This window comes from Amycolatopsis sp. NPDC054798 (assembly GCF_053611505.1).
Genome location: NZ_JBSHAM010000017.1, coordinates 57,672 through 115,342, shown reverse-complemented (window position 1 = coordinate 115,342; position 57,671 = coordinate 57,672). Strand labels below are relative to the sequence as shown.

Genomic DNA, 57,671 nt, shown 5'->3' with positions numbered 1-57,671 from the left:
TGACCCAGGTCGACCTCGCCGAGGGGATCGGCTGCAAGCAGCCCAAGATCCAGAAAATCGAATCCGGCAAGGCGGGCACCCGGCCCGAGGACCTCGAGCGGATCGTCGAGGTGCTGGACATCCCGCCCGCCGAAGCCGATCAGCTGCGGGAACTCAACCAGGCCAACGATCCTTCCGCGCGCCGCGCCGAGCGCCGGATGATCACGCCGCAGTGGTTCCGCGAGATCCTGGAGCGGGAACAGGCCGCGGCGGAAATCCTCAGCTGGACCGGGAACCGCATCCCGGGGCTGCTCCAATCGGAGTACTACATGCTCGCCCAGTTCCAGGCCAGCCGCCAGGAACGGGTCACCGACCGGGTCGCCGAACGCAAGGCGCGGCAACGGCTTTTCGACGCCTGCCCGGGTCCGCGGGCGATCTTCATGATGGAGTACAGCTGCATCGAGAAACTCGTCTACGGCAGCAAGAACAGCCTCGCCACCGATCAGCTCGAGCACATGATCCGGATCGTCGAAACGCATCCCTTCGCCGAGGTCCGGATCCTCCCGCGCGACGCGGCCGCCTACCCGGACGAGGATTTCACCATCCTGCGCTTCGCCCAGCCCGACCTTCCCGATTTCGCTTACCAGGAAAGCAAGGTCAAGCTGATCACCGTGGCACAGGGCCAGGACGAGTTCGCCTCCTACGAGGAGTCCTGGGAAGCCCAGCTCGCCGCCACGCTGTCGCGCGACGGGTCCCTGCAGTACCTGAAGGAATGGGCGAGCCGGTGCGCGCCGCCCGTCCGCTGACCGAAGTCCCGAACGAAAGGAACAGCCACCGGTGGCCGACGAACCCTTCCCGCCTCCCGGGGTCGACCTCGACCGCCCGAGCGTCGCGCGAGTCTACGACTACTACCTCGGCGGCACCACGAACTGGACGATCGACCGGGAGTTCGCCGACGAGGTGATCCGCGAGTTCCCGCTGATCCGCCCGATCGCGAAGGCCAACCGGCTGTTCCTGCACCGGCTCGTGCGGCATCTGGTGAAAAAGGGCGTGCGGCAGTTCGTCGACATCGGCTCCGGCGTGCCGACCATGGGCCACGCGCACCAGGTCGCCGACGAACTCGCGCCGGGCGAAAGCCGCGTCTGCTACGTCGACTACGAGCCGGTCGCCGTCGCGCATTCGGAAACCCTGCTGCGCGAGGCGGGCGACCTCGACCGGCACGCGGTGATCCACGCCGACATGCGCGACCCGAAACGGCTGTGGGACCAGATCGCCGCCACCGGCGTGATCGACGTCGAGCAACCGCTCGCGTTGCTGCTGATCGCGGTGCTGCACGTCCAGCAGCCGCCCGCCGAGGACAGCGGCGGCACCGAGGACCTCGGCCCGTCGATCGTCGCGCAGTATCGCGATCTCCTCGCCCCCGGTTCGTTCCTCGCGATCTCGCACATCACCGACCAGGGCGTCCCCTCCGACGTGGACGCCGGGCTGGTCGAGCTGAAACAGCTCTACGACCGGTCGAGCAGCCCGGTGATCTGGCGTTCGCGCGAGGAGATCCAGGCGCTGTTCGGATCGTTCGAGATGCTGGAACCGGGACTCACCTGGACGCCGTCGTGGCATCCGGAGGAATCCGGCGAGGGAGCGCCGCAGGTGGACTTCCTGACGCCGGCGCATTCGGTGATCCTGGCAGGAGCGGCGCGGAAACCGTAAATCGTTCGCTCCGCGCAGGCGTCGTTGCGACCATTGACGCATGCGCACGAGCACTGTGGCGGACCGGATCCGCGAAGCCACCGTCTTGCTCGGGGACGGGCCGGACCGCCACCGCTTCCCCGACCCGACGGGCTGGTGGCGTACGCCGGAACTGCTGCGCGAGCTGGGTCCGGCACTCGCTGAACTGTTCGCCGGCGAACAGCCGAATGTCGTGCTGGGGCCTGAATCCCGCGGGTCTCTGCTCGGCCCGCTGGTCGCGGTGGCACTCGGCGCGGGCTTCGTCGAGGTGCGCAAAAACCGGTACCCCGCCTGCGATTCCGACCGTTGGCTCCAGCGCACCTCGCCGCCGGATTACCAGGACCGCCACCTCCGGCTGGGCTTCAGCCGCCGCCTGCTGCGAGCGGGCGACCGCGCGTTGCTGGTGGACGACTGGATCGACACCGGCGGCCAAGCCTTCGCCGCGCAAGCCCTGGTCGCCGACGCCGGGGCGACGTGGATCGGAGTCGCGGTGATCGTTGACGGGCTCCGCCGCCACGAACCCCGCCGGCAACTCCGCGTGCGCTCCCTCCTGCACGCCCGCGACTTCTGAGCACCGGACCGCGCCGCCGCCCGGCTGGCCCAGGATGTCGAGCGACCGGCTCCGGCATGAACTGCAGCTCCCGGCCGCGTGTGCCGTCAGTGCGCGAGCGACGGTTGGCACCAAAGGATCGTCACCTGCCATGATGAGGCCGTGGATCTGTCCGACGGTTGCCTGCTCTGCTACTCCGAGCAGGACCTGGTCATCCTCGCCGACGTTGCCGCGCCCGTACCTGACCGCCTCGTCATTTCCCTCGCATCCGAAGCCGCAGACCATTGGTCCGGCGAGCAATGGCAATTCCTCTGCCGTCGGTTCGCGCCCCGGCTGATCTCGCTGGTGCGGGACCGAGAGGTCGATCCGGCTCTGACGTTGCGGGTCTTCGGCCCGAGCTACGCCGGCCTGGCAAGGTGGCCGGAGGACGAACGTCGCGTCGTCGAGGACGCGTTGGCCGCCGCGTTGGCGGACGCGCTGGAGCATTGGCCTTCCCACGATCTCGTGAAGCTGCTGGGCGGTCTGGCCTGCGTATACGACGACTTGCGGCCATGGCTGGCGCGCGTTGACGCCGCCACCGGCCCAGCCGCACGGGGCGGTGTCGTCCGCCTCGCGTGCTACTGGGCGACGGACCTGTTGTGGGGCGAGGACGACTGGTTCACGTGGTGGCACACTGACGATCCCTCGGCGCCGGTGCGCGAATGGACGCTTGGCGTGAAGACCAAGACCGCGGTCGCGCGGTTCAGCCAAGCACACCCGACGTGCAAAACAGCCAGGGACGCTCTGATCGCATACGACCGTCTCGATCGAGGCGAGGACAGCCCCTGGGTGTACCCCGGTTACGGCGGGAGCCAGTGGCGGCTGCGGGGTCTGCCCGAACACTACGGCTGGCTCCGGCCCCATGCGGCGGACCCCGGCCTGATTCCCGGACAGCCGGAACAACCACTCACGAACTAACCGGCGAACTGCTCGTTCCCCAGCACGCCGAGCAGCTGGATCTTCTCGAACGCCTCGCTGCGCGGCGGCGCGGTCAGCACCAGCAACGCCTGCGACTGGTCCTCGGTGAACAGCACCTGGCAGTCCACCTCGATCTCACCCAGCTGCGGATGCACCAGCACCTTGTGGTCCTCGAACCGTTTGGCCACTTGATGTTCGTCCCACAACCGCGCGAACTCCGGGCTCTCCCGAGTCAGCGCGCGCACCAGTTCGCCCGCGCGCGAACGCGGGCCCATCGACCCGTGCACCACCCGCAGGTTCGCCACCAGCGCGCGGCTCTGCCGGTCCCGGTCGTGCTCGGGGTAGACCAGCCGCTCGTCGGGGTTGGTGAACCAGCGGTAGATCTCGCTGCGCGCCAGCCCGGTGTACTGGGAGCGGTCGCCGTACAACGCCTCGGCGAACCGGTTCTGCACCAGCACTTCGCCGAGGTTCGAGAGGATGAGCGCGGGCGTGTCCGACAGCCGGTCGAGCACTCGCATCAGCGCTGGCGCGACGTGCGTCGCGGCGACGACCGGCGACGGTGCGTTGCGGCCAGCGAGGTGGAAAAGGTAGTCGCGCTCGTCGTCGGTCAGCCGCAAAGCCCTGGCCAGCGCGGCCAGCATCTGTTCGCTCGGCTGAGGTCCGCGTTGCTGCTCCAGCCGCGTGTAATAGTCGGTGGACATCGCCGCCAGCGCCGCGACCTCCTCGCGCCGCAGCCCGGCCGTCCGCCGTCGCGCGCCAGCGGGCAGCCCGACGTCCTCGGGCCGCAATCCCTCGCGGCGGCTGCGCAGGAAGACAGCCAGTTCAGCTCGATCCATGAGTCCAGTATCGGCTCGGCCCGGCGCGTCAGCCAGGGATCGCCGATCCCCCGATACGCGGTCTCTGCCGCCGCCGCTGCCGCCGGCCGAGACTCAGTGGCATGAACATCACCGGAAACACCGTCTTCATCCCCGGCTCGACCAGCGGCATCGGCCTCGCCCTCGCCCGCGAGCTGCAGGCGAAGGGCAACAAAGTCATCGTCGGCGGGCGGCGCACCGAACTGCTCGCGCGGATCGCCGCCGAGAACCCCGGTCTCGACACCGTGCAGATCGACACCGCCGACCCGGCGAGCATCGAAGCCGCGGCGAAGGAGGTGCTCGCGAAGCACCCCGACCTCAACGTGCTCGTGCCGATGGCGGGCATCATGCGCGTCGAGGACTGGCACCGTCCGGAGTCCTTTTTGGACAGCGCGGAAGCGACCGTGACCACCAACGTCCTCGGCCCGATCCGGCTCATCGCCGCCTTCGTCGAGCACCTGCAGACCCGTCCGGACGCCACCATCCTCACCGTTTCGTCCGGCCTCGCTTTCGCGCCGCTGAAGGCCACGCCGAGCTACAACGCGTCCAAGGCCGCCATCCACCTGCTCAGCGAATCGCTGCGCCTGCAACTGGCCGACACCTCGGTGCGGGTCACCGAACTGGTGCCGCCGTCCGTGCGCACCGCGCTCCTGCCCGGCCAGGAGGAAAGCGAGTTCGCGATGCCGCTGGACGCCTTCGTCAGCGAGGTCATGACGTTGCTCGAAACGCAGCCGGACGCCGCCGAGATCCAGGTCGAGAACGTCAAATTCCTCCGGCACGGCGAGGCCCGCGGCGACTACCACCAGGTGGTGGCGGCGCTGAACGCCGCGGACCCGCACGGCAAGTGAATCCCGGCCGCTACGCCAGGTACGTCGGCCGCCCCGCCACGATCGTCGCGGACACCGGCATTTCCCGGAGTTCCTTTGCGGACAGTCCACTCGGGTCGGCCGCCGTGAGCACCAGATCGGCCACGTCGCCGACCTGGACGCCGCGGCGGCCGCCGGAGGACGCCGCCAGCGCGTCCGCGAGCGGAATGGCCTGCTCCGGATGCCACGGCGGCCGCTCGTCGTCGGTCCGGCCGACCGCGGCGGCGATCCCGTCCCACGGGTCGAGCGGCGCGACCGGCGCGTCCGAGCCGAGTTCCAGCCGGGCACCGGATTCCAGCAGGGCGCGGTAGGCGTACGCGCGGTCGGTGCGGCCGTGCCAATGCCGGTCGGCGACGTCGCGGTCGTCGGGCTGGTGCGCGGGCTGCACACTCGCGACCAGCCCGAGCGCGGCGAACCTCGGCACGTCCTCGGGCCGCAGCAGCTGCGCGTGCTCGATCCGGCCCGGGCAGCCGACCTCGGCGAACGCGTCCAGCGCGATGGTGTTGGCGTGGTCGCCGATCGCGTGCACCGCCGGAGTCAAGCCGTGCTCGTGCGCGCGGCGCAGCAACGGCACCAGTTCCTCCGGCGGCAGCTCCAGCAACCCTTTCTCGCCGGAGCCCGGATACGGCTCGTGGCAGTAAGCCGTGCGCGTGTTGAGCGAGCCGTCGACGAACAGCTTGAACGGGCCGACCGTGAGCAACCCTTCGCCCGCTGGCAAAACGTCGCCGGTCCGGTGTCCTCTTTGGATAGTCTCGTCCAGCAAATGCCTGGCGATGACACAGGAAACCCGGGCCGCGGGCCTCGTTTCCGCCGCCCGGCGAGTCCAATCCGCGACCGTGTCGGCGTATTCGTAGTCGACCACCGATGTCACGCCCCGCTTCGCCGCGGCGGCCAGCGCGTCCGCGACCCAGCCGTCCTGGACCTCGACCGGAGCGGACGGCAACGCGGCCGTGGCGCTCATGCAGTCGTTCTCCAGCAGAACGCCGGTCGGATGCTCGCGGCCGATCAGCTTCAACGCGGCCGGGCTGAGCCACAACGTGTGCAGATCCGCGCTGAACAACGCCACCGCGCGGCCCGGCAGCGCGCGCTGCAGCAGATCCTTGTGCGGCCGATCGGGCCACAGCCCGTCCCGGAACCCGACTCCGACGACGAGTTCCCGCGCCGGAGCGTCGAGCAGCTTTTCCATCAGCAACTCGACCGCGCCCACCGCGGATCGCGCGCCGTCCAGCGGGATGCGCCTGCGGAAACCGGCCCATTGCACGAGATGCGCGTGCGCGTCGACCAGCCCGGGCAGCAACGTCCCGCCATGCCCGTCGAGCACCCGCGCGGCGAACCCGGACCCGGCCCCGGGCTCCTCGACAGCCGACACGGCACCGTCGCGCACCCGGACGTCGGCGAGCGGCCCCCGCAACCCGACCCGGACGCGGCGGAGGAGAAGATCGTCCATGCGCCCAGCCTGCCAGCCCGCCCCCGTTCGGGTGAAGCGGGAATCCGGGGGTGGGGGCGGGCGTTGAAACGGGTATCTCAAGACCAGGCAGCCGTCGCCCGCCGAAGGGTCAGGGCCGGTCAGGAGCGCCGCCTTCACAAGCCGCGCAGGGTTCGACTCCCTCGGTTGCCACTTCTTTCCGCTGAACCGCGGGTTTCCTCGCGGATCACCGGGCCTCCGGTTGCTCCCCAGGTTCGACACTTAGCCCTTGCGCTAACTGTCCGCCGCCGTGATACTTAGCCTTATGGCTCAGTATTCGACCGTCCTCGACGGGGTGTTCGCCGCCCTCGCCGATCCGACCCGGCGGGCCGTCGTGCGGCGGCTCGGGCAGGGGCCGGCGAGCGTCGGGGATCTCGCGGGCGAGGCTCCGATGACGTTGCCCTCCTTCATGAAGCACGTGCGGATGCTCGAAGCGCACGGGCTGATCCGCACCGTGAAGTCCGGGCGGGTGCGGACGTGCGAACTGAACCGCGAGCGGTTCGCGCTCGTCGAGGACTGGCTCGCCGAGCAGCGGCGCGTCTGGGCCGGGCGCACCGACCGGCTCGAGCAGTTCGTCACCAGCCAGGAGGACCAGCAGTGAACCCCGACCTCGATCTTTCCCTCGACCGCGTCATCCGCGCGTCCCGCGAGCGCGTCTGGGACGCCTGGACCGACCCGGCCAGCCTCGCGCGGTGGTGGATTCCCGAGCCGATGCGGTGCCGCGTCGACGCGTTGGACGTGCGCGCTGGGGGTGCGTTCGTCACGCGGATGAGCGAGGACGGCCAGGAATTCGTCCCGCATCTCGACGCGTGTTTCCTCGTCGTGGAGGAGCGCGAGCGGATCGTTTTCACGAATGCGCTCGACAGTGCTTGGCGGCCCGCGAAGCCGCAGCCGGTCGCGATGACAGCCGAGATCGTCCTTCGCGATCATCCGGACGGCACGGACTATCGCGTCCTCGTCCGGCACGGAGACCCGGCGGCGAAGGGACGGCACGCCGACCTCGGGTTCGCGGACGGATGGGGCACGGTCACCGCCCAGCTCGCCCGGATCGCGGAAAGCGCGTCCTGATGCGGATAGCGCTCACGGCGTTCGTCACCCTCGACGGCGTCAGCCAAGGACCCGGATCGTCCACAGAGGACACCAGTGGCGGCTTCTCGCGCGGCGGCTGGTTCGTCCCGCATCTCGACCAGACCTTCGTCCAGCGTGCCTCGGAGTGGCTGGAGCTGGCCGACGGCCTGCTGTTCGGCCGCCGCACCTACACCTCGTTCGCCCGGGACTGGCCCGCCGTCACGGATCCGGACGATCCGTTCGCCGAGCGGATGAACTCGCTGCCGAAGTACGTCGTGTCGAACACGATCGACACCGGAAGCTGGGAGCCGACCACCGTCTTGCGCGGCGACCCCGCGACGGCGGTGCGCGAGCTGAAGTCGCGGCCGGGCCGGGAGCTGCAGATTCACGGCAGCGCCCGGCTCGGCAATACTCTGCTGTCCGCAGGCGTCGTGGACACGGTCCGGTTGGTCGTGACGCCGACGGTGCTCGGGGCGGGACGTCTGCAGTTCCCGCATCCGGTGTGGGCGACCGGATTGCGGCTCGTCCGGCACGAGGCCACGCCCAGCGGGCTGGTGCTGCTGGAGTACGACGTCACGGGAGAGGCCGCGGTCGGTGATTACGACGGCGTGACGAATTTGGCCTCGTGAGTGGCGATTCCGGTTAGAACCGGGATCGCCACTCACCAGGTTCACAGGCGGGCGGCGGAAACCATCGCGCGGTAGACGTCGGTGTTGTCCAGCGTCCCGCCGAGCCGGTCCGAGCCGGGCCCGGTCGCGGTGACCGGGGTCGGCACGCCGCTGTGATCGCCGGTCGTCCAGTCGACGGTCAGCGAAAGTTTGGTGCCAGGGACGGGAAACGGGCCGTCCTCGTCGCCTTCGGGGGCGCCGTCGGTGTCCTCGATGGCCAGCCCGCCGGTCTCGTGGTCGCCGCCGATGATCACCAGGGTGTCCGGGTGGGAGCGGGTGAAGCGAAGCACCTCGGCGACGGCGGCGTCGAGCGCCCGGCCCGCGTCGAGGACGCCGTGCGCGTTGTTTTCGTGGGACATTCCGTCGATGCCTTCTTCTTCCAGGAACAGGAAGAAGCCGCGCGGGTTGGCGGAAAGCGTGTCGAGCGCCTTCTTCGCCATCACCGGCAGGGCGACCTTCGGCTGGTACGCGCCTTTGCCGTCCGGGCCGTAGTCGACCATGTCCTCGTTGGCGAACAGCCCGAGCAGCCGCGGCGCACGGGTCGCGGCGAGTTCGCTGGCGTTGCGGACGTAGGTGTAGCCGGAACGCTTCGCCTGCTCGATGAGATTTCCGTGCGTGCTGCGGCTTTCCTCGCCCGGCTTGTCCGGCCACGCGCCGGGGTCGCCCTTCGGCAGCCACCAGTCCTCGCCGCCGCCGAGGAGGACTTCGGGACGGCTTTCGGTGATGTACTGCTTGGCGATGTCGCTCTGCAGATCACGCGAAGGAACGTGGGACGCGAACGCGGCCGGCGACGCACCGGTGACCTGCGCCGTAGTGACCAGGCCGGTCGACTTGCCCGCGCGTTTCGCCTGCTCGAGCACGGTCAGCAGCCGACGGCCGCGCGCGTCCTGCCCGACCGCGCCGTTGCGGGTTTTGTGCCCGGTGGCCAGCGCGGTCGCCGCCGCGGCCGAGTCGGTGACGAGCGCCTCCGGGTCGTCCGGATCGGTGTGCACCATTCCGGTCACCGGGAGCCGGTTCATCACGAGGTCGCCCGCGCGGCCGGTCGTCGCGAGCCGGACGAACTCCCGCTGCGCCGCGCCCATGCCGTCGCCCTGGATGTAGACGATGTTGCGCGCCTTCGGATGCCCGGCGTCCGCGGCCGGGCTGTCTCCCGCCATCGCGACCGCGGGCACCGCTCCGGCCACCGCGAGCACGGCCGCGGTGAGCACCATCGTCTTGCGCATCGGGATCCTCCCTTTAGTTAGGAAGCTTTCCTAACACGTTTCCGGGAGCCACCGCGAGGGGGTCACCTGAATGGCCGTGTCCGCCGACGGTGAACAGCTCCCCGCGGGGACTCGGCGCTCACTACAGTCCGTTCCCATGGAGACCGTCACGACGCGCGCCGTCGAATACCCGGCCGACGGCCTCACCATGGTCGGACACCTCGCGCTCCCGGCAGGCGCCGACCGCAGGCCCGCGGTGCTGATCGGCCCCGAAGGCACCGGCCTCAACGACTTTCAGCGCGCACGGGCCGACGCACTGGCCGAACTGGGCTACGTCGCGCTGGCCTTCGACATCCACGGCGGCCGCTGGTTCACCGATCCCGACGAGATGCTGGCCCGCTGCCTGCCTTTGCTCGACGACCCCGATCGGCTGCGCGACATCGGCCACGCGGCGCTCGACGTACTGCTCGCCGAACCGCGGACCGACCCCTCTCGGATCGCCGGGATCGGCTACGGCACCGGCGGCGCGGTCGTGCTGGAACTCGGCCGCGCGGGCGTCGACCTGCGCGCGATCGGCACGATCAACGGTCTGGTCACCGGACGGCCGGGCGAGGCCGCGAACATCCGCTGCCCGGTGTGGGCGGGCGTCGGTTCCGAGGACCCGATCATGCCGCCGGCGCAACGGGACGCGTTCGCCGCCGAAATGCAGGAGGCGGGCGTCGATTGGCGTCTCACGGTCTACGGCGGCGCCCTGCACGCGTTCCACCACCCGCCGGTCGACCACGAGCAGAGAGTTCTCCCCGGCGTCGGCTATCACGCGCGGCACGCCGAGCGGGCCTGGCGCGACGTCGTGGCCCTGCTCGCCGAAAACCTGGGCTAACGGGCGAGGAACGGCCCGGGATCAGCCAAAACGCCGTGGATGGTGCGACCCGCCGCCCCCAGCGTCGCCGCGGAATCGCCGAGCGCGGACGGGCTCAGCACCGGCACTGAACCGCGCAGGCCGGTCAACCGTGCCCGCAGCACCGCCTCCGCGGCGGGAGCCAGCCACGGAAACAACGGCCCGAACACCCCGCCGAGCACGACCCGGTCCACATCCACCAGGTTGACCGCCGACGCCAGCGCCAATCCCAGCGCCTCCCCCGCCGCCGAAACGGCCGACAACGCCGCGTCGTCGCCCGCGGTCAGCGCGGCGGACAGAGCGTCCACTGTGGATACTCCGGCCGCGGCCAGCATCGCTTCCTGCCCGGCGTAGGTCTCCAGGCAGCCGTCCGCGCCGCAACGGCAAGGCGGACCGGACGGGGAAACCAGCACGTGCCCCAGTTCGCCACCGGTGCCGCGGAACAACCGCGAGTCCACGACCAGTCCCGCGCCGATGCCGATCTCGCCTGACACGTAAAGGAAATCCGCCGCCCCGGCACCGAACCACAGCTCGCCCAGCGCACCGAGATTCGCCTCGTTGTCCACCGAAACCGGGATCGGCAGTTCCAGCGAAACAGGCACGTTCCGCCAGCCGAGGTTCGGCGCGCTCAGCACCACGCCGTCCCGCACCGGACCGGACACCGCCAGCACCGCGCCAGCGACCGTCAAACCCAGCTCGCGCGCTTCCTTCAGCTCAGCGGAAGCCAGCTCCCGCACCGCCTTCAGGACAGTTTCCGCTGGCACCTCGCGGTTGTCGCGGTCGATTCGGGTGGAGCGGCGGACCGTTCCGGTCAAGTCGAGGACGCACGCGGCGAGGTAGTCCACATTGGCCTCAAGGCCCAGCGACGCCATCCGTGCACCGCTCAGCGAAACCTCGACGCCAGGGCGGCCGCGTTCCCCGGCTCGCACCGCAGCGGTCTCGGCCAGGAAGCCCGCGTCCAGCAGCGAGCCGACCAAAGTGGACACGGTCGACTTGGTCAGCCCGGTCCGCTCCGCCAGCGCGGCACGGGTCAGCGGATCGCCCCGGCTGATCTCGCCGAGCACCAGTTCGAGGTTCCGCGCACGCATCGCGTCGTGCCGGACCGGTTCCATGCGGACCTCCGCTCTTGACGGCCGGGACGACCGTAGCGCAGTATTTAGTCTACAACGTGAACTAAATGAAGGGACGGGCATGGCCGACTACGCCCCCGCGCCGGAGGACAAATTTTCGTTCGGACTGTGGACCGTCGGCTGGCCCGCCGCCGACCCGTTCGGCGTCGCCACCCGCCCGCCGCTCGACCCGGTCGAGAGCGTGCACCGGCTGGCCGACCTCGGCGCGTACGGCGTCACCTTCCACGACGACGACCTCCTCGCCACCGAACCGGACCGCGACACCGCGATCGCCAAGTTCAAGCGGGCACTGGCGGAGACCGGCCTGCGCGTGCCGATGGCGACGACGAACCTGTTCAGCCACCCGGTTTTCAAGGACGGCGGCCTGACCAGCAACGACCGCGACATCCGGCGTTACGCGCTCACCAAGGTCCGGCGCAATCTCGACCTCGCCGCGGAACTCGGCGCGCAGACCTACGTTCTGTGGGGCGGCCGCGAAGGCGCGGAATCCGATGCGGCGAAAGACGTCCGGGCCGCACTCGCCCGGTACAAGGAAGGTCTCGACGTCCTCGCCGACTACGCCGTTTCGCAGGGCTACGACCTCCGGTTCGCGCTGGAGCCGAAGCCCAACGAACCGCGCGGCGACATCCTCCTGCCGACGATCGGCCACGCGCTCGGGTTCATCTCGCAGCTGGAACGGCCCGAGCTGTTCGGGCTCAACCCGGAGGTCGGGCACGAGCAGATGGCCGGGCTGAACTTCGTGCACGGCGTCGCGCAGGCGCTGTGGCAGGGCAAGCTGTTCCACCTCGACCTCAACGGCCAGCACGGCCCGAAGTACGACCAGGACCTGATCTTCGGCCACGGCGATCTCACCAGCGCGTTCTTCCTCGTCGACCTCCTCGAGCACGGCGGCTACGACGGCCCGCGGCACTTCGACTACAAACCGCTGCGCACCGAGGATCCCGAGGACGTCTGGGTTTCCGCGGCGGCGAACATGCGCACTTACCTGATCCTGCGCGAGAAAGCCCGCGCGTTCCGCGCCGATCCGGAGGTCGCCGAAGCGCTCGCCGCTTCGCGGGTGCCGGAGCTGGCCACGCCGACGCTGTCGGAGGGCGAAACGCTGGACGACCTGGCTGCCGACGAGTTCGACGTCGAGGCTGCCGGACGGCGCGGGTACCACTTCACCCGGCTCAACCAGCTGGCCCTGGAGCATCTGCTGGGCGTCCGGTAAATCAGGCGACGCGGGCGGCGGCGGTGTTTTACCGTTGCGGGCAACACGTTGACGGAGACGAGTAGCGCAGGGCACGGCGAGGGACAGAGAGCTGCCGCCGGTGAGAAGGCAGCGTCGCGGCCCTGCGCGAAGACACTCCCGAGTGCGGGGAGGAAATGCCCCGCCGGCCCGGCCGCCGTCATCCGGCCAGAACGAGGCCGCCCCTCCGGCGGCGAAGGTGCGGTGGCACCGCGAGTGTCCCTTCTCGCCCGCACCCCCAAGGGGTCGCCGAGTGCGCTCAGGAGAAGGAATGAGTACCCGCACCCCGGTGGCCTGCCTGCGTGAAGCCGTGGGCTCCACCGTAACGATCGCCGGCTGGGTGCACCGCCGGCGAGTGCTGAAATCCGTGGCGTTTCTGGTCGTTCGCGACCGTTCCGGAACGGCGCAGGCGGTTTTCGCCGAGCCGCCGGAGGCTGCCGAGGAAACCGTTGTGCGGCTCACCGGAAAAGTGGTCGCTAATCCCCAAGCGCCGCAAGGGGTCGAGCTGCGGGAACCCGCGGTGGAAGTGTTGTCCGCGCCCGAAAAACGTCCGCCGTTCGATTTGTACCGGCCGGAGGTGGCGGCTGGTTTGCCGGTGGTGCTGGACAACGCGGCGGTCGCGTTGCGGCATCCCGTGCTGCGTCGGAGATTCGAGCTGGCCGCGGCCAGTGTCGCGGCGTTTCGGCGAGTGCTGGACAGCCAGGGGTTCACCGAGATTCATACGCCGAAGATCGTTGCCAACGCGACGGAATCCGGGGCGAATGTGTTCCGGCTCGACTACTTCGGCCGCCCGGCTTGTCTGGCCCAGTCGCCGCAGTTTTTCAAACAGGCCATGGTCGGGGTGTTCGAGCGGGTTTACGAAGCAGGACCCGTTTTCCGCGCCGAACCCCACGACACCGCACGGCATCTGGCCCAGTACACGAGTCTCGACGCGGAACTGGGCTTCATCGCCGACCACCGCGACGTGATGGCAGTGCTGCGCGACGTCGTGGCCGGGATGGCTGCCGCGGCCGGTCCGGACGCACCGTTCGTGCCGGAGGAGATTCCGTCGATCGATTTCGCCGCGGCACAAGAACTTCTGGCCCGGCACACCGGCGAGGACCCGCGCGGCGAACCGGACCTCGCGCCCGCGCACGAACGGTGGCTGTGCGAGTGGGCCGAGCGCGAGCACGGATCGGAATTCCTGTTCGTGACCGGATACCCGATGGCGAAACGGCCGTTCTACACCCATCCGGACCCGGCGGTCCCGGCCCGCTCGAACAGTTTCGACCTGCTGTTCCGCGGCCTGGAACTGGTCACCGGCGGCCAGCGGCTCCACCGGTACGCGGACTACCTGGCAGTGCTCGGCGAGGAAGCCGGGCAGTACTCGGACTACCTCGACGCGTTCGCGTACGGGATGCCGCCGCACGGCGGGTTCGCGATCGGGCTGGAGCGCTGGGTCGCCCGGGTGCTCGGCGTGGCCAACGTGCGCGGGGCGACGCTCTTTCCCCGGGACCTGCATCGCCTGCGGCCCTGAAAGTCCGTGAAGGGCTCCTTGAGGGAATCAGATTCCTTCAAGGAGCCCTTCACGGAACGTCACTTGGCGGCGAAGGTGAGCGACCCCAGCGCGGTCACCAGCGGAGCCAGCTCCGGAAGCTCCTCCGCCTCGGCGAGCGCGGCGGAAAGCGCCGCGTCGTGCGTCGGGCGGGCGGCGGCCAGCAGCTTCTGCCCGGAAGCGGTGACCTCGGTGTAGATGCCGCGGCGGTCGTCCTGGCACAGGTACCGCGACAGCAAGCCGCGCTCCTCCAGCCGCGTGACCAGCCGGGTCGTCGCCGACTGGCTCAGCACCACGGCGTTCGCCAGCTGGCTCATCCGCAGGTGGAAGCCGTCCTGGCGGCCGAGCACGTCGAGCACCGTGTACTCGCTCACCGACAGCTCGTGCTCGCTTTCCAGCGCGCGGTTCAGCCGGTCCTCGATCCGCGCGTGCAGCGCCGCCAGCGTCCGCCAGCCCTGCGCGCGCGCCTCGACGGCGTCGTCCGACACCGACATGGTGCACCTCCTCCGAGCGGCCCGGGTTCGCGGGCGGCCGCGGCCCCGGGCGTTCTCGGCGCGCACCCGTCTCGATGCCGCTGCAAGTATTGCGCGCGCCGGTAATACCCAGGTGCCACTGTACTCGCGAAATCGGGCGGCTCCGCTTTTGCCCTCGCCCGGCTGCGGGTATGTTGACCCGCTACCCGGGGGAAAGGTGATCGGCGATGACCGGCGCTGGCGATGCGGACGCGAGCACGACCGCGCGACGGTTCGCGCTGGGCCGGTACGGGCCCGCTCCGCTGCTGCTGGCCGGCCGGTACGAGCTGGGCGAACGGATCGGCCAAGGCGCGACGGCCCGCGTGCACCGCGCCGCGGACCGCGAAACCGGCGCCGAGGTCGCGGTGAAGCTGTTCCACGCCGGAGCGGTCGAACTCGGCCGCAACCGCCGGGACCAGGAGATCGCGGCACTGCGCGCGGTCCGGCATCCGGGGCTGGTCGGCTTCGTGGACGCCGGGGTCGACGAGGGGCACGCGTACCTCGTCATGGACTTCGTGGACGGGCCCAACCTGTCCGAATGGCTGCGCTCCGGACCGCTTCCCGCCGAGCAGGTCGCCGAGTTCGGCGCGCAGCTGGCCGAGGCGCTCGCGCACGTGCACTCGCACGAGGTGACGCACCGGGATCTCAAGCCCGCCAACATCCTCATGTCCGGCGACGGCCCGAAGATCGCGGACTTCGGCGTCGCGCGCATCGTGGACGCGACCCGCGTGACCGACACCGGCGCGGTGGTCGGGACGGCGGCCTACCTGTCGCCCGAGCAGGTGCTCGGCGAGCAGCCGGGCCCGGCTTCGGATGTGTACGCGCTGGGGCTGGTGCTCCTGGAATGCCTCACCGGCGTCCGCGAATACCCGGGCACCGCAGCGGAAACCGCGGTGGTGCGGTTGCATCGGTCGCCGCGCGTGCCGTCGGACGCGCCGCAACCGCTGGCGAGGACTCTGCGCGCGATGACCATGCGCGATCCGGAAGAGAGGCCGTCCGCCATCGCGGTGGCGCGCGCGTTGCGCGGTACGGAACCGTTGCGGCTCCCGCTGAAAACGCGGCTGGCGGTCTTCTGCCGCCGCCATCGGGTGTCCCGGCGGCGCGCGGTGCTCGCAGCGGGTCTGCCGGTGGTGCTGGTGGCGGCGGGGACGTTGCTGCTCGCGACTCCGCTTCGCCCGGGCACCGGCTCCGCGCCGGCTCCCGAACCGGCTCGGATCCCGGTTTCCCCACCCGCTTCCGCTCCGTCCGATTCACCGGATTCGGCTCCCCGGCATTCGCCGTCCGCTCCGCCGGCCCGTTCGGCGAAGACGGACACGCCCGGGCAGACGACGACGCTGCAGCCCGGCACGACGACCCGCACCGTTCCGGTGCCGCCGGACGAGCCGAGCCAGGCGAGTCAAGCGAGCCAGCCGGGCCGGACGCCGCCGCAGACCCCGCCGGGACAGACCAGGAATCCCCGGGACCCCGGAACCGGACCGCCGCCGAGCGAGAAGAATCCACATTAGACAGACCGCGCCGGACCACCCGGTCGGCTGACGCGACGCAATTCGGTGGCGAAGTCCGTCCCGGCGCGCGATCCTGGTGTCGAGCCGGGGAGGTGGGACCGATGACCGCACACGCACGTCGGTTCGGACGGCAGTGCCGAGAACACTTCGAGCGCCCGGAAGCCGCGTGCGCGGCCGAGCCGAAGCGGGACGTCGAGACCGCTCCGGCGCCGGACCAGACCGCGAAGGCCGAACAGGCGCCGGAAGGGCAAACCCGGTCAGGGAAGTGAATTTTCCTGACCGGGCGAGAGAATTCCGGCTTGCTCTGGCTTACTCTGTCCGGGAAGTGGCTTCGATCGCCAGCACCGCGATGTCGTCGTGGCCGGAATTCCCGAGCCACTCCCGCACCGCCTCGCGCAACCGGCGCACGACTTCCCGCGCCGGTTGCCCGACGCAATCCTCCAGCACCGTGTACAGCCGCTCGTCGCCGAACAGTTCGGTGGATTCGGTGCGGTTGCGGGCTTCGGTGACGCCGTCGGTGTACAGCAGGCAGACGTCGCCCTCGTTCAGGTGCGTCGTCGCCTCCGCGAACCGCGCCTGCGGCGACACGCCGACCAGCGTGCCGGGCACGCTGATCTCCTCGACCGCTCCCCCGCGCCGCAGCACGAGCGGGGCGGGATGGCCGCCGGAGGCGAGGGTGACGTCGAGCCCGGAGTCCCCGGCGGCGACCGAACCGAGCACGAGCGTCGCGAACCGGTTGCTGCCGCCGGAGATCAGGAGTTCGTTGAGCAGCCGCAGCATCGTGCGGCCGTCGCGTTCGACCAGATGCAGCGCGGCCAGCGAATGCCGGACCCGGCCGGTCAGGGCGGCCGCCTCGGCGCCCTTGCCGCAGATGTCGCCGACGACCACGAACGCACTGCCGTCGTCGCGAGGGAGGACGTCGTAGAAATCGCCGCCGACGCCCAGCACTCCGCCGGCGGGTTCGTACCACAGCTCGAAATTCGCACCTTCGACCTGAGCGGGCGGGGTCGGCAGCAACGTCGATTCCAGCCCGCGGGTGGCTTCCTCTTGCCGGGCGTAGCGCTGCGCGTTCGCCAGCGCGGTGCCCGCCGCGTCCGCGAACGCCTCGACCGCCTCGCCCTGAGACAGCCCGAACGCGGGCTCGCCGCGCCTGCCGAGCAGCACCGCGCCCGCCATGCCCGAACCGAACGAGACCACTGACACCTCGAGGTGCCCTTCGAACGGCTCGGCGACCGCCGCGGGCAGCGCCGCGACCTCGGTCGCCGGCACCGCGCGGACCTCGGGCCGGGCGGCGTCGGCGACCGCGTCGGACACCACCGGCGCGAGCTGCGCCGGGACCCGCCGGATCCGGCCGTGGCCCGCCGCGCCGTGCTCGGTGCAGCTCCACCATTCCCAGCGGCCCCGGGTCGTCGGCAGCAGCACGAAGGCGCAATCGCCCAGCGCGGAGGCCGCCAGCTCGGCGATCACCCGCGCGGTGCCGTGCCGTCCGCGCGCGAGCGCCAGTTTCGGACCGGCCTCGGCGAGGAACTCTTCCGGACGACGGCGGCCGTCGTCGACCACGGTCCAGGCGCGCCAGCCGCCGGGCAGCGCGCGGACCTTGGCCGGCCGGTGGCCGACCTTGCCGGTGGTCTCGGTCACGCTGACGAGATCGGCCGGGCCGAGCCGCTGCGCGGCCGCGTTGGCCCAGCGCAGCGCGCCTTCCGGGTCCTGGAGGAACACCGGGTCGCGCACGTCGTCGAGCACCGAGCGCCAGAATCCGGCGTGCCCGGGCAGCTCGGAGCCGGGTGGCAGGGCCGACGCCGGAGCGGGCCGTGACACCATGCACGAACCTCCTGCCTCCGGGTCGACCTGACGGTCCTGGTCCTTCCAGGTTGGCACAGTGTGCGCGGGCGGACTGGGTCGAAGTGTAGGGCGAACCGTGGCAGGCTGGGTCGACGACCATGGCTGGCACACGCGTGGTGGGAAGGTCGGCAGAGATGACAGAGTCCCCCCAGACTTCCGGGCGCTCCCGGAACGCCGGGGCCCAGGAACCGGAATTCGTCCCGGCGAGCGAGGTCGCGGCCCTGGAACGGCTGCTCGCCGCGGTCCACGACCTCGGGGACGGCAATTTCCGGCGGCGCTTCGTGGCGCACGGCGACGGGATCACCGCCCGGCTCGCCTCGGCGTTCAACGACATCGCCGAGCGCAACCAGCGGCTGGTGACGGAACTCATGCGCGTGCGCACCGCGGTGGGCCAGGAAGGCAGGCTCACCGAGCGCGTGCGCGCCGAAATCGGCCCCGGCGGCTGGAGCGCCGCGGTCGAGACGGTGAACGGGCTGATCGAGGACGTCAGCCGCCCGGTCGTGGAGCTGGACCGGGTGCTCGGCGCGGTCGCCGAGGGCGATCTGTCGCAGCCGATGGCGCTGCAGCTGGACGGCCGTCCGCTGCGCGGGCAGTACGCCGAGCTGGCGAAGACCGTGAACGGCCTGAACGCGCAGCTGTCGCGGTTCGCCGCCGAAGTGATCCGGCTCTCCCGCGAGATCGCCGGAGAGGGCCGCCTCGGCGGGCAGGCCGAGGTCCCCGGCGTGGCCGGGACCTGGCGCGACCTCACCGATTCGGTCAACTTCCTCGCCGACAACCTCACCGAGCAGGTCCGGAACATCGCCTCGGTCACCACCGCGGTGGCGCGCGGCGACCTCACGCAGAAGATCAACGTCGACGCGCGGGGCGAAATCCTCGAGCTGAAGAACACCATCAACACGATGGTCGACCAGCTCTCCTCCTTCGCCGACGAAGTCACCCGGGTCTCCCGCGAGGTCGGTTCCGAAGGGCGTCTCGGCGGCCAGGCACGGGTGCCGGGCGTCGCGGGCACCTGGCGCGACCTCACCGACTCCGTGAACCTGATGGCGGACAACCTGACCGACCAGGTCCGCAACATCTCGCAGGTCGCCACGGCGGTCGCGGCGGGCGATCTGACGAAGAAGATCGACGTCGACGCGCGCGGCGAGATCCTGCAGCTGAAGACGACCCTGAACACGATGGTCGACCAGCTCTCCTCCTTCGCCGACGAAGTCACCCGAGTGGCCCGGGAGGTCGGTTCCGAAGGCCGGCTCGGCGGTCAGGCGGAGGTCCCCGGCGCGGCCGGCACGTGGCGCGGCCTGACCGACTCGGTCAACCAGATGGCCGACAACCTGACCGACCAGGTCCGCAACATCTCGCACGTGACCACCGCGGTCGCGAAGGGCGACCTGACGCAGAAGATCACCGTGGACGCCCGGGGCGAGATCCTCGAACTCAAGACCACGATGAACACGATGGTCGACCAGCTCTCCTCCTTCGCCGACGAAGTCACCCGAGTGGCCCGCGAAGTCGGCACCGAAGGGCAGCTGGGCGGCCAGGCCACCGTGCCCGGGGTCGCCGGCATCTGGCGCGACCTGACCGGCTCGGTGAACTTCATGGCCAACAACCTCACCGCGCAGGTCCGCAACATCGCGCAGGTCGCGACGGCGGTGGCGCGCGGCGACCTGACGAAGAAGATCGCGGTCGACGCGCGCGGCGAAATCCTCGAGCTCAAGACCACGCTGAACACGATGGTCGACCAGCTCTCCTCCTTCGCCGACGAGGTCACCCGGGTGTCGCGAGAGGTGGGCACCGAAGGAAAACTCGGCGGTCAGGCGACTGTGCCGGGAGTAGCGGGGACCTGGAAGGACCTCACCGACAACGTCAACTTCATGGCCAACAACCTCACCGACCAGGTGCGGAACATTTCCCAGGTCACCTCCGCCGTGGCGCGCGGCGACCTGACGCAGAAGATCACCGTCGACGCGCGCGGCGAGATCTTGGAACTCAAGAACATCCTCAACACGATGGTCGACCAGCTGTCCGCCTTCGCCGACGAGGTCACCCGCGTCGCCCGCGAGGTCGGCACCGAGGGCCGGCTGGGCGGCCAGGCGCGAGTTCCGGGCGTCGCCGGGATCTGGAAAGACCTCACCGACAACGTGAACGTCATGGCCGACAACCTGACTGTGCAGGTGCGGAGCATCGCCACGATGGCGAGCGCGGTGGCGAACGGCGATCTGTCGAAGAAGATCTCCATCGACGCGGCGGGCGAGGTCGCGGCGCTGGCCGGGACGCTGAACGACATGGTCGAAACGCTGCGCGCGTTCGCCGACGAGGTCACCCGGGTCGCGCGCGAGGTCGGCACGGAAGGCATCCTCGGCGGTCAGGCGCGGGTGCCCGGCGTGGCCGGGACCTGGAAGGACCTGACCGAGAACGTCAACTTCATGGCGCACAACCTGACCAGCCAGGTGCGGAACATCTCGCAGGTCACCACGGCGGTCGCGCGAGGCGACCTGTCGCGCAAGATCGACGTCGACGCCCGGGGCGAGATCCTGGAGCTGAAGACCACGATGAACACGATGGTCGACCAGCTGTCCGCGTTCGCCGCTGAGGTCACCCGGGTCGCCCGCGAGGTCGGCACCGAAGGCAAGCTGGGCGGCCAGGCCGAGGTCGAGGGCGTGTCCGGCACCTGGAAGCGGCTCACCGAGAGCGTGAACCAGCTGGCGGGCAACCTGACCACGCAGGTCCGCGCGATCGGCCAGGTCGCCACGGCGGTGACCGCGGGCGATCTGACCCGGCACATCACCGTGGACGCGTCCGGCGAGCTGGCGGACCTCAAGGACAACATCAACCAGATGATCGCGAACCTCAAGGAGACCACCTCCGCGAACCGCGAGCAGGACTGGCTGAAGACGAACCTGGCGCGGCTGTCGGGGAGGATGCAGGGCCACCGCGACCTCGCGTCGGTGGCGACGCTGATCCTGTCCGAGCTGGCCCCGCTGGTGAGCGCGCAGCAGGGCGCGTTCTTCATCGCGCACGACGACGAGGACGGCGGCGACCCGGACAAGCTGCTCGACTGCATCGCCGCCTACGGCCTCGCCCAGGCCCGCACCGGCCTGCGGTTCCGGCTCGGCGAATCGCTGATCGGCCAGGCCGCGGTGGACCGGCGGACGATACTGGTCAACGGCGCTCCCCCGGAGTACGCGCTGGTGTCGTCCGGGCTCGGCTCGGCCCCGCCGGTGAACGTGATCGTGCTGCCGGTGCTGTTCCAGGGCGAGGTGCTCGGCGTGCTGGAACTGGCGTCGGTCAACGAGTTCTCCGCGGTGCACCTGGACCTGCTGGAGCAGCTGCGGCACACCATCGGCGTCAACGTGAACACGATCCTGTCGAACTCGCGCACCGAGGCGCTGCTGACCGAATCGCAGCGGCTGGCCCAGGAACTGCGCGCGCGGTCCGAGCAGTTGCAGGCCCAGCAGGGCGAACTGCGCCGGTCGAACACCGAACTGGCCGAGAAGGCGGCGCTGCTGGCCCAGCAGAACCGCGACATCGAGGTCAAGAACATCGAGATCGAGCAGGCCCGCCAGGAGCTGGAGGAACGGGCCGGGCAGCTGACGGTCGCCTCGCAGTACAAGAACGAGTTCATGGCGAACATGTCGCACGAGCTGCGGACGCCGCTCAACAGCGCGCTGATCCTGGCGAAACTGCTGTCGGAGAACCCGGAGGGCAACCTCACCGAGAAGCAGATCCAGTTCGCGAAGACGATCTGGGCGGCCGGCAGCGACCTCCAGCAGCTGATCAACGACATCCTGGACCTGGCGAAGGTCGAGGCGGGGAAGCTGGACCTGCAGATGTCCGACGTGACGCTGCCGGAGCTGGTGAACTACGTCGAATCCCTGTGCCGCCCGCTGACCGCGGACAAGGGCCTGGAGTTCGCGGTCATGATCGACCCGCCGGTGCCCGGCAGCGTGCACACCGACGAGCACCGGTTGCAGCAGGTGCTGCGGAACCTGCTGTCGAACGCCGCGAAGTTCACCGACGAGGGCGGCGTGCGCCTGCACATCCGGATGGCCGACCCGGAGGAGGTCGAGCAGGAGTCCTTGCGTTCGGCGGCCGGGATCATCGCGTTCGCGGTCGAGGACACCGGCATCGGCATTCCCGAGGAGAAGCTGGAAGTCATCTTCGACGCCTTCCGCCAAGCGGACGGGACGACGAGCCGCAAGTACGGCGGAACCGGCCTGGGCCTGTCGATCAGCCAGCAGCTGACCGAACTGCTGAGCGGCGAACTGCGCGTCAGCAGCGTTCCCGGAAAGGGCAGCACCTTCACGCTGTACCTGCCGGTCGGCGCCGCGAACCTGATCGCCCCCACGACCCCCGTGCGCCCCACCCCGAAGCTGCCGGTCCTGCCGAGCACCATCACCGTGGCCGAACCGAACAGCGCCCCGAAACGCTTCAACGGCGAAAAGGTCCTGATCGTCGACGACGACCTGCGCAACGTCTTCGCCCTCGCGGCGGTCCTGGAGCAGGCAGGCCTGGAAGTCATCTACGCCGACACCGGCGTGGCCGGAATCCGGGCCCTGGAACGCCACGAGGACACCGCGCTGGTCCTGATGGACGTCATGATGCCGGAACTGGACGGCAACGCGACCATCGCCGCGATCCGCGCCGAAGCGGCCCACGAAGACCTGCCCGTGATCGCCGTCACAGCGAAAGCGACGGAGGAAGACCGGGAGCGAACCCTGGCCTCGGGAGCGGACGACTACATCACGAAGCCGGTGGACACTGACCTGCTGCTGGACGTGATCGCCGCCCGCCTGGAGGCGGACGCGGCGTCGTCCTCTGATTCAGAAGCGTTGGAGCGGGTGACGGGAATCGAACCCGCGTAGCTAGTTTGGAAGACTAGGGCTCTACCATTGAGCTACACCCGCAGCGCCCTCGGTGACCCGGGAGCGAAGCTAGCTTAGCGTGCCCGCTAGGGTGGGTCGTACACCCCCCGGGTACACCGGCTTCCGGAGGCTTTCGGGGGTGCCGGGATGTGGCGCAGCTTGGTAGCGCATCCGCTTTGGGAGCGGAGGGTCGCAGGTTCAAATCCTGTCATCCCGACCGATAGGGGCTGGACCTGCGGGTTCAGCCCCTCTTTCGTGCCGCCGGATGCGGCCCGGGAGCTAGCACAGCGCTCAGTGACACTCCTATTTGAGGATTTTCACATGCGCACCCGAGCCCTGAAGCCCGCTCCGCCGGCCTGGCAGGCGTTGATCAACGAGTGGGCTATGTCACTCGAGGCGGAGAACAAGAGCCCCCGCACGATCCGCTGCTACTGCGACGCCGTGCGCTTCTTCCACATCTGGCTCGCCGACCCGGTCGCACCGCCGGAAGCCGACGACCCCGAAGCGTGGCTCTCCTCTGTTCCGACGGAACCGAGCGAACCCGAAGATTACGAACCGAACCACGTCAAACGGTGGATCGCCTATCGCCTCGCCACGACCAGCCCCGGCAACGCGAACAACAATTACCGGGCGCTGAGCGCATGGTTCAACTGGCTTCTTACCGAAGAGGAAATCGAGCACCACCCGATGGCTCGCATGAATCCGCCGCACATCCCGGATCAGCCGATCCCCATCACCCCGGTGGAATTCATCAAACAGGTTCTCCGGGAATGCCAAGGACGCGACTTCCACAGCCGCCGGGACGAAGCGATCATCCGACTGATCTGGGACACCGGCGGCCGACTCTCCGAAATCGCCAACATCGACCTGGAACACGACCTCGATCTGACCCGCCGCGTCGTCAACGTCCTCGGCAAAGGCGGCAAATGGCGCGCACTCCCCTTCAGCGCTGCCACCGGCAAGGCCCTCGGCCGTTATCTCCGCGTCCGGGCACGCCACCCATACGCCGATACGACCACCAGGCTGTGGCTCAGCGACCATCGCCGCAGCACACCGCTCTCGCCGAACGGCATCAAGATCATGCTCCGCCGACGCGGCAACGACGCCGACGCTCACGGCGTGCTCGGCCGCAACCTCCACGCACACCTCGGCCGGCACTTCCAGTCGCACACCTTCCTTAAGTCCGGCGGCAGCGAAGGCGACCTGATGCTGCTCAACGGCTGGTCCACACCGCAGATGGCCCGGAAGTACGGAGCGAGCGCGGCCACTGAACGAGCGCACGAAGCCGCCAGGAAAATCCGCGTTGGAGATGCACTGTGAATCAGTGGCCGTGACCGCACACATCGCGCCACTCCTTGCGATGCCGAGCCTGCCCGACGAGTCGACGGACTCGTTCTTCTCGATCACTCGTTCTGCGTTGTAGAACTTCGATAGAGCAGTGCCGACCTCTTGGTCCTGCCACTGCTTGTGCTCAGGCGGCCGAGCCATGTTCGCTGCCTGCCTTGATGTCTGTCAGCGCAGATTTGCCGGGTCGTGCTACGAGGACGATGCGGACTTTGCCGACGCGTGGCCGACGATCCGCGGGGCGAGGTGGGTGGCGTCGTGGCCCACGTAGCCGATGAGCGCCGAGCCGGCGGTTCGTTGCCAGGGCTGCCCGAGGACGTACAAGCCGGGTGTGGGTGTGATGCCCTCGCGGTGGCGGAGTACTGATTCGTCGAGCGCGCCGGGGATGTCGACCCACGAGTGGTCCCGACGGAATCCTGTCGCCCAGACGACCGCGTCGACGTCGGTGTGCGTTTCGTCGGCGAAGACCGCAGTGCCGTCCAGGGCGTTCGTGAGCCGGGGTGCGAAGCTGATTCCGAGGCGGCGCAGGTCGCGGAGCGAGTGGCCGATCACAGTGCCTTCGCCGCGGCGCATCCAGCGACCTCGCCGGGAGGCCGCGGGTGCGGTGATCAGCCCGGTGCGAGTCTGCCACCAGAAGATGTCACGGCGCAGGATGCGTTGCGGAACATGGACATTGCGGGTTCCGGCCGCGAGCGTCACCGCGGCGACGTCCGGGTCGGCGGCGAGTTCGGCGGCGATCTGCACGCCGGAGTTGCCCGCGCCGACCACTAGGACCCGGCGGCCGCGGAACGGGTCCGGGTCCCGGTAAGCGCTGCTGTGCTGTTGCAGGATTTCGGGTGCGAATGCTTCCGAGAGGGCCGGGACGGCCGGTTGCTGGAACGGCCCGGTCGCGACGACCACCTGCCATGCCCGGATCGGTCCGCGGCTCGTGGTGAGACGGTAGCCGTCGTCGTGACGTTCGAGGGCAGTGACGGCGGTCGACGTCTCGACGGGCAGGTCGAATGTGCCGGCGTAGGTCGCGAGGTAGTCGGCGACCTGGTCTTTCCCGGGGTAGGCATCCGGCGGGCCGGGGAACGGGAGGCCGGGCAGCGCGGCGTATCGCGCGGGGGTGAACAGACGCAGGGACGTCCAGCGATTGCGCCAGACGTGGCCGATGTCCGCGCCCGCGTCGAGGATCACGAAATTCAGTCCCGTGCCGGCGAGTTCGTGTCCGAGAGCCAGTCCTGCCTGACCGCCGCCCACGATGGCGACGTCGTAGCCGGTCATGTCGCCGGGGCGACGGCGCCCAGGATGAGGTCGGCGACGCGGACGAAGGCGGCCATGTCGTCTGGCGGCACGTTGCCGAGGACTGCCCGGGCGCCGCTGTGCCGGCTGTCGTTGATCCACTGTGCGGTGGCGGACCCCTTGGGGGTCAAGGAAACCGCGACGGCCCGCCGATCGCGAGGATGGGGCAGCCTCCGCACCAAGCCAGCGTCCTGCAACTGGTCGACGAGACTGGTGACGTGCCTGGGAGTGCACCGCAGGGCGTCGGCGAGCGCGCGCTGCATCAGCTCGCCGTCACGGGCCAGCACGTAGATCACCTCCGCACGGCTGGAGGTGAGACCTCGCTCAGCCAATGCGCCCTGCATCGTCTCGGCCAGCCGGGCGGCCAGCTCGAAAGCCTTGTCGAACGCCTCCTCCGGACTGCCGACCACCTCATACCCTCCTCCATTTAATGCATAGAGTACATAGTGAGGTGAGTTCAGTAAATGTGCTGCCGGAGCGTCGACGGCGCTGGGCCAGGCACCTGTCGCAGCGGTCACAGTCGACCTCTCGCCGCTGGTCACAGGCCGCATGCACGCACGTCACGACGGGAATGCGGACGCGCCGGTGGGCCGGAAGTGTGACACTATTGGCATAGATCCAGAAAGCTTTGGAGAAGCAGAACGGGATGGTGTCCTCATGTCCGAGAACCCTGGACCGCATGAGGTGTTGTTCGAGCAGTTCGCCCGCGTCGGCAAGGCACTAGGCAGCCCGAAGCGGCTTGAGCTGCTCGACGTGCTGGCTCAGGGTGAACGCAGCGTGGAGGTGCTGGCGCGACGCACCGGGCTGAAGCTGACGACCGCGTCGGCGCATCTGCAGGCGCTGCGGCAGGGCGGGCTGGTGCGGACCCGCAAGGACGGCACCCGCGTGTTCTACCGGCTCGCCGGGGACGAGGTCGCCCGGCTGTGTCTGAGCCTGCACGAAGTCGCTAAGGCGCACCTGGCCGAGACCCGGCAGGCCGCCGACGAGCTTCTGGGAGAGGACGAGGTCGAGGAACTCGGCCGCGACGCCCTGATGGACCGGATCGAAGCCGGTGACGCGCTCGTGCTGGACGTGCGCCCGGAGAACGAGTTCGAGGCCGGGCATATCGCCGGTGCGGTGTCGGTGCCCTTGGACGAACTCGAAGACCGGCTCTCGGAGCTGCCCGCGGACCAGGAGGTCGTGGCCTACTGCCGGGGAGAGTTCTGCGTGCTGTCCTATGAGGCGGTGCGGTTGTTGCGGGCACGCGGGCGCAAGGCCCGCCGGATGTCGGGCGGGATGCTCGAGTGGCGTTCGGAAGGGCGGGCGATCGCCGCGTAGACGCCGGGCCGGCGGGCCTTGTGCAGACAGGGTTTCGGTCACATGAAGTTGCGGGTGTGCAAAGAGGACAGGTCCGCGGCTTCGTCGGCGGGGAAGCCGAGGTGGACCAGCCTCCGCTGACGGCCGTCGTCCATTTCGGACTGGAGCTTCATGACCTTGTCGTAGCCGCGGGCGATCGCCTGCGGCGTCCACTGGCCGGCGGCCATGATGACGAGCGAGTCGAACACGTCCTGGTTGAGCCCGGAGGTGTCGACCAGTGCGTCGTAGCGGCGTTCGACCGCGGACCGGAGCCGTCCCCGCAGCGCCGGGTCTATTTGGGACTGATGCTGCAGGTGGGCTACCCCGAACGCGACGTGGCGGGCCTCGTCGCGCCGCGCGAGGCGGGTGACCTGCCTGGTCACCGGATCCGGAGCGTGTTTGTCCAGGAACTCCAGCAGGTTCAGGAAACTGCCCTCGCCGAGGACCGACAGAAGGAACGAGGCGAGCGAGAACTCGGCTTCGGTCAGCAATGTGGCCAGTGATTCCCGGCCGCTGGCCGAGGACGTGCCCATCTCGCCGCCGCGCAAGAGCGCGCGGCGGGTGAAGACTTCCATGTGACGGGCTTCGTCGGCCGCTTGCACGGCGAGCAGCTGCAGAACCTCCCGGAAGTGCGGGTGGATCCGGCCCAGCAGCCGTGCGGGGATGACCAACGCTGCCTGCTCGTTCTCGATGAGGTAGGTCATCACCTGGACGACCGCTTGCTCCACCTCGGGCGCGAGCGTGAATTCCGCTTTCCAGTCCACTTCGGTGTCGGGGTTCCATTGGGCGGCGGCGGCATGCGCGTAGAGCGAGGGCGCGATCTCGGCCCACACCAGGTCGCGGTGGGTGATGTCGAACGGCGGTGTCGGGCCGCCTTGCTCGATCAGTGCGCCGCGGGCGGCAAGGCCCCAGTCCGGTGCCGGGTCGCTGACGATCCCGCTGGGATGCGGTCCGCCGGCCCGTTGGGCGCCGGCCCACCGGTCGAGGTCGGCGCGGCCGCGGACCACCCAGGCCCGGACGCCGAAGTCGGTGTCGAGTGCCGGGCGGGCGCCGTGCCCGTTCTGGCGGCACCAGGTTTCCAGGTGCACGACCAGCGCGGGGTCGCTGCCGGTGACGCCGAGTTCTTCGCCGGGGCGCAGTCCTCGCAGCGCCTGTTGCACGAGCAGGTGGGCGCCTCGTTCGAAGCTGAGCGTTTCCAGGTCGAGCACGCCGGGCAGTGCGGTGGTCATGGCCGGTACTCCGCGGCGGTGACCCGGCCCTCGGCGTCGTAGAAGGCCTGCTCCCGCACAGCGGCGTCGAGCATGCCGTAGCCGCTGCTGCGCCCTTCGTGCCAGGCGGTGAGCCCCTCCAGGTCGAACAGGGGCCGGACCTCGGGATCGGTGTAGGACATGGACAGCAGCAGCTGGCCGAGCTTGCGGACCTCGTCTTGCGGCGCGTCGTCGACGACGCTGAGATTGCAGTGGTCGTAGGCGGGAGTCTGCGCGAGCACGCGGGTGCTTCCGGCCGGGAGCGTGCCCTCCTTGCCGAAGAGCAGGTGGTTCATGTCGATGATCGCGGCCGCTTCGACTTCACCGGCCAGCAGTGCCCGCGCGGCGTCGCGTTCCCCGCCGATGTGGTCGCCGTGCAGGCCGACGCCCACGTCGAAGCGCCGGACGGTGAGGTTCTCGCCCGGGACGAGCCCTGCCTCCCTCAGGAACGAGCACGGGATCAGCGTGGCCTGCGGGGAGTCGACCGCGCCGACCCCGACAGTGGCGCCCTCCAGATCGGTGACCTTCTCGTAGGGGGAATCGGCGCGGACGATGAAGACCGACGTCAGGTTCCGGTCGGTGTCGCGCATGACCAGCGGCGTGAGCTGCCTGCCGTTGGCACCCGCCAGGCGCTGTGCGCGCAGCCAGGCCAGCGGCGAGTTCCACGCGGCATGGATCCGCCCGGCCGCGAGATCCTCGACCTGGCGTTCGTAATGGGAGTAGAGAATGAAGTCGAACGGCAGCCCCCGGTTTTGCAGCCAGGACCGGAAGCCGTTCCAGATCGTGACGACTTTCGGGTCGTAGGCGACCGCGCCCATCAGCAGAGTCATGCCATCCCCTTTCAGAACAGCGGCAGGCCGAGACTGGCCCGGCCGACGAAATCGCGGAGTGCTTCGGTGGTCGGGGCCATCACCCGGGCCGCCAGCGCGTCGCGGAACTGCCGTTCCACGCCCAGTTCTTTGCGGAACGCGGAGCCGCCGCACAGCCGCATCACCCCGTCGGCGACCTCCGAGGCCGCTTCCGCGGCGACGGCTTTCACCTGCAGAACCCGCAACGTCGCGTCGTCCCGGCCTTCGGCCAGCGCGGCGAGGGTGTCGCGCAGGAAGGCGCGGACCTCGTCGGTGCGGGTCAGCAGCCGCGCGAACCGTTCCCGGTGCTGTGGTTGTTCGGCCAACGTCTGGTCCAGGTGAGAGAGGCGGGTCCCGGTCAGGTGAGCGGACGCCTTCGCGATCAGCGACTGCATCAGGCCGAGGGAGAAGGCCGCGTTCAGGACCAGGAAGTGCGGAAGAGCCGACTGCAGCGCGAGATCCAGGCCCGCGCCGTCGGCGCCGAGCATGGCCGAGGAGGAGACTTCGACCGCACCGGAGACGGGGTTCGAGGCGTTGCCGCGCAATCCCAGCCCGTCGAACTTCCCCCGCACCGTCAGGCCGTTGGCGTCGCTGGAGACCAGCCACAGCGTCATCGGCCCCTCGGCCGTCACCGGACGGCTCGACCACACGTAGCTGTCCGCCTCGCCGGCCGCGGTCACCCAGCTCTTCTGCGCCTCGAGAACGATCCGGTCGCCGCCGTTCGCGGTAGCCGAACTCTGCGGAGCCCAGAAGTGGCTGCGGGAACCTGTTTCGGAGAACGCGAGAGTGCTCAGGTGCCTGCCCTCGCCGATGGCGCGACGGGTGTCGCGGTCGCCGTGGGCTTCGATCAGCGCGGTGGCGGCGTAGTGCATCAGGGCGACCATGGCCGTCGACCCGCACGCCTGCGCCAGCTTCTCGATCACGTGCGCGGCGTCCGCGAGCGAACCTCCGGCTCCGCCGACGTCGCTCGCGCTGATCAGCCCGAGCAGGCCGGCCTTCCCCAGCGCGTTCACGCCGTCGCGGGGGAATTCGCCGGAGCGGTCCACCTGCTCTGCTTGCGGGGCAACGGTTTGCTCGACCACGGAGGCTACTGCGGTCGCATGGTCAAAAGACATCAGGCTTCCTCCCCATCACGCCCTCGGACCGCAACGGCCTCTCGCGTGGCGCCCCCCGGAGAGCGTCCGAACCGCCCAGCCCTCAACGCTTCAATACTCCATGGTTATTTGGACAAAGGTCACCGTATCGAGTACTGCCCCCGCCTGTCCAGGGCCGCTTGGACGGTAGGTAATCGATTTTGCGTGCAGCGTTACCGGATGAGCGTGTCGGCGCGAGGGCGGGGCGGCGCGACCTGGTCGAGTTCGATGCGCAGCCGGCGCTTGCCCGCGCCGCGGGACTGGTTGGCGGCGACGCGCAGCGCGACGACCTCGCGGGTGCTGGCGACGTGCGTGCCGCCGTCGGCCTGCCGGTCCAGGCCGGCGATTTCCACTACGCGGATTCTGTCGAGCCCGGCGGGAACTTGATTGGTTTTCGTGCGGATCAGGTCGGGCCGACCAAGGAATTCGTCCGGCGACAGAAAAGACACGCTCACCGGACGGGCCGCCGCGATTTCGCGGCGCAGCGCTTCTTCGAGGCGGCCGGCGAAGGATTCGCCCGAGACCGTCTCGTCGGAGACGGCCAGTTCGAAGTCGACCCGTCCGCGCAGCGGCTGCATGCTGCGGCTGAGAATGACGCCGCCGTAGTCGCGTCCGACGACGCCTGCGAGCAGATGCAGGCTAGTGTGCGTGCGCATCAGCGCGTAGCGCCGGTCCCAGTCGAGGACGCAGCGCACCTGCTCGCCCTCGCCGGGCAACGGGCCGTCGAGCAGGACGGCGATGCCGTGGTCGTCGCGCTGGAAACCGGCCACCTCGGCCGTTCCCGCCCCGCCGGTCACCGCGCCAGCGTCGGCAGGCTGTCCCCCGGCCCCGGGAAAGAAGGCCATGCGGTCGAGGCGGACGCCGCCGTCGACGCGCTCCAGCACGCGGGCGGCGAACTCCGCCAGATACGGCTCAGTCTGATACAGCAGCGTCGTCACGAGGCGGCCCACCGGGCCCGACCCGCCGCGGAAAACGACCAGCCGTCCGGCACCAGCAGCGGACCGTCCGGCAGCGAATGGCGTGTCGTCAACGCCGACCAGTCGCCGATGCCGGGACGGCCGCTGGCCAGCCAGGCGTCGCACAGGCCTGCCAGGGCCTCGGCCGGCGCGGCGGCACCAGGCCCGGTCGCGTGCACTGCACCTCGGGATTGGACGACCGCCGCGCCGGCAGCGTCCTCGGCCAGGAGAACGGCTGTCCCGTCGGCTGGATCGAGCCCCGCGAAATGCGCCTGTGTCACCCAGGCGCTGCGCGCGGCGAGGAAGAACCACAGGTCGCCGTAGTCCTCCCCGGTCATCGGCGGCAGGACTTGCCTGCTCACCGTCGGCTCGGGGAACGGGCCCGCGGCGAAGCGGGCCGGATGCGCTCCGGGAAACGGCTGGTACAGCGCACCGCCCGCGAGCATGAAATCCGTCCAGGGCCCGACCCCCGTCGCGCGCAGTCGCCCGCGTTCACGACGGAACCTCACGAGCGGGTGCGCGCCGCCGTGGGCGAACGGGGCCAGCACGAACCCGTCCGGATCGAGCTGCTCGACCCAGGCCGGAGGAACGCCGCGGATGCCACAGCTGGCGAGAATGCGGTCGTAGGGCCCGCGGGCGGGATGCCCGGCGTAGCCGTCGCCCACCACCGTCACGACCCCGCCGATCCCGCAGCGCCGCAGCGCCGCCTCGGCGTCGGCGATCACGTCCGGCTGCACGTCGAGCGACACCACCTCGGCGCCGGTGACCGCCTGGATAAGGGCCGCGCCGTACCCGATCCCGGCCCCGATCTCCAGCACCCGCATCCCCGGCGACAGCTCCAGCGCGCCGAGGATCCGCGCCAGCAGCGAAGGCCGCGTGGTCGCGCTGACCAGAGCCCCGCTGTCTTCGTCGACTTTGAACGCCAGCGGATTGTCGCCGTAGACCGCGTCGAGAATCTCGTCCGGAACCGGCCCGCCGGACGGCATCTCGTGCCACCGCTCGTGCCGGAACCGGGTCAGGAAGCAATGGCGGGGCACGGTCGCGAACGCGCGCTCGACAGCGTCGTCGCCGATCGCACCGGCTCGGCGCAGCATCCGCGCGTAGCCGGCGAGCCGGTTCCCGGCCGGCCCGCCGGGGCACCGGCCCTGGGCCGCCGGACCCGTCGTAGGTCGATCATCCATTCGTCCAGTCAAGCCGACAATCTCGCATCGATCCAGAGATATGTGGAATATTGCGAGAGAATCCGGGAGGCAGCCTGCGCGAGGAGTCGGCGAGGGCGGCCGGAGCGGCATGCCGAGCCGCCTCTCCGGCTCCACGCGGGGCGGTCACCAGGTTGTTGCCATGATTCATGGAATTATGGTTCATCACGTGCGGGACCCGTCGCGGGATTCCGTGCTCGCCGGAGCCCGCCGAACCTCGAGGAGCCGTGGTGGTCACAGTGGTCGATGTCCGTGCCGTGCAGCGCCGGACCATCCGGGTCCTGATCGGGGCCCAGATGGTGTTCGCCGTCGTGATGGCGATGGCCTCGCCGGTCGCGGCGCTCCTCGCGCAGCAGATCACCGGGTCGGCCGGACTGGCCGGACTCGCCCAGGCGGCCACCATCGCCGGCGGCATGCTGGCGTCGGTCCCGCTCGCCGAGTTCACCGCGCGCCGGGGCCGGCGGCTCGGAGTGGCCGCCGGGTACCTCGTCGGCGCCGTCGGAGCGGCGGCCGTGGTACTGGGCGGGGTCGTCGCCAGCTATCCCGTCCTCTTCGCCGGGTCGCTGCTGACGGGCACCGCCGTGGCGGCGGGACTGCAGGCCAGGTTCGCTGCGACGGACCTGGTCGAGCCCGAGCGGCGCGGACGGGCGATCGGGACCGTGGTGTGGGCATCCACCGTCGGCGGCGTGGTCGGCCCGTCCCTGGCCGGGCCGTCGGACTCGGCCTCGGCGCTGCTCGGCCTCCCGCAGTTCACCGGCCCTTTCCTGGTGATCGGCGCGGGACTGGTGCTCACCGCGGCCGCGACGTTCGTGTGGCTGCGGCCCGACCCTCTGCTGCTGGCCCGCTCCCTGCGCGGGGAGGTCCACGACCCCCGCGGGCAAGGCGTCCTGCGGACCGCTCGCGCCCTGGCCGGCAATCCCGCCGCCCGCCGCAGCCTGGTCGCGATCGCCGTCGTGCACGCGGTCATGGTCTCGGTGATGAACATGGCGTCGCTGCACCTGCACCACGGGGGCAGCACCTTGCGCGTCGTCGGGTTCGCGATCAGCGTCCACCTGGCCGGGATGTTCCTGCTGGCCCCGGTGTTCGGCTGGCTGTCCGACCGGGTCGGCGGCCGCCGGGTGCTCGGGCTGGGACTCCTCCTGCTCCTGGCCTCCGCCGCGGTTCTGCAGAGCACCAGCGGGCACGACACCGGCCTGGTGATGGGCGGCCTGCTGCTCCTGGGACTGGGCTGGTCGGCGGGATTCGTCGCGGGCTCAAGCCTGCTGACCGCCTCGGTCGAGGAGGAGCTGCGCCCGCGGGCACAGGGTTTCTCCGATCTGCTGATGCAGGCGGCCGCCGCGGCCGCCGGCCTGCTCGCCGGCAGCGTCGTCCAGTTCTGGGGCTACCCCTGGCTGGCGCGCATCTCCGCCGTTCCGGTCGCCCTTGTCGCGATCTGGCACCTGGTCGCGGCGCGGCGCGGCGGCGCCCGCGCGTGAGGCGCCTGCGACCGCTCCGCCCGGCAGACCGGCGTGACCCGGTCGGTCGTCTTCCCTTCGGCCGGAACCCCTGCTACGTTCCTACATCTAGTACTCCATAAAACTTTGGAGAATGGTGATGGTGGCTGCGTCCGAACACGTGAGACTGACCGAGCTGTCCACGGGAGCCGGGTGTGCGTGCAAGCTGCCCCTGGAGAAGCTCGACGATCTGTTCTCGTCGTTCCGCGAGGGCCTGCTCCCGGCGTCGGACGATCTGCTCGTCGGGGCGCTGGACGGCGACGACGCGGCGGTCCTGCGGCTGGACGCGGAACGTGCACTCGTGCTGACCACCGACTTCTTCACGCCGATCGTGGACGACCCCTACGACTGGGGCCGCGTGGCCGCGGCCAACGCCCTGTCGGACGTCTACGCCATGGGCGGACGCCCGCTGATCGCGGTCAACCTCACCGCGTGGCCCGGCGAGGTCCTGCCGATGCGGCTGCTGAACGACGTGCTCCGCGGCGGCGCCGACCTGGCCGCGACCGCGCAGTGCCAGGTCGTCGGCGGGCACACGATCGACGATCCGGTGCCCAAGTACGGCATGGCGGTGCTCGGAATCGCCCATCCCGAACGGCTTCTGGCGATCGACCGGCTCCGGCCGGGCGACCATCTGGTGCTGACCAAGCCGCTCGGCACCGGGGTGATCACCACGGCGTTGAAGCGCGGCGCGGCCGACGACGCTGTGGTGCGCGCGGCCGTGGACTCGATGACCACGCTCAACGCAGCAGCCAGCGAAGCGGCTCTCGAGGCCGGGGTCCGCGCCGCCACCGACATCACCGGTTTCGGGCTGGTGGGACATTTGCACCGGATGCTGCGCGCCAGTGGAGCGGCCGCCGAGATCTACGCCGCGAACGTGCCGCTGCTGCCGGGCGCACTCGAACTGGCCGCCCGGTTCGTTCCCGGCGGCACCCGGGCGAACATGGCCTACCTCGCCCCGGCGGTCGACACCGACGACGGCGTGCCCGCCGATCTCGCGGTGCTGCTGCACGACGCGCAGACCTCCGGCGGCATGCTGCTGGCCGTCCCCGACGACCCGGCCGAACTGATCGCCGCCCTCGCCGCGCGCGGAATCGACGCGCCGGTGATCGGCGAAGTCGTCAACGGGCAGCCTGGCCGGGTGAGCATCCGCGGCGGTGCCGCGACGCGATGACCGGCCTCCGTTCTTCCCGACTGCTCGGTTCCGCACTGCTGGCTGCGGCCTTGCTGGCCTCCGCCGGGTGCGGTGCCGCCCGTTCTTCGGGCCCCGCCGGCGTGCCCGACCCGGTGCGGATAGGGCTGAGCCCCAGCGTTATTCCCGCTCTGCAACGCGAGACCTACCGGCCGCTCGCCCGGTATCTGCATCAGCGGCTCGGCGTCGAGGTGGTCCTCTCGGCACCCGTCGACGAACCCGCGGCGCTGCGGACTCTGCACGACGACACGGTCGACGTGGCCCGGCTCGACGGACTGACCTACGCCGGTGCCGGTCAGACGGACGCCCTCACGCCACTGGTCACGGAAATCGACGCCGAGACCGGAAAGCCGCAGTACCTGTCCGCGCTGGTGACCCGGCACGGCAGCGGCATGCGCAGTGCTGCCGACGTGGTCCGTGCCGGAGCCCGGATCGCGCTCGGAGATCCGCACTCGGCGGCCGGCGGCCTGTATCCCCGCGTCATGCTCGGCGACGCGGGCGCGGCCTGCCCCGGCCAGCCGCCGAGACAGTGCACCGCCCCGGCGGCAACGCTCGCGACCGGGACCGACTACAACACCGCGCACGCCGTGCTGGACGGCACGGCCGGAGCGGGCGGGCTGGCGTTGCGGACTCTGCACCGGCTCGAACGCGACCACGCCCTCCCCGCCGGCGCATTCGACGTCCTGCGCACCCACCCGGTGCCCGGCAGCCCATGGGTCGCCCGCCGCGGGCTCGGCACCGCCGCGCGGGACGCGATCGCCGCCGCGTTCGAGTCGATCTCCGAACCCGGTCTGCTGAACCTTCTGCAGGCACGCGGCTACGTCCGGGCCAGCGCGGCGGACTACCGGGCGCTGCGCGCCGACGCTGAACGCCTCTCGACCGGGGAGGCCACGCCATGACCGCCCCGGACCCGCGCCGCGCACTGCCCAAAGTGGACGTCCTGCTCGCTCATCCGCTGCTGGCCCCGTACCGGGACGAGTGGGGCCGGGCACCGCTCGCGGGCGCCGCGCGGCACGTGCTCGACGCCTGCCGCTCCGCGATCGGCCGCGGGGAACCGGTGCCCGCCTCCGACGTGCTGGCGCAACGCGTCGTCGAGCACCTCGACCTCACCGGCGCACGGCGGGTCCGCGCCGTCGTCAACGCCACCGGCGTGGTGCTGCACACCAACCTCGGCCGGTCTCCGCTCTCCCGCGCCGCGCGCGACGCGGTGCTCGCCGCATCCGGGTACTCCACTGTGGAATTCGACCTCGCCACCGGCGGGCGCGGCAAGCGCGGCCAAGCCGCCCACGCGATGCTGCGCACGCTGACCGGCGCTCCCGGCGCGCTGATCGTGAACAACGCCGCGGCAGCGCTGCTGCTGAGCCTCGGCGCGCTCGCCCGCGGGAAAGAAGTCGTCGTCTCCCGAGGAGAACTCATCGAGATCGGCGGGGAATTCCGGATCCCGTCCATCATGGAGGCCGCGGGCGTCACCCTTGTCGAAGTCGGCACCACCAACCGCACCCATCTGCGCGACTACGCCGAAGCGATCACCGATCGCACCGCGATGGTGCTGCTGGTGCATCCGTCCAATTACCGCATCGAGGGGTTCACGGCCTCGCCGTCGCTGCCGGAGCTGGCCGCACTCGCCCACCGGCACGAAATACCGGTGCTGCACGACGTCGGTTCCGGCCTGCTGTGCGGAACCCTGGGCGAAGAACCCACCGTCGACGACAGCCTCCGCCACGGTGCGGATCTCGTCGTCTTCTCCGGGGACAAGCTCTTCGGCGGACCGCAAGCAGGCATGATCGTCGGCGCAGAGGACCTCGTCGCCAGGCTCGCCCGCCACCCGCTCGCCCGCGCCGTCCGCATCGACAAACTCACCCTCGCCGCACTCGAAGCCACCCTCCTGGCTCATCTGGCCGGCCGCAGAGACCAGGAACTCCCGGTCTGGCAGTCGCTGTGCATGGGCTGGGATGAGCTCTACCCGCGTGCGCAACGACTCGCCGACCGCCTCGGCGTCGGCGCCGAGGTACGGGAAGGAGCCAGCACGCCGGGCGGCGGCAGCCTCCCCGGCCAGACAATCCGAAGCCCGCTTGTGCACGTCGCGCCCCAGAACAGCACCGAATCAGCATTGACGGCCCGGCTGCGCGAGGGCGACCCTCCGGTCATCGCGCGCACCGAGAAAGGCAGGCTCGTCATCGATCTGCGCACCGTCGCAGAAGACGACGACGACATTCTCGCCGCCGCGCTGCAAAGCGCGCTGCGGGCCCGGCCCGGCGCCGGGCCGGCGATCACCGCATCGACAGAAAGCGAGGGCCTGGCCGACCACTTCACCGCATGAGCACCCAGGGAGGTGCGGAGTCCTGGTGGACTCTCCGCGGCCACGCCGCGGAAGGCGTCCTGCGCCTGGCGGGTTCGATTCCCGACCACCTCCGCCACTCGCCCGGTGACACAGAATCCGGCGAATACTCGTGCCCACATTGCGAAAATCGCCCCGCATCCCGAACGCGGAGAATCATTTTCGGCATCCGCACACGATGCGCTACTCCTTTGCGGGCAACCCTGTTCGGACGCTCTTCTCGCGCCCGCGGTCCGCTGCTAACGTCCACTGATACGAATATCCAGTGATTTATGGATAATTCGCGGGCGGCTCCCGGCCGTCACGCGAACCGCTGTGTCGCGAGGAGAAGTCCCATGAGCGCACGGACCGACCCGACGTTCTACCGCACGGCGAGACAGGCCATGTCCGGCCCGCCCGAACGGCACGGCTACGTGGTCACCCTCGACCCCGGCGGAAACCGGCCGGACGCGCTGAGCGTGCTGGACCTCGACCCGGAGTCGGCGACCTACGGGCAGCTGACGGGCCGGCTCGACATGCCCAACGTCGGGGACGAACTGCATCACTTCGGATGGAACGCCTGCAGCGCGCACCTGTGCCCCGGTTCGCCGCACCATCACGCCGATCGCCGCTACCTGCTGGTGCCCGGCCTGCGCTCCTCGCGGATCCACGTGGTCGACACGAAGCCGGACCCGCACCGGCCGCAACTGGTGAAAGTGATCGAACCGGATGCCGTCGCGGCGGGCTCGGGCTACAGCCGGCCGCACACCTTCCACTGCGGTCCCGACGGGATCTACGTCAGCGCCCTGGGCGCGCCCGACGGCTCCGGGCCGGGCGGCCTCTTCCGGCTCGATCACGAGACCTTCGACGTCCAGGGACGCTGGGAGACCGACCGGGGCCCGCAGTACCTCGCCTACGACTTCTGGTGGCACCTCGGGCACAACATCCTGGTCAGCAGCGAGTGGGGCACGCCGGAGATGGTCGAGAACGGGCTCGACCCGCAACGGCTGCTGGCCCACGAATACGGCCACTGCATCCATTTGTGGGACCTGCGGACGGGACGGCACCTGCAGCGGCTCGACCTCGGAGCCGAGCACCAGATGGTGCTGGAGCTGCGCCCGGCGCACAACCCGGAGAAGACGTACGGATTCGTCAACGCAGTCGTGTCCACAAAGGACCTTTCGTCGTCGGTCTGGGCATGGCACCGCGACAACGGTCAATGGGCGATCCGCAAAGTGATCGAGGTTCCCGCCGAACCGGCCGACGCGGACAGCCTGCCCCCGGCGCTGCAGCCCTTCGGCGCGGTCCCGCCGCTGGTCACGGATCTGGTGCTGAGCCTGGACGACCGCTATCTCTACGTCGCCTGCTGGGGAACCGGAGACCTGCGCCAGTACGACGTCTCCGACCCCTTCGCGCCGAAGCTGACCGGCACGATCCGGCTCGGCGGCATCGTCTCGCGCGCCCCGCACCCCCGCGGCGGCCCGCTCAACGGCGCGCCGCAGATGGTCGAACTCAGCCGGGACGGACGCCGCCTGTACTTCAGCAATTCGCTGTACTCGTCGTGGGACGACCAGTTCTATCCCGACGGGCTGCGCGGATGGATCGCCAAGGCCGACATCGCCGACGACGGCCGCATGACCCTCGACGAGAACTTCTTCGTTCCTTTCGAAGGAGAACGACCCCACCAGATCCGCTTGGAGGGCGGCGACTCGTCCTCGGATTCCTACTGCTACTCGTGAACGGGGCCCGGCCCGACCGCCCCGTCTCCACCGCCTGCATCCCTTGTTCGCCGCAACGCAACGGAGCGCCCGACATGGACACCATCATCATGGCCGCGATTCTCGGGATATTCCTCGCCGCGACGAGAAAGTGGTCGCGGCCGAAACTGCTCGGCCTGTGGGCTGTCGCCGTCGTCGCGTGCCTGCTGCTGTTCTGGCATCACGCGACCTCGCCGCTCAACCTCAACTTCTGACCCGGGGAGCTTTGCCATGACTGCGACAGCTGCTGTGTCCGCGCCCGCCCGGACGGGCAACCGCCTCGGCTTCGTCTTGCTGCATATTTACGTCCTGGGCATCTGCGCGGTCCTGCTCGGCGGCTTCCTCGTTCAATTCGGACGCGGCGAGTACCCTTGCCCCCTGTGCATCCTGCAACGGATGTTCATGATGCTGGCCGCTCTCGGACCCGTGTTCGTCATCGCGCGCTCGCGCACCCAGGCCGTCACCACCCGGGACTTCGCAGCCGGGTACGGGATGAGCATCGTGGCCTGCGTATGCGGGGCCGCGGTCTCGGCCCGCCACATCATGCTGCACATCAAGCCGCCGGACCCCGGCTACGGCAGCGCGGTCTGGGGCCTGCACCCCTACACCTGGGCCTTCATCACCTTCACCGTCGCGATCCTGGCCGCCGGCGGCAGCCTGGCGCTCGCGCACGAACTCGAACCGTCGGACAGCCGCAGCACCGTCCTGTCCACGACCGTGCTGTGGATCTTCGGCGCGATCGTGATCGCCAACCTCCTGGCAGTGTTCGCCCTCGAAGGACTGCACTGGTTCCTCCCCGGAGACCCCGTGCGCTACCAGCTCCTCCACGACCTCGGGATCGCCTCCTAGGCGGAGAGGTGCTGCCGCACGCAGTCTCTGCGGTCCATCACCTGGCGCCTGCCGAACGTCTTCGAGTCCCCGCAGACGACCCACGCCGATTGGCCGCCCGCAACCAAATCCGCACGGAGAAGATGAACAAACGCCTGAATTCGCCGCACATGGACCACCACGGGGATAATAGTGCGGCATCGTATCTGCCGAGCACGCAAGCCGTCCTGCGAGAACCGGTGCCGTGCGGCAGTGAAGTCCGGAAACGCAGCCTTCCCCGCGCCAAGATGGGCGACATGCCCGAAGCGGGCCCCAAGCGCCTCCGCCTCACCCCCGCTCCCCTGCCTGGGCGGTACGTTCAGTCAGGGCGAATCGCGGATCTGCGTCGAATCGCGGGAATATACCCAGAAATTCTGAGCTGTCGTCGGCCAACCCGCGCCCAGAAACGGATCATACCCACCAGCGAGGAACATTATTGACAGCCGCGAGCGCACTGTCGGGGAATCGCTTTCCGGCAAGCGCATGAATGACAACCAACGGAAGGGCCAGCGATGACTCACGGCCCTGCGCCGCTTGGCGCGGCAAACAGTGGATCTCCCGTCGGCAGTCGCGCGGTCACGCTGGCCAAGGGGGCGCGACCGGGCTGGACAGCTCATGTTGTTGCCGGGACACTGGACGATTCCCGGGGGAAACGCGGTTCTTTCCTACGCGAGGATCGCGCACTCGGCAGCCGGTACCGGGCACGACCCAGGGGGAGACCGAATGTCCGTCACCAAGGGGAACGACGACGCGGCCGGACCGGTTCACGTTGGCGCGCAACCGGATCTGGCCAGGGTCGGCGGCAGCTGCCCGGACACCGTCACGGCGATTGCCGACGAACTGTTCGAACTGCTCGCGGACGCCGATCCGATCAACGCAACATTGTTGGGCTTGCCGGGGCGAGATCATCTGCTCGCTGATATCGGCGAAGCTGGTCAGCTGGCCCTCCGGGATCAGCTGACGGCACTGCTCGCCCGTGTGGACGCATTGGACGGCGGGGCCCCGGGCGGGACCGGACAGGACGCGTTGACCGCCGCCGTGGTGCGGCACGAGGCGGAAGCCGCGATCGGACGGGTGGATGCTCGCCTTGTCGAGTACACGATCACCGATCTGTTCTTCGCGCCGGCCGCGGAGCTGCTGGCGATGTTGCCCATGGTCGGCGTCGACACTCCGGACCGGGCGCGGGCGTACGTGGCGCGTCTTGCGGCCGTGCCGACATTGCTGGACCAGGCGGCGCAGCGGCATCTAGCCGGGGTGGCGGCGGGCCGGCTGCCGGTGGCCCGGCTGGTCGCGCGTGCGGTCCGGCAGCTGGATGAATACCTCGCCACAGCGGTGCCGGATCCCTTGGCCCGGTTAGCCGACCCGGAACAGGACGAGGTACTGGCGACGCTGGTGCGGCCCGCGTTCGCACGCTACCGCCAGGTGCTGGCCGAGCAGGTGGCTCCACTAGCCCGGCCGGACGAGCGGCCCGGGCTGTGCTGGCTGCCCGACGGCGAGGCGGCGTACCGGCAACTGGTGCGCGCACACACCACGACCGATCGCACGCCGGAAGAACTGCACGAGACCGGTTTCGCGCTGATGGCCGAGATGGAACGCGAGTACGCGGATCTGGGCGGCCGGGTGTTCGGCTCGCCGGACTTCCGGGCCACGCTGGCGCGGTTGCGGAACGACACCGGGTTGCGGTGGAACAACGAGGACGAGCTGCTGGCTGCGGCACGGTCGGCCATCGCGCGCGCCGAGGCGGCCGCGCCGCGCTGGTTCTCCCGCTTGCCGGACTCAAGTTGCGTGGTATCGGCGGTGCCGGAAGCCTCGGCGGCATCCGCTCCCGCGGCGTACTACGTGCCGCCCGCGCTGGACGGCAGCCGACCCGGCACGTACTTCGCGAACACCAGCAGGGTGCGCGAGCGAGACAGGTTCGGGCTCGAGGCGATCGCGTTCCACGAAGGCGTGCCGGGCCACCACCTCCAACTCGCGCTGGCACAGGAGTTGACGCACCTGCCCATGCTGCGCAGGACCGGCACGCTGACCGCGTATGCCGAAGGCTGGGGGCTGTACGCGGAACGGCTGGCCGACGAGATGGGGTTGTACTCCGACGACCTGGCGCGATTGGGGATGCTGTCGGCGGACTCGCGGCGCGCGGCACGGTTGGTGGTGGACACCGGACTTCACGCGCTGGGCTGGAGCCGGGATCGGGCGGTGGCCTATCTGCTGGAGAACACCGCCCGGCCGCGGGTGGAGATCGACACGGATGTGGACCGGTTCATCGCCTGGCCCGGTCAATCGCTCGCCTACCTGGTGGGACGACTGGAGTTCCAGCGTGCGCGAACTCAGGCGCAGCAGGCACTCGGGGCTCGGTTCGATGTGCGCGCGTTCCACGAGTTGGTGCTGGGCAACGGGGCGCTGCCGCTGTCGGCACTGGCCGCGGTCGTGGCGCGCTGGGCGGCAGAATTGGCACACTGACAATTCCGCGCCTCCGCGGGCACGCCATCCGGCCGAACGCCGGTTCGGCTTCCCGGCCGATTAGCCGCCGCGCTCGATTCAGACAATAAGAATTACTCTCGCAATACATGGCACGCAGCGGAAAAACGTTGCCTGCCGTGCATGAACAGATCCGCCGCCGCACGGACGGCGCCGGGTCGGCTACGCTGGAAATCGCGGTTCGCAGCGATCATAATCACTTGAACTAATGCGGCATGTCCGCACAGTTCGCGAATTATTTTTCTCTTGACGAATAGCGCGGGCCTGGTAGGGTTCATGCCACTGCGATCCTGGGCATCGCGGGGCGTCCCGGTCACTGGACGCGAGCGTCCCGGTCACCGGACGCGAACTGGGGGCAGAATGGGGGGCCACGGAGATCGGCACGGCATGTCAGAACAACTCTGGCAGTGACCGTCAGCGTGCGCCAAAACAGCCGGAAACAAGATGGATTTCGCATTCATCGAATGCGTTTCAGGCCTTTCACAACGCGCGCACAATGACTGCAGATCTTCCGGGGCATCGAATTCTTCCCCGTGAGTTCGCAATGGGAGGTGAGTCACGATGACCGTTACCATCAAGCGGGTCCGCAAGCCCGAGATCAGCAAGGTGAGCGGCGCCGTCCTCTGCGGCTGACCGCAGATCGGTGCAGTGCGAAGGTGAGGCGCGGTGTGCCATGGCCCGCGCCTCATCCACCGCGCCGCGGCGACTGGCCGCACGAACGCGGGCAAGGTGGCCGCCAGTTGTGGTCGCAGCGGAACTGGAAGAACCGGACCAGGCACGGAGAGAACACCATGACCTCGACGCAGGATCTCAACTACAAGCCCCGGCTGCGGCACTGCACCTTCTTCGTGCCGAATAGCGGCGGCAACGACAATGGCAACCTGGACGGCATTCTGATGATCGTCGGCGACCAGCACTTCGAGTTGTCGCACGAGGGTGCCGAGTTGAAGACGTTCCTCGACTTCAAGCGTTACCTCGATGGCCGGCACACCGTCGAGGAGATCAGCAAGATCACCGGAATCAGCATCGAGGACACGCTCGCGATCGTCAACAACTTCGCCGAGCAGGGTCTCATGCGCGAAGCCGACACCGCGTTGGAGCGCATTCCCACCGAGACGTTCCTCAAGCAGATCGACAAGTCCTGCGCGATGTGGACCGAACAGATCGGCTACCACCGGCTGTGGTCGGGCCTGGAGAACCAGAACTTCCGCAAGGAGGTCTTTCTCGGCCTGATCCTGGAGACCTACCACTACATCAAATCCGCCAGCCGGCACATCTCCACGGCCATCGCGCACTGCTCCGACCCGGCCTGGGAGAAGCTGCTGTCGGAGTATCTCGCCGAGGAGTACGACCACTCGTGGATGGCCAGGGACAGCCTGATCAACATGGGCTTGTCCAAGGAAGAGGTGGAGAATGCCCACCCCCTGATCGGCACCTGGTCATGGACCAACAACCTGTGCGAGATCGCCCGCGAGGACACCCTCGGCTACCTTGCCTGCACGAAACTGTTCGAGGCGCGCGGCATCGAGACCCTCGACGGTGCCAACACGCTGCAGCGCCTCGCCGTGGACTACGGCTTTCCCGAAGGTTGCCTGGCGCCCCTGGTGTCGCACGTCGCCGAGGACGTCAAGGCCAATCACACCGGCCTGTTGGAAGAGGCGCTCGCCGACCGTGACCACGTGCCGGCCTGGCAAGCGCACCGCGCGGTGAACAACCTGCACGATCTCAAGCATTCGTTCGACCAGTACAACTACGGGATCATCCAGTACTACTCGGATGTTTCGAACTACATCCCGCGCCTGAAAGTCGACTACTTCAGCCTCTGACGCGAACGACGGAGAACGCCGTGGACAGCACCAAGACCGGTCGGCTCGACGTCGCAGCGCTGCGCGCCGACTTCCCGATCCTCAAGCGCACCGTGCGCGACAACAAGAAGCTGGTGTACCTGGACTCCGGGGCCACCTCGCAGAAGCCGGTCCAGGTTTTGGAGGCCGAGCGGAGCTTCCTGGAGCAGCACAACGCGGCGGTGCACCGGGGCGCGCACCACCTCTCCGAGGAGGCCACCGCGGTCTACGAGGACGCGCGCTTGCGGGTGGCCGCGTTCGTCGGCGCGGATCACGGCGAGGTGGTGTTCACCAAGAACGCCACCGAAGGCGTGAACCTCATCGCCTACGCCATGAACAACGCGCTGCACGTCGGTCAGGAGGCGACGCGATTCCGGCTCGGCCCCGGCGACGAAATCGTGGTCACCGAGATGGAGCACCACGCGAACCTCGTGCCGTGGCAGGAACTCTGCCGGCGCACCGGGGCGAGCCTGCGGTGGTTCGGGTTCACCGACGAAGGCAGGCTCGACCTGTCCGATATCGACGAGCTCGTCACCGAGCGGACCAAGGTGGTCGCGTTCACCCACCGCTCCAACGTGCTGGGCACAGTCAATCCCGTCACGGTCATCGCCGCGAAGGCCCGTGCGGCGGGCGCGCTGACCGTGTTGGACTGCTGCCAGTCGGTGCCGCACGGGGTGGCTGGCGTCGGCGCGGTCGATGTGCCCGCGCTGGGCGTGGACTTCGCGGTGTTCACCGGTCACAAGATGCTCGGCCCCACCGGCGTCGGCGCGGTCTACGGCCGGCGGGAGCTGCTGGAGGAATTGCCGCCGTTCCTCACCGGCGGGTCGATGATCAAGACCGTGGAAATGGACCGCTCCACCTATGTGGCCCCGCCGCAGCGGTTCGAGGCCGGCGTGCCGATGGTGTCGCAGGTGATCGGACTGGCCGCGGCGGTGGACTATCTCAGCGCGGCCGGCATGACCGAGGTCGCGGAGCACGAGCAGGAACTCACCCAACTCGCCCTGGACGGACTGGGCGAGCTGCCCGGCGTGCGCGTGCTGGGCCCCACCGAGGTGGACAACCGCGGCGGTGCGGTGTCGTTCGTCGTGGAGGGCATCCACCCGCACGACGTGGGCCAGGTGCTGGACAACCGCGGTGTCGCGGTGCGGGTCGGCCATCATTGCGCGGTGCCGCTGCACCGCAGGCTGGGCGTCCAGGCCAGCGTCCGGGCCACGTTCTACCTCTACAACGAGGCCGACGAAGTGCGCGCGCTGGTGGACGGGGTTCGGGCGGCACAGAAGTTCTTCGGCACGGCGTAGGCGCCGCGCGGCGGCGAAAGCAAGACAAGGCAAGGGTTCCGGGGCGAGGAGAACGACTGATGGCGCTGGATAGGAAACAAGTGGCGGCCGCGCTGTGCGCCATCTACTCGGACCTGCTCGCCGTCGAGGCCGGTCCCGACGACGACTTCTTCGAACTGGGCGGGTATTCGCTGCTGATCGTGAATGTGGTGGCCGAGGCCAAGCAGCAGGGGATCACGCTCGTCCCGGACCACGTGTTCGAGCACAAGACGCCGGCCTCCATCGCGGAGGCCCTTTTGCCCGACGGAGAATCCGGCGTCCGGCCGCGTGCGGGCGACGCCCCGGACTTCGCCACGGTGTGGTCCGCCGGGCTCAGCCCGATGCGTGCCCGTCCGCACTCCCCGCTCGTCACCCTCGCCGAGGGCACCGGCACGCCGGTGTTCGTCTTCCACTGGGGAGCGGGAAACGTGCGGTTCGTGGCCGAGGTAGTGGACCGGTTCCGGGGCGAACGCCCGGTCTATGGCCTCGAATCGGTGGGCCTGTGGAACCGGGAGCGACCGCCGCTGTCCGTCGTCGAGATGGCGATCCGGTACCTCGAGGAGATCCGCCGGGTGCAGCCGCACGGCCCCTACCTGCTGGTGGGGCCGTGCGCGGGCGGGCGGATCGCATATGAGGTGGCCCGCCAACTCGAGCGGGCCGGTGATTCGGTGGGGCTGCTGGCCGTGCTCAATGTGCTGCCCCCCGGCGTCAGCGACATGGACGCTGGGTGGGGCCCCAGCGAGCTTTACGACTTCCGGCTCGCCTCGCTGCGCAGCCAGTTCGACATCCCGGACCTGACCACGGACCCGGCCCGGGTGCTGGCCGCCATGCTGGCCACCGCCAAGATCGACGAGGGCGTCGCCGCCGAGGACCTGCACTGGCGGCAGGCCGTGTGGGCGGCGGTCAACTTCGCGCTGGACCGCTACGAACCCCGCCCCTACGGCGGCGAGGTGCTGGTGTTCCAGCTGACCGAGAACGCCGGGAACCCGGACGCCGACTGGGGCGCTGTGGCCGCCGGCACCGAGGTGCACACGTTCGAGTCGGCCGACACCCTGTCGCTGCTGCGCGACCCGGCCGTCACCGACGTGCTGCGCAAGAAACTGGCCGAGGTTCCCGCCTGACCATGGATACCTCCACCACCGACCAGGGCGCCGCCGGGCGCGGCCGGGTCCGCTCATGGGTGGCCGAGATGGTGCCCGCCCCCGGCCTGCCGCGCCGGTTCGCCGTGCTGGCGACGGTGCAGGCGCTGGGGATCGGCCTGTTCCTCACCTCCAGTGCGATCTTCTTCGTGCGCACCATCGGTCTCACCGCCGGCCAGGTGGGCATCGGACTGTCGGTGGCTGGTCTGATCGGACTGCTGTTCACCGTGCCGATCGGCAGGCTCGCCGACCGGATCGGTCCGCGCCGCCCGCTGTTCGCGGTGTACCTGCTGTTGGGCCTCCTGTTCGCCGCCTACTGCTTCGTGCGGAACTTCGCCGAGTTCGTGGTGGTGGCGAGCCTGATCTCGGTGTGTGAGACCTCCTGCAACCCGTTGCGGCTGGCGATGGCTCGCGCCTCGCTCGGTCAGCAGGAGCGGGTGCGGGTCGGCGCGCAGATGCGCGGCCTGTTCAACGTCAGCTTCTCGCTGGGCGCGGTGCTCGCCGGCGTCGCGCTCGCGGTCGGCACCCGGCTGGCGTTCGTCGTGGTTATCCTCGGCACCGCTGTGCTCCAGCTGGTGTGCGCACTGGTCACTGCCCGGTTGCGGACGCCTCCGCACGTGCGGGTGCGGCACGAACCGGGGGCGCGGAGCCGGAGCGGACTGCGGAACGTGCGGTTCGTGGCCATCGCCCTGCTGTGCGGCACGCTGGAGCTGTACCAGCCGATCCTGGTGGTGGCGTTGCCGCTGTGGATCGTCGGCCGCACCGGCGCACCGGCCGGGGTGAACTCCGTCCTGCTGGTACTGGACACGGTCGCGGTGTTCGCGTTGCAGGTGGCGATGAGCAAGGGCTCGGAGACCATCCCGGGCGCGGCTCGGATGCTGCGGCGGTCCGGGTGGTTCCTGGCTGGCTGTTGCGTGCTGTTCGCGCTGTCCCAAGGCCTTTCCGCCGCGGTGGCGGTGCCGCTGCTGGTGGTGGGCACGCTGGTCCTGGTGCTTGGCGAGAACAGCCAGGCGGCCGGTGCCACCGGCCTGGTGCTGCACCTGCCGCCGCCGGGCCGGCAGGGCGAGTACCAGGGCGTGTTCGCGCTCGGCCGGGGCTTCCAGCAGACCGTGGGGCCGGCGCTGGTGACCGCGCTCGCGGTGGGACTGGGCTGGGCGGGCTGGCTGGTGCTGGGCGGGGTGCTGCTGGCGGCCGGGTTCGCGGTGCCGCCGCTGGCGCGCAGCGCAGCCCGGCACACGACGCCCGACGAGAGCTGAGCCGATGACCGGCACGATCGCCGCGGTCGGCCTGCACGAGGTGGTGCGCGAGCACGCCGCCCGCACGCCGGACCGCGTCGCCCTGGTCTATCCCGGTGGTGCGCTCGGTTACGCCGAGCTGGTCGCCGCCGCCGAGCCCCGCGCCGCGCAGCTCGCCGCGGCAGGTGTGCGGCCCGGTCACCGCGTGCCCGTCCAGTTGCCGCGCGGTCGGGAACTGGTGGTGACGGTGCTCGCGGTGCTGCGGCTGGGCGCGGCCTACGCCCTGCTGGACCCGGTGTGGCCGACGGCCCGGGTGCGGCAGGTGCTCGAGGACCTGGACCCGCCGCTGTTGTTGGCCGCGGACACCGCGCTGCCCGCCCCCGGCGCGACGCCGGACCCGGTGCCGGTGTCCGGCAACGACCCCGCGTGCGTGTTCTTCACCTCCGGCACCACCGGCCGCCCCAAGGGCGTGCTCACCCCACACCGTGCGCTGCTGCGTCTGTTCGGAACCAGTCCGGTCGCCGGGTTTGGCGCGGAAACCGTGATGCCGCAAGCGGCCCCCACGCCGTGGGACGCGTTCGCGCTGGAGCTGTGGGCCCCGCTGCTGGGCGGCGGCACATCGGTGGTGGTGACCGAGCCGTACCTGTCGGCGCAGGCGCTGCGGGACGGCGTCGCCCGCCACGGGGTGAACACCGTGTGGCTGACCGCGAGCCTGTTCGCGATGCTGGTGGACGAGGATTCCCGCGCGTTCGCCGGGCTGCGTCAAGTCCTGGTCGGCGGGGAACGGCTTTCCGTGCCGCACGTCAGCCGTTTCCTGGCAGCTCACCCGGACATCGCGCTGGTCAACGGCTACGGCCCGGTGGAGAGCACCGTGTTCGCCACGACCCACCGCATCATCCCGGCCGACTGCGACCGGCCGCTCGGCATCCCGATCGGCCGCGCCGTGCCCGGCACCGGACTGCATGTGCTTTCCGGCGGCCAGCCCTGCGGGGTGGACGAACCGGGCGAGCTGCACCTGTCCGGCGACGGCCTGGCCCTGCGCTACCTGGGCGACCCGGAACTTTCCGCGCACGCCTTCCCCGAACTGCCCGGCGTCGGGCGGGTGTACCGGACCGGCGATCTGGTGTCCCGCGATGCCGACGGGTTGCTGCATTACCACGGCCGCGCCGACCGTCAGCTGAAGGTCCGGGGCCACCGGGTCGAACCGGCCGAGGTGGAACGCCAGGTGGAACGGCTGCTCGGGGTGCCGCGCTGCGTGGTATTGGCGCGCCGTGACCCGGCAGGCGCGGCGACCGGGCTGCTGGCGTTCTGCACCGGCGACGTACCGTCGGACGCGATGGCGCGACTGCGCGGCGAACTGGTCGGGCACCATGTGCCGGACCAGGTCACCGCGGTGGATGTATTCCCGTTGACGCCCAACGGAAAGCTCAACGAAACCGCCCTGCTGTCCACTGTGGACAAATCGGTGCCCGTCGGGCTGTCGAACCGGGACGCCGACCCCCTCGTCCGCCGGGTCGCGGCCGTGTTCGCCGACGTGCTCGACGTCCCCGCCGCGCCCTCCGACGTGCCGTTCGCCGCGCTCGGCGGCACCTCGCTGGACGCGGGCCGGGTGTGCGCCCGGCTGGCGGCCGACCTGGGCCGCCCGGTGCCGGTGTCCCGGCTGATCGCGCACCCCACCGCCCGCGGGCTGGCCGGCTGGCTGGCCGTGGGCGTCGCCGGTGACGTGGCAACCGACGCGCCGGACGGGGACGTGCCGCTGAGCCCGATGCAGGCCACTTTCCTGACCACGCAACTGCTGCGGCCCGACGAGCGTGCCGGCCACTGCCTTGCCGTCTGGCTGGTGGACGGCCGCCTCGACCCGTCCGCGCTGGAACGCGCCATCGGCCACGTCCACCTCCGGCACGAACCGCTGCGCGCCGCCTATCTCGCCGGACGCACCCCGGTGGCACGCCCGCTGGATTCGCCGCCGCCGTCGCCGGTCATGCTGTCGGCAGGCGATCTCGACGCCGCCGTCGCCGCCCTGCGCGCGGAGTTGTCGGCACCGCTGGACCTGACGGGCGGCCAGATATGGCGGACCGCCCTGGTCCGGCTCGGCGACGGCAGGTGCCTGTTCGGGTACGTCGTGCACCACATCGCCTTCGACGGCTGGTCCGAATCCGTGCTGGCCGCCGACCTCACGGCCGGATACCGGAGCGAAACCGCACCACGCGTACCCGGCTTGGCCCGCGCCTGGACCGCCCGGCAGAACCGCCTCGCGCACGCCGACCTCGCCGCACAACGCGATCATCTGCGAACCGAATTCACCGGCCTGCCGCCGCTGCGGTACCCAGACGCCCCTGACGCGCGAGCCGGTGCCGCCCCCGCCCGGCACACGACGGCCGTGCCAGCCCTCGCCGTGCAGACGCTGGACGCGGTGGCCACCCGCACCGGGGTCACCCGCTTCACTGTCCTGTTCAGCCGCTATGCCCGCGCTCTCGCCGAGATCACCGGCCAACGCGACTTCGGCATCGGCGTGCCAGTAGCGCAGCGCGCAGATCCGGAATTGCGAAACGCTGTCGGTTGCCACGTGGACACGGTGTGCGTGCGGCTGCGGGATGCAGCACTCACCGGCGACCCGGCCGTGCTCGGGCCGCTCGTCACCGCCGCGTTCGCCGCCCAGGACATCAGTTTCGGCGACCTGGTGCGACTGGTGAATCCGCCGCGCTCGACGAGGCCCGCGCTGGTGCAGAACCTATTCGCGCTTCAGGACAACGCCGTCCCCGTGCTCGACCTGCCCGGTGCGTCGGCCCGCTTCCTGCGCCAGCCTTATCTGGGCCTGCCCAGCGAAATGCTCACCGAGGTGTGGCCCGCAGCGGGCGGCAGACTGCGGGTCGTGGTGCACCACCGTCCCGACCGGGTCGCCGCCGAGACCGCGGCCGCGGTGTCCGCCCGCTTCACCGATCTGCTGACCGCGTACCCGGAGCACGCCTGATGAGCACGCGACGCCACCACCTCGACCTTGGGGGCCACCCTTGACCAGTACCGCGTCCCAGGCCATCAGCACCTCGCTGGCCGCCGCACGCTCCTTGCCCGAGTTGTTCCGGCTGGTAGCCGCTCAGTGCCCGGACCGTCCGGCCGTGCTCGATCAGGATCGCGAGTTGACCTATCGCCAACTGGACGCCGCCTCCGACCGGCTGGCCGAGCGGCTGCGCGCGGCCGGGGTACGGCGCGGCGACCGGGTCGGGCTGCTGCTGGAACGGTGCGCGGATTTGCCGGTCGGGGTGATCGGCGTGCTCAAGGCCGGGGCGGCCTATGTGCCGCTGGACCCTGCCTACCCGGCCGAACGCCTGCGGTACCTGGTGGCGGATGCGGGCCTTGCCACCGTGGTCGGAAACCCCTACCAGGCCACCGGATGCGGGCTCGACGGAGTGCGCGTGGTGGCACCTGCCGCCGACGGGGACAGTGCCGGTGCGGTGTCCGCCGACACCCCGGACGGCGCCGACCCCGCGTATGTCATCTACACCTCGGGGTCCACCGGCCGGCCGAAAGGCTGCGTGGTCGGACACCGCCAGGTATTGGCCCTGTTGCGGGCCGCGCTGCCCTTGTTCGAAGTGTCCACTTCGGACCGATGGGCGCTCTTCGCTTCGTTCAGCTTCGACGTGTCGGTGTGGGAACTGTGGGCTTGCCTGGCGACCGGAGCCACCGCCGTCGTCGTGCCCCAGCAGGTGGCCCGGAATCCAGCGGAACTGGTCACGGAATTGGCGGCGCGGCGCGTCACCGTGCTCGGCCAGGTGCCGTCGGTGTTCCGGTCGGTGGCGCTCGCACACGCCGCGGCGGAGCGGCCACCGCTGGCCCTGCGCTATCTGGTGTTCGCCGGGGAGAGCGTCGAACTGGACGTGATCGCGCGGTTCCTGGACGGCTGGCCCGGCACGCCGCCGCGGGTGGTGAACATGTACGGGCCGACCGAAACCACGGTGTACGCCACGCACAAACTGCTCACCGAGGCCGATCTGGCCGGCCCGGTGCGGTCCCCGATCGGCCGCATGCTCCCCCACCTCAGCGCGGTCGTACGCGACGAGCACGGCACGGTGCCCAACGGCCGGACCGGCGAGCTGTGGATCGCGGGAGACGGAGTCGCGGAAGGCTACCTCGACCGCCCAGAGCTGACCGCCGAGCGGTTCGTGCACGTGGACGGCGTGCGGTATTACCGGACCGGCGACCTGGTTCGCGTCCTGCCGGACGAATCGATGGAATACCTCGGCCGGGACGACCTGCAAGTGAAGCTGCGCGGATTCCGGATCGAACTGGGCGAGGTGGAAGCCGTGCTGCGCGGACACGATCTGGTGCGCGAGGCGGCGGTCACAGTGATCACCACTCCGGCCGGAGCGCAGTTCCTGGTGGCCTGCGTCGTACTGGCCGGCGACGCCCCGGACAAGCCGGCCGGAGCGCTGCGCGAGTACGCGGCCGGGCGCCTGCCGCGGTACATGGTGCCCGACCGCTACCAGGTGGTGGACACGTTGCCGCTGACCGGTTCCGGCAAACTCGACCGTGCCGCGCTGACCGGGCTGGCCGCGCCCCGCCGGGTCAGCGGAAGAACTTCTTGACCTTCTCCAGCCCGTCGGCGAGCGCGTCGATCTCCTCTCGGGTGGTGTAGAGGTAGAACGACGCCCGGGTCGAGGAGGCGACGCCGAACCGGTCGTGCACGGGCTTCGCGCAGTGATGTCCGGCGCGGACCGCGATGCCCAGCGAATCGAGCACCTGGCTGACGTCGTGCGGGTGCACACCCTCGAGGGTGAAGCTGAGCGCGCCGCTGCGGTCCACCGGATCGGTCGGGCCGAGGACGCGAAGCCCGGAAACGTCGGCGAGCCGGTCGAGCGCGTAGGCGGTGATCGCCCGCTCGTGCGCGGCGATGCGGTCCATGCCCAGCCCGGAAAGGTAGTCCGCCGCGACGCCGAGTCCGATGGCCTGGGCGATCGGCGGGGTGCCGGCCTCGAAGCGATGCGGCGGCGCGGCGTAGGTCGAGCCATGCATCCGCACGGTTTCGATCATCTCGCCGCCGCCGAGGAACGGGGGCAGTTGCGCCAGCAGGTCTTTGCGCCCCCACAACACGCCGATTCCGGTGGGGCCGCACATCTTGTGCCCGGTGAACGCGACGAGGTCCGCGCCAAGAGCGGCCATGTCCACCGGGAATTGGGGCACCGCTTGCGAAGCGTCCACTACCACCAAGGCTCCGACCTCGTGCGCCTTGCGGGCGATCTCCGCGACCGGGTTGACCGTGCCCAGCACATTGGACACCCACACCAGCGACACCACGGTGGTCCGTTCGGTGATCAGCTCGTCGATGTTCGACAGGTCGAGCCTGCCCTCGTCGGTCACCCCGAACCAGCGCAGCGTCGCGCCGGACCGCTCGCACGCCAATTGCCAGGGCACGATGTTGGAGTGGTGCTCCATCTCGGTGATGACCACCTCGCCGCCGGGTCGCAGGCCCAGCGGAGGCTCGGCCCAGACCAGGACATTGGCGGCGAGGTTCAACGCCGCCGACGAGTTCGAGGTGAACACGACCTCGTCGCGGTCCGGCGCGCCGATGAACGCCGCGATCCGGTCCCGGGCCGCCTCGAACGCCTCGGTGGACTCCGTTCCCAGCTGGTGCACCGACCTGGCGACGTTGGCGTTGTGCAATTCGTAATGGCGCGCCATCGCCTCGATCACCTGACGGGGTTTCTGGGAACTGTTCGCCGAGTCGAGATAGATCAGCGGCTGGTCCCCGGCCATCCGCCGGTCCAGAATCGGGAAATCGGCGCGCACCGCGGCGATGTCCAGGGGCGTGTGGATCGATCCGCCGCTCATCGCGCCCATCTCCGCCTGATCTGTGTCTTCGGCCATTCTAGAAGAATAGGACCAGGCCGTGTCCAAGTCACCAGCGGGGGGCAAATCCGCACAGGTGCGGCCAATCGGCGTAACGTGCAGGTGAGTCGCTTTTTGACGCGCGCATGGTGAATTTACAACGGGTTCAAGTTAGCTGACTCGAGCAGGACAGAACCACTTCGCGGAACCGGTTTTTTCCGCATTCTCCACGGAGGGACAAAGTCCACGAGCCGACCGCCGGAGCGGCACTGCCACGAGGTGTCACGATCTTTCCCCGCCCGCCACCGGGCTGTATTCACCGTCGCGAACCGCTCCGCATGAACGGACATTTCGGCAATACGCACAGCGACAGCGAGCGCACCTGCCTCACCGACTTCGGGCAGCGACGACTGGCCCTGAGACTGACCTGGATCGTGACGCGGGCTGCCGGAACGCGTCGGCATGCTTGCAGCACCAGCAGCGCAATGCGTGTTCGAGACCGTGGACACCCCCGGACAGTGGCACGATTCCACCGGCCCTGCGATGCCGCTCCGCGCGGGCATCGCAGGAATGCATGCTCATTCCGACGTTCTGACTCACAGGACACCCAAGCGGAGCCGCGTTCGAATTTACGTTATCGAATCGTTCGCCAAATTGCAACCATTCGACATCCGCAGGTGGACGGCGTTATCCCTTCGAGGGCATGACCCGCCTTCGAGCAAGGAACCCCTTGGACGCCAAAAGATGAAATCCTCTTCGAACACTCCGACATAGCGCCGCATAGTTCGCGCCTCACCTACCCGAGCAAGGCCGCGCCGATTAGTACACTACGACGTATCACGTCTCCCCTCTCGTGCGGCGGTGGTTGATCGGCAGGCCGTGGTTCCGTCGAGGTTCACCCACTGGTGCCGCGTCCTCGGCCGTAGCCAGCAGCATGGGGACCGGTCCCAGAACAGCAGCTAACCTTGTCAGCTTGCCTAGCGCCCTGCTGCCACCTCGCGAAGTTCGTCGTCGTGGCGTATCTGATCCGCTTCTCGGTCGCCAGCCCAAACTCGGCCGCGGACGTCCGCGGCGTCCGAACATCGGCGCGGAGCCGGCAATCCAGTTCAGCACCAGCGACATCCTGCCGACGCGCGGATGAGGTGACCGGTGCCGTAGGTGACGGCGCCCGCGAGCGCGCCGAGCAGGGAACTGGTGCAGCCCGCCACGCAGCAGTGGCGCGACGATACCGATCCATTCGGTGGCGTTGTGCAGCCCCACGCCGATCGCCGGCGGCGCTGCGAGGCTGGGTTCGCCGTTTGCGGCGGAGTTGTTGATCGCGGGGCCATCGGCGAAGTTTGCGCAACCCGATGCCCCGACCACGATCGTCGGCACCAGCCGCCCGGTCGGTCCGCGCGCAGTATCCCCCGAATGTTCTGTCGAGTTGCGGCTGGTCCGTTCGCCATCCTCTTGTCAACGCACTCGCGCGGTGAATGTGGAGGTCACGTGCAATCCAGCTGCTACTACAACCTCGGCCCCCGGGGCGATTGCCGCCGACGAGGCACGTTCGCCGTCGGCCGGCCGTTGCCAGCATTGCGACATGCCCACCGACGACTGCGTCGAGCCGTCCAGCAACTTCTAAAGAGATCGCGCAGTACGGCGCACCATCCCATCCCTCAGCACAAGTCTGGCCAACCTGGCCGTCTTGGCCCGTTGCGCCGCCACATTCACGTCGAGCGGATCAATCTCCACGCTGATGTCCAGCGTCCCAGGCCTCGTGGGTACGGCTTCGCCGCGGAGACGGCATGAGCCACCCACCGCGGCACGCAACTCGACCGCGTCCAAGAACTCGTCCCGCTCCGATGTAAGAAGGCCGGCGGCATCCGCGATCAGCAGCGCCCTTTCTCGCGCTCGCGTGCAGTTCCGCCGACGTGCGATGAGGAGCGAATCGTAGATGTCAATGATCTCTCGATCCGGCAGACCGCCAGCAGCAAGCCGGTCGTTCATCGTGCGCCTGATCGGCTCGACGTAACGCCACAATCGTCGAATACTCGAGCTCTCCAGCGATCGCGGCGATCCCGAGCGCCTGGTCGACTTCCGCGGCCGGGTGCAGCTTGGTCAGGGTGACGGCTTCGGCCATCTTCGGGCGGATCCGGCGGGCGCCGCTGGCCGCAGCATAGGTCAGCCAGGCCGCCGCTCCGCTGCCCAAGGCCAGGAACGCCGCCTCCTCCGCCGGATGGCCGTGCCGCTCAGGGACCAAGTGGCGCATCCCCCGCAACTTCCTGCACCCCTATCATCGCGACAACCGCCGCCGCGCTTAACCCCAAGCACCCGTATTTCGCAGTCTCCGCCGGCCGTCACCCATTCACCGGCTCGCGCAGTCACTCAGCGCTATTGCGACGGCGATATAACTTCTGGACCCGACCAGACCGCCAATCTTTCGGCGCAATCGCTCCGCAGCCCCGTATAGCTCGCTTCGACTTGCCGGACCAGAGCGGTGGTGTCGCTTTGCTAGCCCGATGCTGTCGCAGTGCACAACACAACGTCGACCCTGGATTCAAGGGCCGCGGCCACTTCTCAGCTCTGCAGCTGGCTCTACAAACAATGAGTGGAGCCTGAGACCGACTGGGTTCGACCTCCTACACCGTCGCCTCCTGCTCAGCATCTGACCGTCCTGCCTACACGATCATGAACTTCGGGCCGGCTCCAGCATTCAACTGGCCACAGGTATCCAGCCGAGTCGAGGTACCAGAAGCCGCCCCAACAGCCGTATCTTCGATACTCGACGGTTCAGAAGCACAGCTCAGCGCTACCTCGAAACATTGGGGGAGATACGTCGTGGACGCAGGGGAGAACAGGCCAGGAAACGTCGCGAATACAGCGAAGGGTGACGCGGGCCAGGTCGTCCAAGTCGGCCAGGTCTCCGGCTGCGTTCATCTTCATGGCGCCGCCCGGCCGGACAGCCCTCCACCGCCCCGGCAACTGCCACGGCAAGTCACCCATTTCACTGGCCGCGACGCAGAACTGAGCACGCTCGACGCCTTGCTCGACAAAGATTCCTCGCAAGGTTCCTCGACGGTCGTGATCTCCGCGATCGCCGGCGCACCGGGGATCGGCAAGACCTCGCTGGCGGTGCACTGGGCGCACCGCGTACAGGGCCGATTTCCCGACGGACAGCTGTATGTCAACCTCCGCGGCTACGACTCCGGCCCGCCGCTGACCGCCGTACACGTGCTCGACTCATTCCTGCGTGCGCTGGGCACACCACCAGAACGGATTCCCCGAAGCGCCGACGCCAAAGAAGGTTTGTTCAAATCACTGCTGGCAGGCCGCCGGATGCTCGTGCTGCTGGACAACGCCGCGGCGTCCGACCAGATCCGGCCGCTGCTGCCGAACGAGCCAGGCTGTCTCGTGCTCGTGACCAGCCGCAGCCGCTTGTCCGGGCTTGCCGCCCGCGACGGCGCGCACCGCATCAACCTCGATCTGCTCGCCCCAACCGAAGCGAATGTCCTGCTGGAGCAGGTCATCGGGCCCAGCCGAGCCCGACGTGAAACACAGGCAACCGCTGAACTCGCCCGCCGCTGCGCCTATCTGCCCCTAGCCCTGCGGATTGCCGCGGAACATGTCGTAGACCGCCCGCACCGCACTGTTGCCGACCTCGTAGACGACCTGGCCCTCGAACGTCACCGTCTGGACGTCCTCTCTTCCGACGATGAGGATACTGCCGTGCGCACCGTATTTTCCTGGTCCTACCGCGAGCTTCCTGCCGACACAGCACGCATGTTCCGCCTGCTGGGCCTACAGCCCGGACCCAGCATCGGCCTCGACGCCGCAGCCGCGCTCGCCGGAACCAGCGGTACCGAGACACGGAGGCGGCTCGACACCCTGACCGCAGCGCACCTGCTCACCGAGACCGAACGGGATCGTTACCAGTTCCACGACCTCCTGCGGGTCTACGCGGCCGAGCGCGCCGCGGCCGACGAGCCGGGCGACTCCCGAGACGCCGCGACGCAACAGTTGTTCGAGTGGTACCTCCATACCGCGCA

46 protein-coding genes and 3 tRNA genes (2 of these 49 cut by a window edge) are annotated in these 57,671 nt (G+C 69.7%); 33 read left to right on the top strand and 16 right to left on the bottom strand.

The annotated features are described in order from the left end of the window. The 4 genes from ACWGIC_RS13745 to ACWGIC_RS13730 form a co-directional block, all read left to right on the top strand. On the top strand, window positions 1–785 hold the 3' portion of the coding sequence (locus ACWGIC_RS13745) for a helix-turn-helix domain-containing protein (protein ID WP_452076241.1). Its footprint begins 94 nt before the window's first position; 785 of the gene's 879 nt are visible here — the last part of the coding sequence; its start codon lies off the left edge, out of view; its stop codon occupies window positions 783–785. A 31-nt stretch (window positions 786–816) separates the two neighbouring features. Next, window positions 817–1,686, top strand: coding sequence for an SAM-dependent methyltransferase (locus ACWGIC_RS13740; protein WP_452076240.1), 870 nt, complete (start codon window positions 817–819; stop codon window positions 1,684–1,686). 40 nt (window positions 1,687–1,726) lie between these two features. After that, window positions 1,727–2,275: a phosphoribosyltransferase family protein gene (locus tag ACWGIC_RS13735; protein ID WP_452076239.1), complete on the top strand. Its 549-nt coding sequence runs from the start codon at window positions 1,727–1,729 to the stop codon at window positions 2,273–2,275. Window positions 2,276–2,416: 141 nt separating this feature from the next. After that, window positions 2,417–3,211, top strand: a complete 795-nt coding sequence (locus ACWGIC_RS13730; RefSeq protein ID WP_452076238.1) for a hypothetical protein — start codon at window positions 2,417–2,419, stop codon at window positions 3,209–3,211. On the opposite strand, the gene ACWGIC_RS13725 is transcribed toward ACWGIC_RS13730, so the two are convergent. Beyond that, window positions 3,208–4,047 (bottom strand): helix-turn-helix transcriptional regulator, encoded by an 840-nt coding sequence (locus ACWGIC_RS13725; RefSeq protein WP_452076237.1) that lies wholly within the window; start codon window positions 4,045–4,047, stop codon window positions 3,208–3,210. The two genes, ACWGIC_RS13730 and ACWGIC_RS13725, sit on opposite strands and share 4 nt — an antisense overlap. Window positions 4,048–4,148: 101 nt before the next feature. Between ACWGIC_RS13725 and ACWGIC_RS13720 the strand changes: the two genes are divergently transcribed. Further along, a complete protein-coding gene (locus tag ACWGIC_RS13720; RefSeq protein WP_452076236.1) occupies window positions 4,149–4,913 on the top strand; it encodes an SDR family oxidoreductase in 765 nt (254 codons plus the stop codon). 10 nt (window positions 4,914–4,923) lie between these two features. On the opposite strand, the gene ACWGIC_RS13715 is transcribed toward ACWGIC_RS13720, so the two are convergent. Beyond that, the gene (locus ACWGIC_RS13715; RefSeq protein ID WP_452076235.1) at window positions 4,924–6,378 is read right to left on the bottom strand and encodes an amidohydrolase; all 1,455 of its coding nucleotides are present in this window, start codon (window positions 6,376–6,378) and stop codon (window positions 4,924–4,926) included. Between the two features lie 283 nt (window positions 6,379–6,661). On the opposite strand from ACWGIC_RS13715, the gene ACWGIC_RS13710 reads away from it, so the two are divergent. From ACWGIC_RS13710 to ACWGIC_RS13700, 3 genes are read left to right on the top strand one after another with little or no spacing between them, the layout of a single operon-like run. Further along, window positions 6,662–6,997 (top strand): ArsR/SmtB family transcription factor, encoded by a 336-nt coding sequence (locus tag ACWGIC_RS13710; protein ID WP_452076234.1) that lies wholly within the window; start codon window positions 6,662–6,664, stop codon window positions 6,995–6,997. Beyond that, complete coding sequence (locus ACWGIC_RS13705) at window positions 6,994–7,464, top strand: SRPBCC domain-containing protein (protein ID WP_452076233.1); 471 nt, start codon at window positions 6,994–6,996, stop codon at window positions 7,462–7,464. Before ACWGIC_RS13710 ends, ACWGIC_RS13705 begins: the two co-directional genes overlap by 4 nt. After that, the gene (locus tag ACWGIC_RS13700) at window positions 7,464–8,093 is read left to right on the top strand and encodes a dihydrofolate reductase family protein (RefSeq protein WP_452076232.1); all 630 of its coding nucleotides are present in this window, start codon (window positions 7,464–7,466) and stop codon (window positions 8,091–8,093) included. The genes ACWGIC_RS13705 and ACWGIC_RS13700 overlap by 1 nt, the downstream gene beginning before the upstream one ends. Window positions 8,094–8,134: 41 nt before the next feature. Here ACWGIC_RS13700 and ACWGIC_RS13695 read toward each other — a convergent pair whose 3' ends face one another. Next, on the bottom strand, window positions 8,135–9,355 hold the full coding sequence (locus ACWGIC_RS13695; protein WP_452076231.1) for an alkaline phosphatase: 1,221 nt from the start codon (window positions 9,353–9,355) through the stop codon (window positions 8,135–8,137). 136 nt (window positions 9,356–9,491) lie between these two features. Here ACWGIC_RS13695 and ACWGIC_RS13690 point away from each other — a divergent pair, with 136 nt between their 5' ends. Then, window positions 9,492–10,214 (top strand): dienelactone hydrolase family protein, encoded by a 723-nt coding sequence (locus ACWGIC_RS13690; protein ID WP_452076230.1) that lies wholly within the window; start codon window positions 9,492–9,494, stop codon window positions 10,212–10,214. On the opposite strand, the gene ACWGIC_RS13685 is transcribed toward ACWGIC_RS13690, so the two are convergent. Next, complete coding sequence (locus ACWGIC_RS13685; protein WP_452076229.1) at window positions 10,211–11,344, bottom strand: ROK family protein; 1,134 nt, start codon at window positions 11,342–11,344, stop codon at window positions 10,211–10,213. The two genes, ACWGIC_RS13690 and ACWGIC_RS13685, sit on opposite strands and share 4 nt — an antisense overlap. A 79-nt stretch (window positions 11,345–11,423) precedes the next feature. On the opposite strand from ACWGIC_RS13685, the gene xylA reads away from it, so the two are divergent. Further along, window positions 11,424–12,572, top strand: a complete 1,149-nt coding sequence (gene xylA / locus ACWGIC_RS13680) for a xylose isomerase (protein ID WP_452076228.1) — start codon at window positions 11,424–11,426, stop codon at window positions 12,570–12,572. Window positions 12,573–12,861: 289 nt separating this feature from the next. After that, complete coding sequence (gene aspS, locus ACWGIC_RS13675; RefSeq protein ID WP_452076227.1) at window positions 12,862–14,106, top strand: aspartate--tRNA(Asn) ligase; 1,245 nt, start codon at window positions 12,862–12,864, stop codon at window positions 14,104–14,106. A gap of 59 nt (window positions 14,107–14,165) precedes the next feature. Here aspS and ACWGIC_RS13670 read toward each other — a convergent pair whose 3' ends face one another. Then, window positions 14,166–14,618, bottom strand: a complete 453-nt coding sequence (locus ACWGIC_RS13670; RefSeq protein WP_452076226.1) for a MarR family winged helix-turn-helix transcriptional regulator — start codon at window positions 14,616–14,618, stop codon at window positions 14,166–14,168. 206 nt (window positions 14,619–14,824) lie between these two features. Between ACWGIC_RS13670 and ACWGIC_RS13665 the strand changes: the two genes are divergently transcribed. Next, window positions 14,825–16,141: a protein kinase domain-containing protein gene (locus tag ACWGIC_RS13665; protein ID WP_452076225.1), complete on the top strand. Its 1,317-nt coding sequence runs from the start codon at window positions 14,825–14,827 to the stop codon at window positions 16,139–16,141. Between the two features lie 101 nt (window positions 16,142–16,242). Further along, the gene (locus ACWGIC_RS13660) at window positions 16,243–16,410 is read left to right on the top strand and encodes a hypothetical protein (protein ID WP_452076224.1); all 168 of its coding nucleotides are present in this window, start codon (window positions 16,243–16,245) and stop codon (window positions 16,408–16,410) included. A gap of 40 nt (window positions 16,411–16,450) precedes the next feature. Here ACWGIC_RS13660 and ACWGIC_RS13655 read toward each other — a convergent pair whose 3' ends face one another. Beyond that, a complete protein-coding gene (locus ACWGIC_RS13655) occupies window positions 16,451–17,962 on the bottom strand; it encodes a SpoIIE family protein phosphatase (RefSeq protein WP_452076223.1) in 1,512 nt (503 codons plus the stop codon). 155 nt (window positions 17,963–18,117) lie between these two features. Between ACWGIC_RS13655 and ACWGIC_RS13650 the strand changes: the two genes are divergently transcribed. Beyond that, window positions 18,118–22,842: a HAMP domain-containing protein gene (locus tag ACWGIC_RS13650; protein ID WP_452076222.1), complete on the top strand. Its 4,725-nt coding sequence runs from the start codon at window positions 18,118–18,120 to the stop codon at window positions 22,840–22,842. On the opposite strand, the gene ACWGIC_RS13645 is transcribed toward ACWGIC_RS13650, so the two are convergent. Then, window positions 22,811–22,884: transfer RNA gene (locus ACWGIC_RS13645), tRNA-Gly, on the bottom strand. The two genes, ACWGIC_RS13650 and ACWGIC_RS13645, sit on opposite strands and share 32 nt — an antisense overlap. A gap of 101 nt (window positions 22,885–22,985) precedes the next feature. Here ACWGIC_RS13645 and ACWGIC_RS13640 point away from each other — a divergent pair. Both ACWGIC_RS13640 and ACWGIC_RS13635 read left to right on the top strand, forming a co-directional pair. Then, window positions 22,986–23,059, top strand: a tRNA-Pro gene (locus ACWGIC_RS13640). Between the two features lie 104 nt (window positions 23,060–23,163). Beyond that, window positions 23,164–24,162, top strand: coding sequence for a tyrosine-type recombinase/integrase (locus ACWGIC_RS13635; protein WP_452076221.1), 999 nt, complete (start codon window positions 23,164–23,166; stop codon window positions 24,160–24,162). 216 nt (window positions 24,163–24,378) lie between these two features. Here the strand turns inward: ACWGIC_RS13635 and ACWGIC_RS13630 are convergent, their stop codons facing one another. Then, on the bottom strand, window positions 24,379–25,452 hold the full coding sequence (locus ACWGIC_RS13630) for a flavin-containing monooxygenase (protein WP_452076220.1): 1,074 nt from the start codon (window positions 25,450–25,452) through the stop codon (window positions 24,379–24,381). Next, a complete protein-coding gene (locus ACWGIC_RS13625) occupies window positions 25,449–25,880 on the bottom strand; it encodes a MarR family winged helix-turn-helix transcriptional regulator (RefSeq protein WP_452076219.1) in 432 nt (143 codons plus the stop codon). The genes ACWGIC_RS13630 and ACWGIC_RS13625 overlap by 4 nt, the downstream gene beginning before the upstream one ends. Before the next feature lie 247 nt (window positions 25,881–26,127). Here ACWGIC_RS13625 and ACWGIC_RS13620 point away from each other — a divergent pair, with 247 nt between their 5' ends. Then, on the top strand, window positions 26,128–26,787 hold the full coding sequence (locus tag ACWGIC_RS13620; protein ID WP_452076218.1) for an ArsR/SmtB family transcription factor: 660 nt from the start codon (window positions 26,128–26,130) through the stop codon (window positions 26,785–26,787). A 38-nt stretch (window positions 26,788–26,825) separates the two neighbouring features. Here ACWGIC_RS13620 and ACWGIC_RS13615 read toward each other — a convergent pair whose 3' ends face one another. The 5 genes from ACWGIC_RS13615 to ACWGIC_RS13595 all read right to left on the bottom strand — a co-directional run bounded on the left by ACWGIC_RS13615 (window position 26,826) and on the right by ACWGIC_RS13595 (window position 32,170). Beyond that, window positions 26,826–28,034 carry a ferritin-like domain-containing protein gene (locus tag ACWGIC_RS13615; RefSeq protein ID WP_452076217.1) on the bottom strand — a complete coding sequence of 403 codons (1,209 nt, stop codon included), beginning with the start codon at window positions 28,032–28,034 and terminating at the stop codon, window positions 26,826–26,828. Then, window positions 28,031–28,882: a phosphate/phosphite/phosphonate ABC transporter substrate-binding protein gene (locus ACWGIC_RS13610; RefSeq protein WP_452076216.1), complete on the bottom strand. Its 852-nt coding sequence runs from the start codon at window positions 28,880–28,882 to the stop codon at window positions 28,031–28,033. Before ACWGIC_RS13610 ends, ACWGIC_RS13615 begins: the two co-directional genes overlap by 4 nt. 11 nt (window positions 28,883–28,893) lie before the next feature. Next, a complete protein-coding gene (locus ACWGIC_RS13605; protein ID WP_452076215.1) occupies window positions 28,894–30,015 on the bottom strand; it encodes an acyl-CoA dehydrogenase family protein in 1,122 nt (373 codons plus the stop codon). 191 nt (window positions 30,016–30,206) lie between these two features. Continuing rightward, window positions 30,207–30,971 (bottom strand): alanyl-tRNA editing protein, encoded by a 765-nt coding sequence (locus tag ACWGIC_RS13600; protein WP_452076214.1) that lies wholly within the window; start codon window positions 30,969–30,971, stop codon window positions 30,207–30,209. Then, window positions 30,968–32,170 carry a protein-L-isoaspartate O-methyltransferase family protein gene (locus ACWGIC_RS13595; protein ID WP_452076213.1) on the bottom strand — a complete coding sequence of 401 codons (1,203 nt, stop codon included), beginning with the start codon at window positions 32,168–32,170 and terminating at the stop codon, window positions 30,968–30,970. Before ACWGIC_RS13595 ends, ACWGIC_RS13600 begins: the two co-directional genes overlap by 4 nt. A 248-nt stretch (window positions 32,171–32,418) precedes the next feature. Between ACWGIC_RS13595 and ACWGIC_RS13590 the strand changes: the two genes are divergently transcribed. The 15 genes from ACWGIC_RS13590 (at window position 32,419) to ACWGIC_RS13520 (ending at window position 52,406) form a co-directional block, all read left to right on the top strand. Next, window positions 32,419–33,663: an MFS transporter gene (locus ACWGIC_RS13590; protein WP_452076212.1), complete on the top strand. Its 1,245-nt coding sequence runs from the start codon at window positions 32,419–32,421 to the stop codon at window positions 33,661–33,663. 118 nt (window positions 33,664–33,781) lie between these two features. Then, complete coding sequence (gene selD, locus ACWGIC_RS13585; protein ID WP_452076257.1) at window positions 33,782–34,852, top strand: selenide, water dikinase SelD; 1,071 nt, start codon at window positions 33,782–33,784, stop codon at window positions 34,850–34,852. Then, window positions 34,849–35,769 (top strand): phosphate/phosphite/phosphonate ABC transporter substrate-binding protein, encoded by a 921-nt coding sequence (locus ACWGIC_RS13580; RefSeq protein WP_452076211.1) that lies wholly within the window; start codon window positions 34,849–34,851, stop codon window positions 35,767–35,769. The genes selD and ACWGIC_RS13580 overlap by 4 nt, the downstream gene beginning before the upstream one ends. Continuing rightward, a complete protein-coding gene (gene selA / locus ACWGIC_RS13575; RefSeq protein WP_452076210.1) occupies window positions 35,766–37,190 on the top strand; it encodes an L-seryl-tRNA(Sec) selenium transferase in 1,425 nt (474 codons plus the stop codon). Before ACWGIC_RS13580 ends, selA begins: the two co-directional genes overlap by 4 nt. Before the next feature lie 8 nt (window positions 37,191–37,198). Beyond that, window positions 37,199–37,287, top strand: a tRNA-Val gene (locus ACWGIC_RS13570). Window positions 37,288–37,543: 256 nt separating this feature from the next. Continuing rightward, a complete protein-coding gene (locus tag ACWGIC_RS13565; protein WP_452076209.1) occupies window positions 37,544–38,926 on the top strand; it encodes a selenium-binding protein SBP56-related protein in 1,383 nt (460 codons plus the stop codon). A gap of 74 nt (window positions 38,927–39,000) precedes the next feature. Next, entirely contained in the window at window positions 39,001–39,159 is a 159-nt protein-coding gene (locus ACWGIC_RS13560; RefSeq protein ID WP_452076208.1) for a DUF5993 family protein, read from the top strand. 16 nt (window positions 39,160–39,175) lie between these two features. Beyond that, a complete protein-coding gene (locus ACWGIC_RS13555) occupies window positions 39,176–39,793 on the top strand; it encodes a disulfide bond formation protein B (RefSeq protein WP_452076207.1) in 618 nt (205 codons plus the stop codon). 741 nt (window positions 39,794–40,534) lie between these two features. After that, window positions 40,535–42,271, top strand: coding sequence for a DUF885 domain-containing protein (locus ACWGIC_RS13550; RefSeq protein ID WP_452076206.1), 1,737 nt, complete (start codon window positions 40,535–40,537; stop codon window positions 42,269–42,271). Between the two features lie 686 nt (window positions 42,272–42,957). Next, window positions 42,958–44,115, top strand: coding sequence for a thiaminase II/PqqC family protein (locus ACWGIC_RS13545; RefSeq protein ID WP_452076205.1), 1,158 nt, complete (start codon window positions 42,958–42,960; stop codon window positions 44,113–44,115). 20 nt (window positions 44,116–44,135) lie between these two features. Further along, window positions 44,136–45,431: a SufS family cysteine desulfurase gene (locus tag ACWGIC_RS13540; protein WP_452076204.1), complete on the top strand. Its 1,296-nt coding sequence runs from the start codon at window positions 44,136–44,138 to the stop codon at window positions 45,429–45,431. A 59-nt stretch (window positions 45,432–45,490) separates the two neighbouring features. After that, entirely contained in the window at window positions 45,491–46,570 is a 1,080-nt protein-coding gene (locus tag ACWGIC_RS13535) for a thioesterase domain-containing protein (RefSeq protein ID WP_452076203.1), read from the top strand. 2 nt (window positions 46,571–46,572) lie between these two features. Further along, on the top strand, window positions 46,573–47,844 hold the full coding sequence (locus ACWGIC_RS13530) for an MFS transporter (protein ID WP_452076202.1): 1,272 nt from the start codon (window positions 46,573–46,575) through the stop codon (window positions 47,842–47,844). Window positions 47,845–47,848: 4 nt separating this feature from the next. Further along, entirely contained in the window at window positions 47,849–50,794 is a 2,946-nt protein-coding gene (locus ACWGIC_RS13525) for an AMP-binding protein (RefSeq protein WP_452076201.1), read from the top strand. A gap of 40 nt (window positions 50,795–50,834) precedes the next feature. Then, complete coding sequence (locus ACWGIC_RS13520) at window positions 50,835–52,406, top strand: amino acid adenylation domain-containing protein (protein WP_452076200.1); 1,572 nt, start codon at window positions 50,835–50,837, stop codon at window positions 52,404–52,406. On the opposite strand, the gene ACWGIC_RS13515 is transcribed toward ACWGIC_RS13520, so the two are convergent. After that, the gene (locus ACWGIC_RS13515) at window positions 52,387–53,685 is read right to left on the bottom strand and encodes a cysteine desulfurase (RefSeq protein WP_452076199.1); all 1,299 of its coding nucleotides are present in this window, start codon (window positions 53,683–53,685) and stop codon (window positions 52,387–52,389) included. The two genes, ACWGIC_RS13520 and ACWGIC_RS13515, sit on opposite strands and share 20 nt — an antisense overlap. 1,897 nt (window positions 53,686–55,582) lie before the next feature. Further along, window positions 55,583–55,894: a hypothetical protein gene (locus tag ACWGIC_RS13510; protein WP_452076198.1), complete on the bottom strand. Its 312-nt coding sequence runs from the start codon at window positions 55,892–55,894 to the stop codon at window positions 55,583–55,585. A gap of 569 nt (window positions 55,895–56,463) precedes the next feature. Between ACWGIC_RS13510 and ACWGIC_RS13505 the strand changes: the two genes are divergently transcribed. Further along, window positions 56,464–57,671: the 5' portion of an ATP-binding protein gene (locus tag ACWGIC_RS13505; RefSeq protein WP_452076197.1), read on the top strand. Its footprint extends 979 nt past the window's final position; the window shows 1,208 of its 2,187 coding nt (coding positions 1–1,208); the start codon lies at window positions 56,464–56,466; its stop codon lies beyond the right edge, outside the window.

Bases quoted from the DNA above. Each gene is read 5' to 3' on its own strand.
- ACWGIC_RS13605 (WP_452076215.1), bottom strand. From the start codon at position 30,015: ATGTCTTTTGACCATGCGACCGCAGTAGCCTCCGTGGTCGAGCAAACC.
- ACWGIC_RS13515 (WP_452076199.1), bottom strand. From the start codon at position 53,685: ATGGCCGAAGACACAGATCAGGCGGAGATGGGCGCGATGAGCGGCGGA.
- ACWGIC_RS13550 (WP_452076206.1), top strand. From the start codon at position 40,535: ATGTCCGTCACCAAGGGGAACGACGACGCGGCCGGACCGGTTCACGTT.
- ACWGIC_RS13560 (WP_452076208.1), top strand. From the start codon at position 39,001: ATGGACACCATCATCATGGCCGCGATTCTCGGGATATTCCTCGCCGCG.
- ACWGIC_RS13530 (WP_452076202.1), top strand. From the start codon at position 46,573: ATGGATACCTCCACCACCGACCAGGGCGCCGCCGGGCGCGGCCGGGTC.
- selD (WP_452076257.1), top strand. From the start codon at position 33,782: ATGGTGGCTGCGTCCGAACACGTGAGACTGACCGAGCTGTCCACGGGA.
- ACWGIC_RS13595 (WP_452076213.1), bottom strand. From the start codon at position 32,170: ATGGATGATCGACCTACGACGGGTCCGGCGGCCCAGGGCCGGTGCCCC.
- ACWGIC_RS13725 (WP_452076237.1), bottom strand. From the start codon at position 4,047: ATGGATCGAGCTGAACTGGCTGTCTTCCTGCGCAGCCGCCGCGAGGGA.
- ACWGIC_RS13610 (WP_452076216.1), bottom strand. From the start codon at position 28,882: ATGACTCTGCTGATGGGCGCGGTCGCCTACGACCCGAAAGTCGTCACG.
- ACWGIC_RS13690 (WP_452076230.1), top strand. From the start codon at position 9,492: ATGGAGACCGTCACGACGCGCGCCGTCGAATACCCGGCCGACGGCCTC.
- ACWGIC_RS13660 (WP_452076224.1), top strand. From the start codon at position 16,243: ATGACCGCACACGCACGTCGGTTCGGACGGCAGTGCCGAGAACACTTC.
- ACWGIC_RS13535 (WP_452076203.1), top strand. From the start codon at position 45,491: ATGGCGCTGGATAGGAAACAAGTGGCGGCCGCGCTGTGCGCCATCTAC.
- ACWGIC_RS13580 (WP_452076211.1), top strand. From the start codon at position 34,849: ATGACCGGCCTCCGTTCTTCCCGACTGCTCGGTTCCGCACTGCTGGCT.
- ACWGIC_RS13615 (WP_452076217.1), bottom strand. From the start codon at position 28,034: ATGACCACCGCACTGCCCGGCGTGCTCGACCTGGAAACGCTCAGCTTC.
- ACWGIC_RS13665 (WP_452076225.1), top strand. From the start codon at position 14,825: ATGACCGGCGCTGGCGATGCGGACGCGAGCACGACCGCGCGACGGTTC.
- ACWGIC_RS13735 (WP_452076239.1), top strand. From the start codon at position 1,727: ATGCGCACGAGCACTGTGGCGGACCGGATCCGCGAAGCCACCGTCTTG.
- ACWGIC_RS13695 (WP_452076231.1), bottom strand. From the start codon at position 9,355: ATGCGCAAGACGATGGTGCTCACCGCGGCCGTGCTCGCGGTGGCCGGA.
- ACWGIC_RS13700 (WP_452076232.1), top strand. From the start codon at position 7,464: ATGCGGATAGCGCTCACGGCGTTCGTCACCCTCGACGGCGTCAGCCAA.
- selA (WP_452076210.1), top strand. From the start codon at position 35,766: ATGACCGCCCCGGACCCGCGCCGCGCACTGCCCAAAGTGGACGTCCTG.
- ACWGIC_RS13635 (WP_452076221.1), top strand. From the start codon at position 23,164: ATGCGCACCCGAGCCCTGAAGCCCGCTCCGCCGGCCTGGCAGGCGTTG.
- ACWGIC_RS13525 (WP_452076201.1), top strand. From the start codon at position 47,849: ATGACCGGCACGATCGCCGCGGTCGGCCTGCACGAGGTGGTGCGCGAG.
- ACWGIC_RS13650 (WP_452076222.1), top strand. From the start codon at position 18,118: ATGACAGAGTCCCCCCAGACTTCCGGGCGCTCCCGGAACGCCGGGGCC.
- ACWGIC_RS13555 (WP_452076207.1), top strand. From the start codon at position 39,176: ATGACTGCGACAGCTGCTGTGTCCGCGCCCGCCCGGACGGGCAACCGC.
- ACWGIC_RS13685 (WP_452076229.1), bottom strand. From the start codon at position 11,344: ATGGAACCGGTCCGGCACGACGCGATGCGTGCGCGGAACCTCGAACTG.
- ACWGIC_RS13710 (WP_452076234.1), top strand. From the start codon at position 6,662: ATGGCTCAGTATTCGACCGTCCTCGACGGGGTGTTCGCCGCCCTCGCC.
- ACWGIC_RS13720 (WP_452076236.1), top strand. From the start codon at position 4,149: ATGAACATCACCGGAAACACCGTCTTCATCCCCGGCTCGACCAGCGGC.
- ACWGIC_RS13715 (WP_452076235.1), bottom strand. From the start codon at position 6,378: ATGGACGATCTTCTCCTCCGCCGCGTCCGGGTCGGGTTGCGGGGGCCG.
- aspS (WP_452076227.1), top strand. From the start codon at position 12,862: ATGAGTACCCGCACCCCGGTGGCCTGCCTGCGTGAAGCCGTGGGCTCC.
- ACWGIC_RS13670 (WP_452076226.1), bottom strand. From the start codon at position 14,618: ATGTCGGTGTCGGACGACGCCGTCGAGGCGCGCGCGCAGGGCTGGCGG.
- ACWGIC_RS13565 (WP_452076209.1), top strand. From the start codon at position 37,544: ATGAGCGCACGGACCGACCCGACGTTCTACCGCACGGCGAGACAGGCC.
- ACWGIC_RS13630 (WP_452076220.1), bottom strand. From the start codon at position 25,452: ATGACCGGCTACGACGTCGCCATCGTGGGCGGCGGTCAGGCAGGACTG.
- ACWGIC_RS13655 (WP_452076223.1), bottom strand. From the start codon at position 17,962: ATGGTGTCACGGCCCGCTCCGGCGTCGGCCCTGCCACCCGGCTCCGAG.
- xylA (WP_452076228.1), top strand. From the start codon at position 11,424: ATGGCCGACTACGCCCCCGCGCCGGAGGACAAATTTTCGTTCGGACTG.
- ACWGIC_RS13620 (WP_452076218.1), top strand. From the start codon at position 26,128: ATGTCCGAGAACCCTGGACCGCATGAGGTGTTGTTCGAGCAGTTCGCC.
- ACWGIC_RS13510 (WP_452076198.1), bottom strand. From the start codon at position 55,894: ATGCGCCACTTGGTCCCTGAGCGGCACGGCCATCCGGCGGAGGAGGCG.